Here is a 42,295-nt window from a genome sequence, read left to right on the forward strand (position 1 = left end):
GAGCGGATCGACGTGCGCGGTACGCAACCCGCTCTGCGGAACGCGACCACCCTCCCCGGCCGACCGCGGCCGATCGACGACGCAGGAGGAGAGAGGCTCTTGAGCACCGCGCAACCGGCGATCCGCGTGTGAGCGGATCGTCGTGCGCGGTACGCGACCCGCTCTGCGGAACGCGACCACCCTCCTCGGCCGACCGCGGCCGATCGACGACGCAGGAGGAGAGTTGCTCTTGAGCACCGCGCAACCGGCGATCCGCGTGGGAGCGGATCGTCGTGCGCGGTACGCGACCCGCTCTTCCCATCGCGACCACCCTCCCCGGCCGACCGCGGCCGATCGACGACGCAGGAGGAGATCGGCTATGAGTGCAGCCGCAGCGCCGTCCAGAGCTCGGTGCGGGCGGAGACGTCGTCGAGGTCGAGGCCGAGGGCGCGCTCGACGGCGGTGATGCGGTTGCGGAGGGTGTGACGGTGCACGCCGAGGTCGCGGGCGGCGGTCTCCCAGGCGCCGTTGCGGCGGAGCCAGACGCGGGCGCTCTCGAGCAGCACGGCTCCCTCCGGGGTCAGCAGCGGTGCGAGCATCCGGCGGGCGAGCGGTGCGGCTCCGGCGGCGGCGAGGAGCCCGATCATCCCCTCGGCGGCGACGTCCTCGAAGCGGACCACCGTCCCGTCTCCCGTCCGCTCGGCGGCGCGCCGCGCCTCCTCGAGGCCCCGGTCCAGGTCCGACCAGCCGATCGGGGCGGAGGCGCCGGCGCTCGCGCCGTGCCGCTCCAGCACGGCGGTCAGCGGCTCGAGTCCGTCGGCGGCGGCCACGGCGACGAGCGAGCCGTCCCTCTCGGCGAAGAACAGGCGCGCGCCGTCCTCCTCCGCCACGACCTCCAGCTCGTCGAGGAGCGAGTCGCCGTGCACGGGCGCGCTCAGCACGACCACCCGCACGGGCTCGGCGGGCAGCGGGCTCCCCAGGCGCCGTGCGGTGCTCTCGGCGACGTCGAAGGCTCCCGCGGCCAGCAGCTCGAGCAGTCCGGAGCGCAGCTGCCGGCGGGAGGAGTCCAGCGCGCGCCGCTGCTCCAGCGCGATGCTCGCCAGGGCTATGACGCTCGCGACGAGGTCGCTGCCCGCCGGGTCCAGGGGCGTGCCGGTGCCCACGGCGAGCACCCCGCGCAGGTGGTCGCGGCGCCCGATCGTCTGCAGCGTCACTCCGCCGCCGTCGTCGAGTCGGAGTCCCGCTCGGCTGCCGCGGGTCAGGGCGTGCCTCGCGGCCGCGGCGACCGCCTCCTCCGCCGGCACGTCGAGCCGGGTGGGCAGGTGCACCCTCTGCCCGGCGGCGTCGTAGAGGGCGACCCAGCAGTCCAGCTGCCGCTCCAGCTCGGTGAGGATCGCCGCGAGCCCGTCCGGCCGCAGCGCCGCGCGGGCGACCCGCCGCTGCGCCTCGAGCGACCACTCCAGCCGCTCGCGCTGCTCCCGCGAGATCACGTCGGCGACGAAGCGGATGATCCCCATGAACGGAGTCAGGTCCGCCACCTCCAGCAGCGGCAGGCTCTGGCGCTCGCACGCCGTGACGAGAGCGGCGGGCACCTCGTCGTGCACGATGCGGGTGGCGAAGCCGAGCGCGCGGATGCCGCGGCCGCGCAGCCGGGCGACGTACTCCTCCGAGAACTCGGCGCTGTCGTGCCCGGTGAAGTGGACGCCGTCGGTCAGCAGCAGCTGGCCCGACTCGAGCCAGGGCGTCGGATCGACGAGGTCCGAGGAGTGCGCCCACACCAGAGGGGCATCGAGGTCGGCCTCGTCGTGGACGCCGGCGAGCACGCGGAGGCGGAAGGCCGGTTCGGCCAGAAGATCGCGGACGGTCGCGGGCATGCGCGGCTCCCTTCGACGTTCCGTCCATCGTAGGGTCCGCGGATCGACGGATCCGCACGCCCGCTCTCGAGGCGCGCGCGGCACGATGGAGACCATGACGTCCTCGACCGCCCCCACCGTCCGCGACAACGCCTCGGTCACCGCCGCCGACCGGTCCCGCGTGTTCCACTCCTGGTCGGCGCAGGGCGCGCTGAACCCGCTGCCGATCGCAGGCGGTCTCGGCGCCGAGGTCTGGGACGTCGACGGCACCCGCTACCTCGACTTCTCGAGCCAGCTCGTGAACGTCACCATCGGCTACCAGCACCCGAAGGTCGTCGCCGCCATCCAGGAGCAGGCGGGCGTCCTCACCACCGTCGGCCCGGCCTACGCGAACGAGACCCGCGCCGAGGCGGCCCGCCTGATCACCGAGCGGGCGCCCGAGGGCATGGAGAAGGTCTTCTTCACCAACGGCGGTGCGGACGCGAACGAGAACGCGATCCGCATGGCGCGGCTGTTCACCGGCCGCGACAAGGTCGTCTCGCTGTACCGCTCGTACCACGGCAACACGGGAGCGGCGATCGTCTCGACCGGCGACTGGCGCCGCATCCCGAACGAGTACTCCCGCGGGCACGTGCACGCCTTCGGGCCCTACCTGTACCGCAGCGAGTTCTGGGCCGAGAGCCTCGAGCAGGAGTGCGAGCGCGCCCTCCACCACCTCGAGCGCGTCGTGCAGGCGGAGGGGCCGGAGTCGATCGCCGCGTTCCTCCTCGAGACCATCCCCGGCACCGCCGGCGTGCTCACCCCGCCGCCCGGCTACCTCGCGGGTGTGCGCGAGATCGCCGACCGGTACGGCATCCAGCTGATCCTCGACGAGGTCATGGCGGGCTTCGGGCGCACGGGGGAGTGGTTCGCCTTCGACGCCTTCGACGTGCGCCCCGATCTGATCACCTTCGCGAAGGGCGTCAACTCCGGCTACGTCCCGATCGGCGGCGTCGTCATCTCGGATCCGATCGCCCACCACTTCGACGAGCGCGTCTTCCCCGGCGGTCTCACCTACTCGGGCCACCCGCTCGCCGCGGCCAGCGTCGTCGCGACGCTCGAGGCGATGGAGGAGGAGGGGATCGTCGACAACGCGCGCACCATCGGCTCGGAGCACCTGGCCCCCGGCCTGGCGGCGCTCGAGGCGAAGCACGACCTGATCGGCGAGGTCCGGGGCTCCGGAGTGTTCTGGGCCCTGGAGCTGGTCACCGACCGGGCCGCGCGCACCCCGCTGCCGGCGGCCTCCGTCGCCCGCCTCAAGACCGACCTGCTGTCTCACGGTCTCCTGCCCTTCACCGCCGACAACCGGATCCACGTGGTCCCGCCGGCCGTCATCACCCCCGCCGAGGTCGCCCGCGGCCTCGGCATCCTCGACGACGCCCTCACCGCCTTCAGCGGCTGACCGCACTCCGTTCCGCAGGCGGCGGCGTCCTCGCGAGGCGTATCCGGGGATCCGCGTTCCAGCGGATCCGCGTCGCCGTGCGCGACCCGCTCCTCGGGACCCGGCCGCGCGCTCGAGCCGACTGCGGGACGCCGCGCGGGGAGCGGCGTCCTCGCGAGGCGTATCCGGGGATCCGCGTTCCAGCGGATCCCCGTCGCCGTGCGCATCCCGCTCCTCGAGACCCGGCCCCGCGCTCGAGCCGACTGCGGGACGCCGCGCGGGGAGCGGCGTCCTTGCGAGGCGTATCCGGGGATCCGCGTTCCAGCGGATCCGCGTCGCCGTGCGCATCCCGCTCCTCGGGACCCGGCCCCGCGCTCGAGCCGACTGCGGGACGCCGCGCGGGGAGCGGCGTCCTAACCAGCGGCGTCCTCGCGAGGCGTATCCGGGGATCCGCGTTCCAGCGGATCCGCGTCGCCGTGCGCGTCCCGCTCCTCGGGACCCGGCAGCGCGCTGGAGCCGACTGCGGGACGCCGCGCGGGGAGCGGCGTTCTCGCGAGGCGTATCCGGGGATCCGCGTTCCAGCGGATCCGCGTCGCCGTGCGCGACCCGCTCCTCGGGACCCGGCCCCGCGCTGGAGCCGACTGCGGGACGCCGCGCGGGGAGCGGCGTCCTAACCAGTACTGTGCAAGGCGAACGCCGTCACGAACCCGAGCACCGCGTACAGCCCGGTGAGCACGTCGTCGCGGTCGAACGCCTCGGGGATCATCGTGTTCGAGATCATGGCGAGGATCGCGCCGGCGGCGACGGTCGTCACGAAGGCCACGACCGCGCCCGGTGCGGTGGCGAAGACCAGGAAGCCGACCAGCGCCGCGGCGGCCGAGATCGCGGCGATCCCGCCCCAGACGGTGAAGACGTAGCGGGCGGAGCGGCCGTCGGCCTTCATGCCGACCGTCGAGGACAGGCCCTCGGGGAGGTTCGAGATCGCGACCGCGGCGACGATGGGCACGCTGATCGCCGCTCCCGCTCCGCCCTGGGCGACCGAGAGGCCGAGCACGATCGATTCGGGGACCCCGTCGATCAGGGCGCCGGCCGCGATGGCCGCGCCTCCTCCTCCGCCCGACCCCTTCGCGCTCTTGCGGTTCCCCGCGCCGGCGCGGGTGAGCAGCGCGTCCGCGCCGACGAAGACGACGGCTCCCGCGAGCGTGCCGAGGATCGTCGGGAGCAGTCCTCCGTCGTCCGCCGCCTCCTGCACGAGCTCGTAGGCGAGCGCCGAGATCAGCACCCCTGCTCCGAACGCGGAGATCGCGGCGGTGAGCTTCGGGGGCACGCGCACGAACCAGGCGAGCGCGGCGCCGATCAGGAGGGTGGCGCCGCCGATCGCGCCGCTGGCGAGGGCGAGGGTCCAGGGAGGCACGGCTCCACCCTGGCACCGGCGGCGTCCCGTCGCGGCGGGCTTGACGGCGGCGCTCCGGCGGCGCTCGACCCGCCTCCGCCCGCCCCGACAGCTGTCGTGCAGGCGTCGGGCCGCGATGCCCGGCCGATCCTCGGCGATGGAGGGCCGCTCAGGCCGGGCGTCCCCGTAAACTGCCGGAATGGCGGAGTTCAGCGCGAGTGTTTTCCAGAACGAGTTCCTCTCGGACGGCGCCACCGACGTGCACGCCATCGTCACGGTGACCGCGTCCGGCACGGGGGTCGCCGGGTCCGACGGGGCCGCGGCCGAGATCATCATCGTGGACTGCTCCGGATCGATGACCGGCGAGAACATGACGGCCGCGAAGCGCGCCGCCGCCGTGGCCGTCGACCAGATCCTGGACGGCACCTTCTTCGCCGTCGTGGCCGGGTCCGAGCGCGCCGACCGCGCCTTCCCGTACCCCAACGCCACCGTCTCGATGGTGCGGATGGAGCCGGGGGCGCGAGCCGCGGCGAAGGAGGCGATCGGCTACCTCCAGGCCGACGGCGGCACCGCGATGGGCACCTGGCTGACCCTCGCCCGCCAGCTGTTCGCGACCGTGCCGGAGGCGACGCAGAGGCACGCGATCCTCCTCACCGACGGCAAGAACGAGCACGAGTCGCGGATGCAGCTGGACGCGGCGATCCGCGCGGCGTCGGGCGACTTCCAGTGCGACGTGCGCGGCGTCGGCTCCCGCTGGATCGTCGAGGAGGCGCGCACCATCGCGAGCGCCCTGCTGGGCACCGTGGGCCTGATCGCGAACCCGGCCGACATGGCGGCCGACTTCGAGTCGCTGATGCGGGCGTCGATGGGCCGGGGAGTCGCCAACGGCGAGCTCCGCGTCTGGACTCCGCAGGGCGCGCAGCTGCTCTTCGTCCGCCAGGTCGCTCCGAACCTCGAGGACCTCAGCTCCCGGCGGAACGCCGTGAACCCGCTCACCGGCGCCTACCCGACCGGCGCCTGGGGCGACGAGTCGCGGGAGTACCACGTGGCGGTCCGGGTCGCGTCGAAGCCGGTCGGCTCGGAGCAGCTCGCCGCGCGGGTGCAGCTCAGCGTGCGCGACGAGGTGGTCGCCTCCGCCCTGGTGAAGGCGCGCTGGACGGACGACTCCGCCCTGACCGCCCGCATCGACCCCGCCGTCGCCCACTACACCGGCCAGACCGAGCTCGCCTCGGCGATCCAGGACGGGCTCGCAGCCAAGGCGCGGGGCGACGAGGCGACCGCCACGGTCAAGCTCGGGCGGGCGGTGCAGCTCGCCTCCGTCACCGGGAACGACGAGGCGACCGCGAAGCTGCGGAAGGTCGTCGAGATCGACAACCCGAACGAGGGCACCGTGCGGCTCAAGCGGGGCGTGGACCGCCTCGACGAGATGGCGCTGGACACCGCGTCGACCAAGACCACGCGGGTGCGCAAGTGAGCTTCCGCTGCCCCGAGGGGCACACCTCGCAGTCCGGCGACTACTGCGACGTCTGCGGGGCGCCCATCGGTGCCGCTGCGGCCCCGTCGCCCGCTCCCGCCGCGCCGACCACCGCGATCCCGACCGGACCCTCGGTCTGCCCGCACTGCTCGTTCCCGAACGAGCCCGGCGCCCTGTTCTGCGAGAACTGCGGCTACGACTTCACGACCGGCTCCCTCCCCGAGGCCGATCCGTTCACCTCCTCCGGCGCCGTCCGCGCTCCGGGCGAGGTCGGCGGCTCCGCGACGCCGTCGGGGGACCCGGCCCAGCACCTGGGCGAGGCGCCCGCGCCGCAGGCCGATCCCGCGGCTCCGACCGAGCTGGTCCCGGAGCAGGAGGCCGGCTTCGACACCCCCGTCGCGACCGCGCCGCCCGCCGCTCCGCCGACCGAGGTGATCCCGGAGGCCCCTGCACCCGAGGCCGCAGCCCCCGACCCGGCACCCGGGGCCTCAGCGTCGGAGGAGGAGGCTGCGTCCGCGCCGGCCACCGGCTCCGCCCGCCCCGCCGCCGCCTCCGCGGACCCGGACCGCCCGTGGATCGCCGAGCTCTGGGTCGACCCGGAGTGGTACGCCGAGCAGCGCGCCGACGACCCCATGCCCTCGCCCGGCCCGCCCGCGACCGTCGTCCTCCGCGAGCGCACCCTGCTCGTCGGCCGCCCGTCCGTCTCCCGCGGCATCTCGCCGCAGGTGGACTGCGGCTCCGACTCCGGTGTCTCGCGGCGCCACTGCCAGCTGAGCACCGACGGCTACCGCTGGTGGGTCGAGGATCTGCAGTCGGCGAACGGCACGTACCTCGCCCCGGCCGGGGCGCCGCTCCCGCAGTCGCCGATCGCCGCCGGGCAGCGCCGCGAGGTCGAGGAGGGCGACCGGATCTACGTGGGCGCCTGGACGCGGATCGTGCTCCGTCCCGCGTTCCCGGGCGAGGCCTAGGGACCCGCGTCCGAACGGTCAGCGACCGACGAGCGCTCCGAGCATCCACGACAGTGCCGCGATCGCGCCGACGCCGACCACGCTCGAGCCGATGATCACGGAGCGCCGGATCCGTGCCGCGCGCGAGTCCGAGGCGGTCGGCGCGCCCGAAGCCGAGCCCGTCGTCATCCCGCCGCGGAGCCGGTGCGCGACGTCGTCGGCGGTCGGCCGCTTCTCCGGGTCCCGCTGCGTCATCGAGGTCAGCAGCGCCCGCCACTCCGCCGGCAGGGTGTCGGGCACGGAGGGGCTGCGGTGGAGGCGGGCGATCGCCGCCTCGAGGACGGTGCCCGAGTACTCCCGATGACCGGTGATCGCCTCGAGGAGGACCAGGCCGAGGGAGAAGACGTCGCTCGCTCCGCTGATCGGCTCGCCCGCGACCTGCTCCGGGCTGACGAAGCTCGCGGTGCCGATCACGACGCCGTCGCTGGTCAGGCGGGAGCCGTCCATGAAGTGGGCCACGCCGAAGTCGGTGAGCTTGGCGGTGCGGGCGTAGCCGCTGGAGGCGATCTCGCTGACCAGGATGTTCGCAGGCTTCACGTCACGGTGCACGACGCCGCGCTCGTGCAGGTAGGCCAGGGCCTCGGCGAGCTGCGTGCCGATCGCCGCGACCTCCGCCGCCGGGAGGGGGCCGGACTCGAGCCGCGCCTCCATCGTGGGGTCGGCGACGAGCTCCATCACGACGTAGCGGCGGACCTCGCCGCCGAAGTTGTGCAGCCCCGCGTCGAAGAGGTTGACGATGCCCGGGTGGGCGAAGGAGCTCAGCATCCGCACCTCGCGCTCCTGGCGGGCCACGTCCTCGGGGTTCGAGGCCTCCGCGCGGAACACCTTCACGGCGACCTCGCGCTGCACGGTCTCGTCGCGGGCCCGGTAGACCGAGCCCATCCCGCCGGAGCCGATGCGCTCGATCAGGTAGTAGCGGCCGGCCACCTTCTGCTGGGCGGCGTTCGCGGCGACGGTACTCATGGCGATCCCGCCTTCCGCTCGAACGGTGCGCTCCGGAGCGCACGAGGTGGGCGCCTGCGACGACGGTACCGCGGGGCGGCGCCGGCCGGGTCGGCGGAACGGGGGGATTGACACTCCCGGCCCCGGACGGGGGGACGAATGGCCGCTCAGCGCACCGATCCGCACCCCCCCCCCGCCGCGGGGTCAGCGGAGGCCGCTGCGCGCGAAGCCCTGCACGAAGTAGCGCTGGAACACCAGGAACAGCACCACCATCGGCACGACGTTCACCAGGGCGAACGCCATGGTCGCTCCGTAGTCGCTGCCGAACTGCCCCTGGAGGAAGAGCAGCCCGATCGGGAGCGTGAAGAGCGCGTTCTCCTTCAGGGCGATGAGCGGCCAGGCGAAGTCGTTCCAGGAGCCGAGCAGCGACATGAAGAAGAGCACGGCGATGAGCGGCTTCGAGAGGGGGAGGACGATGGCCGTGAACACGCGGAAGTGCCCGGCGCCGTCGATCCGGGCCGCCTCGATCAGGTCCCGCGGGATCGCGAGGATGAACTGCCGCGCCAGGAACAGCCCGAACGCCGATGCCGCCGTCGGCAGGATCACCGCCCAGTAGCTCCCGTAGAGGCCGAGGTCGGTGACGAGCCGGAACAGCGCCACCATGATCACCTGCACGGGCAGGGTGAGCGTCGACAGAGCCAGGAGGAAGAGCACGCCGGATCCGCGGAACCGCAGCTGCGCGAAGGCGTAGCCGCCGAGCAGGTTGATCGTCACGGTGATCAAAGCGGTGACCAGGCTGATCGCGAGGGAGTTGCCGAACCAGGTCGCCACGGGGAACGACGAGAACACGCGCTCGAAGTTCACCAGCGTCAGCTCGCGCGGCCAGAGGCGGAGGGTGCCGCCGAGCAGCTCGGACCGCGAGGAGAACGCGACGACGACCATCCAGTACAGCGGGAAGACGATGACCACCGAGACGGCGAGGGCGAGGGCGAGGCGGAGCAGGCGCGAGGTGCGCGAGGTGCGGATCATTCGACGAGGTCCCTCGAGCGGTTGGTGCGCCACTGCACGGCGGTGAAGATCATGGTCAGGATCAGCAGCACGATGCCGATGGCTGCGGCGTAGCCCTGGTCGCGGGTGACGAACCCGGTGTCGTAGGCGTAGGTCACGAGCACCGAGGTCGCGTTCTGCGGTCCGCCGCCGGTGAGCACGAAGACGATGTCGAACACCTGGAACGAGTAGATGACGTTGAGGATGAGCAAGAAGAACGACGACGGGCCGACCAGCGGCAGCGTCACGTGGCGGAACTGCTGCCACGCGTTCGCTCCGTCGAGCCGGGCCGCCTCGTAGAGCGCCGGGTTCACCCCCTGCAGCCCCGCCAGGTAGATGAGCATGTTGAAGCCGGTGCGCCACCACAGGGTGACGAGCACCACGGAGGCGAAGGCGGCCGCTCCGCCGGACTGCCAGGCGATGCGGGGGAGGCCGATCGTCTGGAGCATGCCGTCGAGCACGCCGCTGTTCTCGTCGAAGATCAGCACGCCCATCAGCGCCGTCGCCACGCCGGAGACCGCCATCGGCAGGATGAGGATGCTGCGGAACACCGGACGCGCGGGCAGCACCGAGTTCATCAGCACCGCCGCGCCGAGGCCCAGCGCCATCGAGAGCGGGGTCACGATCAGGGTGAACAGCGCCGTGTTCAGCGTCGAGCGCCAGAAGAGGCCGTCGCCGAGCAGCCGCGCGTAGTTGTCGAGCCCGACGAAGACGCCGTCGCCGAAGCCGTTCGTGCGCTGGAAGCCGATCAGGAACGCGCCGCCCAGGGGGACGAACACGAACAGGCCGAGCATCAGCAGGTTCGGCGCGAGGAACGCGTAGGCGGCCGCCGTCTCGCGGGCGGGGGCGCGGGAGGTGCGCCGGGGGCGGGCGGTCACCGCCTCCGGCGCGAGGACCGACCGGCTCACTGCGTCGCGGCCGCGATGCCGGAGGTGAGGTCGGCGATGGTGTCCTCGGTGCTGCGCCCGCCGACGAAGGCCTGCTCCAGCTGCTCCTTGAGCACCGTGATGATCGCGGCCATGTCGGGCGAGGCGACCTGCGCCGAGTCGGACGCCTGGACGGTGCCCGCCTGGCCGAGGAACACCTCGGCGAGCTCGGGGCGTACGGCGAACTCGATGCCCGACTCCGTGAGGTCGCGACGGGTGGGGAGGAGGGAGGCGCCGGCGCAGAAGTCGCGCATCGCCTCCTCCTCCGTCACGAACGCGAGGAAGGAGGCGGCCAGCTCCGGGTTCTTCGCGGCCTTGGTCGCGACGAGGGCGTTGCCGCCGAAGTCGCCGCCTCCGCGCACGTTGCGCGGGGAGTAGGTGGCGCCCCACTCGAAGTCGAGGGTGGAGTCGGCGTCGGGGATGAGGAACGCGCCGGCGAAGGTCATCGCGGTGGTCTGCGAGTACCAGAGGTCGCTGGCGTAGGTGGTCGCCTGCACGGAGCTGCTCGGCGGCACGAGGCCGTCGGTGAAGAAGCTGCGGCTGAAGTCGATCGCGGCGCGGCCGGCGGCGGAGTCGATCGCGGGCCCGGACAGGTCCTCGGTGAGGAAGCGGCCGTCGGCCTGGAAGAGCAGGCTCAGCCAGCGGGTGACGCCGTTGCCCTGCCAGTTGTAGGCGAAGGGGTAGCGCTCGGCGGGGAGCGAGGCGCGCAGCTTCCGCCCGACCTCGGTGAACTCCTCCCAGGTCCACGCCTCCTCGGGCGAGGAGGGGAAGGAGGTGACGCCCGCGTCGGCCAGCACCTGCGTGTTGTAGAGGATCAGCGAGGTGTCGGTGTGGTGGGGGACGCCGAAGGGGCTCCCGCCGCTCTGCACCGCGGCCCAGGCCGGATCGGTGAACCGCTCGGCGACGTCGGAGTCGAGGAAGCCCGACAGGTCCAGGAGCTGGTCGCGGCCGGCGTAGCTGCCGAACGTGTAGTACGGGACCCGGAAGACGTCCGGCGGGTTCCCCGCCTGCAGCTGCGCGTCGATGTTGGTGAACATCTGCTCGTACGGGACCGCGTTGAGGGTCACGGTGGCGCCGGCGTTCGCCGACTGGAACGCGTCGATCGCGCGCTGGAAGCCGGCCAGCTCGGCGTCGGTGCCCCAGGTGGTGAAGGTGAGGGTGTCGCTGCCGGCGCTCGCCGCGGGGCCCGCGGGGGCGAAGCCGCAGCCGGAGAGGACCGGGACGGAGGCGGCGACGCCGAGGGCTCCGAGGAAGCGGCGGCGGTCGAGGACCGCGCGTCCGAGCTGCGAGAGGTCGAGAGCCCCCGAGGGGAGCCCCTTGCTGGTCAGGCCCATGACGGCCTCCTTCCGGGGGCCAGCGGCAGGCTCCCGGGGGCAGGCTATTCCGGCAGGGCCGCGGGAATCGCGGCTGGACGGATCGGCCGATCCATGAGAGGAGCGGCCGATCCGCGCGGCGGGCGTTCAGCCGCGGCGGCCGAGCATCCCCTCGAACGAGCCGTCGAGCGCCCACGGGTCGGGCGTGGAGCCCGAGCGGGAGGAGCGGGCGGCTTGATCGGCCAGCTCGCGTCCGGCGCGCTCGATGCGCGAGGGCAGCGCCCGTCCGTCCTCGGTCGCGCCGCCCCAGTCGTCCGTCGCCGCGAACACGGTGGTCGCGAGGGGCGCCGCGTGCAGGTAGGTGAAGAGCGGGCGCATCGCGTAGTCGACGGCCAGGGAGTGGCGGGGGGACCCGCCCGTGGCCGCCAGCAGCACGGGCAGGCCGCGCAGCGCCTCCGTGTCGAGCACGTCGACGAACGACTTGAAGAGCCCGCTGTAGCTGGTGGTGAAGATCGGCGTCACGGCGATCAGGCCGTCGGCGCCGGCGACCGCGTCGAGCGCGGTCTGCAGAGCGGGGCTCGCGAAGCCGGTGAGGAGGTTGTTCGTGACGTCGTGCGCGAGGTCGCGCAGCTCCACGACGCTCCGCTCGACGGCGAAGCCCTGCTCGGCGAGGGAGGACTCGGCGGCGTCGGCCAGGCGGTCGGCGAGCAGCCGGGTCGAGGACGGCTGGCGGAGGCCGGCCGAGAGGACGGTGATCCTGCGGGTGTCCATGGAGAGCTCCTGACTAGACGGTGACGGGCTCGGCCGCGGGCTGCGCGTCGCGCGCGGCCACGAGGGAGGCGTGGGTGGGGGCGTCGGGCACGTGCGAGGGGCGGCCCTCGGCGAAGCCCGCGCGGAGGGCGGGGAGGATCTCGCCGAGCATGTCCATCTGCTCCAGGACGGTCTTCAGCGGGAGTCCCGCGTGGTCCATCAGGAAGAGCTGGCGCTGGTAGTCGCCGACGTACTCGCGGAAGCCGAGAGTGCGGTCGATGATCTGCTGCGGGGAGCCGACGGTGAGCGGGGTCTGCTCCGTGAAGTCCTCGAGCGAGGGGCCGTGGCCGTAGACGGGGGCGTTGTCGAAGTAGGGGCGGAACTGCGAGACCGCGTCCTGCGAGTTCTTCGCCAGGAAGATCTGCCCGCCGAGGCCGACGATCGCCTGGTCGGCGGTCCCGTGGCCGTAGTGCTCGAAGCGCTGGCGGTAGAGCTGCACCATCTTCTGGGTGTGCGAGGCGGGCCAGAAGATGTGGTTCGCGAAGAAGCCGTCGCCGTAGTAGGCGGCCTGCTCGGCGATCTGCGGGGAGCGGATCGATCCGTGCCACACGAACGGCGCGACGCCGTCGAGGGGGCGCGGGGTCGACTGGAAGCCCTGGAGGGGCGTGCGGAACTGGCCCTCCCAGTCGACGAAGTCCTCGGTCCACAGGCGGTGCAGCAGGTCGTAGTTCTCGATCGTCAGCTCGATGCCGCGGCGGATGTCCTTGCCGAACCACGGGTAGACGGGGCCGGTGTTGCCGCGGCCGAGCATCAGGTCGACGCGGCCGCCGGCGAGGTGCTGGAGCATCGCGTAGTCCTCGGCGAGCTTCACGGGGTCGTTCGTGGTGATGAGGGCCATCGCGGTGGAGAGCGTGATCCTCTCGGTCTTCGCCGCGAGGTAGCCGAGCGTGGTGGTGGGGGAGGAGGACCAGAACGGCGGGTTGTGGTGCTCGCCCAGGGCGAAGACGTCGAGGCCGATCTCCTCCGCCTTCAGCGCGATCGCGAGGGTCGCCTGGATCTTCTCGGACTCGGACGGGGTCCGTCCGGTCGTGGGGTCGGTCGTGATGTCGCTGACCGTGAAGATGCCGAACTGCATCAGGCGCTCCTTCTGTCCTCCGGCCCGGTGGGGCCTGGTCCATGCGTTTGCATGTACATCCTCATTCAACCACGTGCGGCCGGATCTATTCCCGTGGATCCCCGGGCCTCCGCCGGGCTGTCGGAGGACCGGCGCCGGTGCCGTGCCCGGACGTCGCCGACCCGCCCCGCTCGCCCCGCGGCCGCCCGAAACATCCCCGCAATACGCCCCGCACTAGAGTCGTGCCATGGGTGACCTCTTCGACGGATACGGGTCCCAGAAGGTCGAGCGGCCCGACACGGGCGCCACCCCCTGGGACGAGATGTTCGCCGACGTGGCGTCGACCGGAGGCCCCGACGGGGTCCGCGGCGCCTATCGCGACATCTACTCCTCGCTCGCGCGGATGACCCAGGAGGAGCTGCGCGGCCGCACCGACGCGCTCGCCTCCTCCTACCTCGCGCAGGGCGTCACCTTCGACTTCGCGGGGGAGGAGCGGCCGTTCCCGCTCGACGCCGTCCCCCGGGTGATCGAGCGCGCCGAGTGGAACGAGGTGCAGACCGGCATCAAGCAGCGGGTCCGTGCTCTCGAGGCGTTCCTCGCCGACGTCTACGGCCCGCAGAACGCCGTGGCCGACGGCGTCATCCCCGCCGGGCTCATCTCGAGCTCCAGCCACTTCCACCGGCAGGCCGCGGGCATCGTCCCCGCGAACGGCGTGCGGATCCAGGTGTCCGGGATCGACCTGATCCGCGACGAGAAGGGCGGCTGGCGGGTCCTCGAGGACAACGTCCGCGTGCCCTCCGGCGTCTCCTACGTCATCTCGAACCGCCGGGTGATGGCGCAGACGCTGCCCGAGCTGTTCGTCTCGATGCGGGTGCGCCCGGTCGGCGACTACCCGAACAAGCTGCTGCAGGCACTGCGCGCCTCCGCCCCCGACGGCGTCGACGACCCGACCGTGGTCGTGCTCACCCCGGGCGTCTACAACTCCGCCTACTTCGAGCACACCCTCCTCGCCCGCCTCATGGGCGTCGAGCTGGTCGAGGGCCGCGACCTGTTCTGCACGGGCGGCAAGGTGTTCATGCGCACCACCTCCGGCCCGACCCGGGTCGACGTGATCTACCGCCGCGTGGACGACGAGTTCCTCGATCCGCTGCAGTTCCGCGCCGACTCGATGCTCGGCTCACCCGGGCTGATGCTCGCGGCCCGGCTCGGGAACGTCACGATCGCCAACGCGGTCGGCAACGGCGTCGCCGACGACAAGCTCGTCTACACGTACCTGCCCGACCTCATCCGCTACTACCTCTCGGAGGAGCCGGTGATCAAGAACGTCGACACGTGGCGCCTGGAGGATCCGGGAGCGCTCGAGGAGGTGCTCGACCGCCTCGACGAGCTCGTCGTGAAGCCGGTCGACGGCTCCGGCGGCAAGGGCCTGGTCGTCGGGCCGGCCGCCTCGGCGAAGGAGCTCGCGGAGCTGCGCTCCCGCCTCCAGGCCGACCCGCGCGGCTGGATCGCGCAGCCGGTCGTGCAGCTCTCCACCATCCCCACTCTCGTCGACGACGGGATGCGCCCCCGGCACGCCGACCTGCGGCCCTTCGCCGTGAACGACGGCACCGACGTCTGGGTGCTGCCCGGCGGCCTGACCCGCGTCGCCCTCCCGGAGGGGCAGCTCGTCGTCAACTCGTCGCAGGGCGGCGGATCGAAGGACACCTGGGTGGTCGGCCTCGAGGAGGCGCGCAGCGCCGAGCCCGAGGCGCGCGACATCCAGGCGCTCGTCGCCGAGCAGGCCGCTGTCACCAGCTCCATCCCGATCGTCTACCCGCTCAACCACACGCCCGACCACTCGCCGCAGGACGCGCCGAACACCGACCAGGACCAGCAGCAGCAGCAGCAGACGCTCGCGGCGGGGGAGGACGACTGATGCTCTCCCGGATCGCCGAGTCGCTGTTCTGGATCGGCCGCTACATCGAGCGGTCCGACGGCACCGCCCGCATCCTCGACGTCCACCTCCAGCTCCTGCTCGAGGACCCGTGGATCGACGAGGACACGGCCTGCCGCTCGCTCCTGTCGGTGATGGGCTCGACCCCGCCGGACGACATGCGCGAGATCACCCGCGCCGACGTGCTGGCGATCCTCGCGATCGACCGCACGAACCCCGCCTCGATCGCCTACTCGCTCGGCGCGGCCCGCGAGAACGCCCGCCGGGCGCGCGAGATCGTCTCGACCGAGCTCTGGGAGTGCCTCAACACCACGCGCACCCGGATGCCGCGCCGCGTCTCGGGCGAGCGGGTGTCGGAGTTCTTCAGCTGGGTGAGGGAGCGCTCCGCCCTCGCCGTCGGCATCATCGAGTCGGCGACCTCGCGCGACGAGGCCTGGCAGTTCTTCACCCTCGGCCGCTCGATCGAGCGCGCCGACATGACCGCCCGCCTGCTCGCCACCCGCTCGCTGACCGAGGCGAGCGGCCCCTCCTGGACCACGATCCTCCGCTCCTGCGGCGCCTACGAGGCGTACCTGCGCACCTACCGGGGCGTGCCGAGCGCGCGGAACGCCGCCGAGTTCCTCCTCCTGGACCGGCTGTTCCCGCGCTCGATCCTCTTCTCGGTCTCGCGGGCGGAGGCGTGCATGCGCGACATCGAGCCGCGCACCGGCCGCATCGGCCACTCCGGCGACGCGCAGCGCGTCCTCGGGCGGATCCGCAGCGAGCTGGAGTTCCGGCCGATCACCGACATCCTCGAGGACCTGCCGCGGCACATGGACAGCGTGCAGGAGGCGACCTCGGCCGCATCCGAGGCGATCCGCCAGCGGTACTTCCCCACCAACGTCATGCCGAGCTGGATCGGGGAGGCGCTGTGAGCAGGCTGCGCATCAGGCACACCACGGGCTTCACCTACGCGGGGGACGTGGTCGCGTCCTACAACGAGGCGCGGATGCTCCCCGCCTCCTCGGACGGGCAGCTGGTGCTGTTCTCGAACCTCGACATCCGGCCGGTGACCTCGGTGCACGCCTACACCGACTACTGGGGCACCCGCGTCTCGTCGTTCGACGTGCTCGACGCCCACCGCGAGCTCTCGCTGACGGCGACCTCGCTCGTCGAGATCCGGCCGAAGCAGCACCCCGACCACCCGACCGGGTGGGATCAGCTGTCCGAGCAGGTCGAGACGCGCACCGAGTACGTGGAGCAGTCGAAGCAGACCCACCGCACCGCGCCGCCGGAGGACCTCTCGGCGATGGCGCGCTCGCTCGCGGACGAGGCGGCCGGGCCGTGCGAGGCCGCGCTCACGATAGCCGAGACGATCGGCCGGGCGATGACCTACCGGCAGGGCGTCACCGGCGTGCACTCCACCGCGACGGAGTCGTGGACCGCGCGCGAGGGCGTCTGCCAGGACATCACGCACATCGTCCTCGGGGCGCTGCGCTCGGTGGGCATCCCGGCGCGCTACGTCTCGGGCTACCTGCACCCCAAGCCGCACGCGGAGATCGGCGAGACCGTGGTGGGGGAGTCGCACGCCTGGGTCGAGTGGTTCTGCGGAGGAGCGTGGCGCGGCTACGACCCGACGAACCTGATCGACATCGGCGACCGCCACGTCATCGTCGGCCGGGGGCGCGACTACAACGACATCGCGCCGTTGCGCGGGGTGTTCGCCGGGCCCCGCTCGTCGAAGCTCTTCGTCCGCGTCGAGATCACCCGCGAGGCCTGAGGGCGGGTGGCCGACGCGCCCGGCGTCGGGGAGGATCCGTCGAGCGGGCGGTCCGCGGATCCGCCCCGGCGCGCGGACCGGCTGACGGAGCCTAGGCGCGGGGGCGCAGCAGGGGGACACCGCCGGTGGCGGGCAGGGCCTCCGGCTCGGGGGCCGCGAGCCGGGCGGCGTGGCGCAGGCGGAGGTGGAAGGCGAGTCCGATGGCGGCCGCCGCGATCCCGGAGGCGGCGCCGACCAGCATCGCCTGGCGCGGACCGTAGGCGTTCGCGACCCAGCCGATCAGCGGCGCGCCGATCGGAGTGCCGCCGACGAAGATCGCCATGTACAGCGCCATGACCCGGCCCCGCATCTGGGGGGCGGTCGAGAGCTGCACGTAGCCGTTGGCCGAGGTCATCAGCGTCTGCGCCGCGATGCCGACGAAGGGGAGCAGGATCGCGAACGCCCAGACCGTCGGCATGACGCCGGCCAGCGCGAGCGCGACGCCGAACGCCGCGGAGGCGCCGACGATGAGCCGGAGCCTCGGGCGGTCGCGGCGAGCCGAGAGGAGCGCTCCCAGCACCGAGCCGACGGCGATGGCGGAGGAGAGCAGGCCGAACTCGCTCGCCCCCATGTCGAACTCGACGGTCGCCATCGTCGAGGCGAAGATCGGGAAGTTCAGGCCGAAGGTGCCGATCAGGGACACGATCGCGAGCACCACGAGGATGTCCGGCCGCTTCGACACGTAGCGGAACCCCTCCAGCAGCGCACCCGGGCCGCGCGTGGCGCGCGGGGCGCTGCGGAGCTGGTCGCGGTGGAGTGCGCGCAGCGAGAGCAGGACGGCGAGGAAGCTCGCGGCGTTGAGGAGGAAGACCCAGCCGGAGCCGACCGCGGCGATGAGCACGCCCGCGAGGGCCGGTCCGATCATCCGCGCCGAATTGAAGGAGGCCGAGTTCAGCGAGACGGCGTTGGTGAGGTCGCGCTCCTCGACCAGCGCCGACACGAACGTCTGGCGCACGGGCGCGTCGATCGCCGCGGCGAAGCCGAGCAGCAGGGCGAAGAGGTAGACCATCCAGAGCTGGACGACCCCGGTCACGACGATGAGTCCCAGGCCGAGCCCGAGTGCGCCCATCGCGCCCTGGGTGGCCATCAGGAGCTTCCGCCGGTCGAAGCGGTCGGCGATGAAGCCGGAGAAGGGGACCATCACGAGCTGCGGTCCGAACTGCAGCGCCATGGTCACGCCGAGCGCCGTCGCGTCGTGGTCGGTCAGGTCGTTGATCACGATCCAGTCCTGGGCCGTGCGCTGCATCCAGGTGCCGACGTTCGAGACCATCGCGCCCGCGAACCAGATGCGGTAGTTCGGCACGGCGAGGGAGCGGAACATCGCGCTCATCGGTCGGCCACCGCGCGCAGGACCGCCGCCGCGTCGTGGAGCAGGCGCAGGTCCTCGGGAGGGAGCTCCTCGAGGCGCGCCACGAGCCAGGCGTCGCGGCTGCGGCGCACGTCGAGCACCAGTGCGGTGCCGGCCGGGGTGGGGCGGATGCGGGTGACGCGGCCGTCGGCGGGGTCGGCCAGGCGCTCCGCGAGTCCTTCGTCGACCAGGCAGCCGACCGTGCGGGTCATCGAGGGCGGGCGGACCCGCTCCGCCTCGGCCAGCTCGCCGAGGGTCTTGGCGCCCTCGCGGTGCAGGAGTGCGAGCACGCTGAACTGCGGATCGCTGAGCTCGTGCTGGGCCTTCTCCTGCCGGAGCCGCCGTCCGAGCCGGCCGACCGCTGCCCGCACCTCGCCCGCGAGGGAGGTCAGCGGGAGATCGGTCTGCAGGGTCTCGGTCGATGGCACATAGTTAGCCTAACAAAAGAACTGCCGCTCAGGCGGAGGTCCGCGCGGTCCGCACCGCTCCGATGCTCGCGGCGACCACGAGCGCGATCCCGACGGCCTCGACGGCGCTGAGGCGCTGACCGAGCACGAGGAAGCCCGAGAGCGCGGCCGCCCCGGGGGAGAGCGACATCAGGATCGAGAAGGTGGAGGAGCGCAGGCGCCGCAGCGCCAGCAGCTCCAGCGCGTAGGGCACCGCGGAGGAGAGCACCGCCACGGCGAGCCCGAGGAGCAGCACCGGCGGCACCACCAGGGCGGGCCCGGCGGAGGCGAGGCCGAACGGCAGCGACACGATCGCGCCGGCCGCCAGCGCCAGCGCGAGCCCGTCGATCCCCTGGAACCGCCCGCCGGTGCGGCCGGCGAAGACGATGTACGCGGCCCAGAGCACTGCGGCCCCCAGCGCGAAGCCGACGCCGACCGGGTCCAGCGCCGAGAACCCGCCCTGCGACAGGGTCACCACCCCGGCCAGCGCGAGCACCGCCCAGACCAGGCTCAGCACGCTCCTCCCGGCGATCACCGAGAGCGTCAGCGGCCCGAGGACCTCGAGGGTGACGGCGGCGCCCTGCGGGATCCGGGCGATGGCCTCGTAGTAGCAGGCGTTCATCCCGCCGAGGGCGAGACCGTAGGCGGCGACAGTGGCCCAGTCGCTCCGGCTGTGGCCGCGCAGCCGCGGACGGCAGACCAGGAGCAGCACGACGGCCGAGAACACCAGCCGGAGCGTGACGGTGCCGATCGGCCCCGCGGCGGGGAAGAGCAGCACGGCGAAGGAGGCGCCCAGCTGCACGCTCGCGACCGACCCGAGCACCAGGCCGATCGAGCCCGCGCTCGCCGGGCGCCGCTCCGGAGCGGCCGCTGCGCTCAGCTGGAGCGCCGCTGCGTCTGGACGGGCGGGACGTTGTATCCGAGCAGGCCGACGCCGGTCGCGTCCCAGCGCAGCGTGGTCAGCGAGACGTTGTCGACCACCGGGAAGGTGTGCCGATAGGTCTCGGGGTTGATGCCGAGGTAGGCGCACAGCAGGAGGCGGATGAGCGTGCCGTGCGCGACGACGAGCACGCGGCCGTCGGGGTGCTCGCGGTGGATGCGGGCGAGGGAGGTGTTCGCGCGGGCGACGGCGTCGAGGCCGGACTCGCCGCCGGGCATCGGCTGGATGGCCGGCGCCGCGACCCACGCGTGGTACTCGTCCGGGAAGCGCTTCTCCATCTCGTCGGTGGTCAGCCCCTCGCCGCGGCCGAAGTCGACCTCGACCAGGGCCGGGTCGGGCTGCAGCTCGAGGTGGGCCGCCCGCGCGGCGGGCACGGCGGTGCGCACGGCCCGGACCAGGGTGGAGGAGTACACCGCCTCGAGGTCGGCGTCGACGGCCCAGGCGGCCAGAGTCGCCGCCTGGTCCTGGCCCCGGGGGGTCAGCGCGATGTCGGAGGAGCCCGCGAAGCGGTTCTCGGAGTGCCAGACAGTCTCTCCGTGCCGGGCGAGGATCAGGGTCGTCACCCCCTGAGCCTACCGACCGCGCGGGCCCGCGGGCCCCGCGCTCAGGCGGCGGGGACGCCGTAGTGCGCGTCGACCATCACCGGGAGGTGGTCCGAGACGCCCTGGGGCAGCGTGGAGACCCGCTCGATCCGCACGGAGTCGCTGATCGCGAAGTCGAAGTGGCCGCTGAAGTAGCGGTAGCGCGCGTAGGTGGGGGAGTCGCTCCGCGAGACCAGGTAGCCGTTCCGGGTCATCCGGCGGTCGAGTCCGCGGAAGAACCACGGGTAGTTGTAGTCGCCGACCATCAGGGAGGGGGTGTCCGGCGCGTACTCGCGCAGCCGGTTGAGCGCCTCGTCGATCTGCTTGCGGCGCAGGGCGTTGCCGGCCGAGAGCGGGGCGGCGTGGAAGGAGGAGACCGCGATCGATCCGCCGTCGCGGTCGTCGAGGCGGACGGCCAGCAGGCGCTCGTGAGCGGGGGACATCACCCGGTCGTGCATGGACTTGCTGAGCTCGAACGCGGCGCTGCCGGAGAGCTCGAAGCGGTCCTGCGAGTAGTAGACGGCAAGGCCCAGGCGGTTGCGGGCCGTGACGGACGCGAGCCGGAGCGAGCCCACCTCCTGCGGCAGCTTCGTGGTGTCGCACTCCTGCAGGCACAGGACGTCGATGTCGTGGCGGGCGGCGAGGGGGGCGATCTCGGCGTGCGCTCGGTGCTCCCGGAGGTTGTAGGAGATCACGCGGAGGGCGCGTTCGGTCGGCTGCATTTCGCCAGTGTAGGGCGCGCCGACCGAGCGCCGGCCGACCCTCCGGCGAACACGGAGGGACCTCCTCGGAACGCGGTCGGAACGTTCGCCGACCGGCCGGGGAGGTCCCTCGCGGAGCCGTGTCAGTGCTGCTCGGTGCCCGAGGCGTCGGTCTCGGCGTCGGTGCCGTGGACGCCGTCGGTGGGGCCCCAGTCGGGCAGCGGGGGGTTCTGCTCCTCGCCGTCGGCGCCGACGCCGTCGGCCAGGGGGGAGGCCGCGCCGCCGACCTCGTCGAGGCCCGCGGAGGTGCCGGTCTCGGTGGCGGGGTCGGGCGTGCGGGCGCCGTCGGTCGTGTCGGTGGGGGTGGGCTCGATGTCGTAGTCGGAGCTGCTCATGTCCCGACGCTACGACTCCGCCGCCCGCGGGGGCACCCCCTTGCGCTCCCGCGAACGACGGAGGCCCCCCGCACCGGGAAGGTGCGAGGGGCCTCCGAAGGGGAGTGCTCAGCGTCCGTAGGCGGAGGCGGCGGGGCAGTCGAACGGGTCGCCGCCGGCCGACAGGCCGACCTTGTTGAGGTAGCGGACGACGATCGCGTACGACTCCATCAGCGAGGTCTCGGTGTAGGGGATCTGGTGGGTGGTGCAGTACTCCTTGGCGATGACCTGCGCACGGCGCAGCGCCGGGCGGGGCATGTTCGGGAAGAGGTGGTGCTCCACCTGGTAGTTCAGTCCGCCCATGTAGAGGTCGGTGAACCAGGTGCTGCGGATGCTGCGCGAGGTGAGGACCTGGCGGCGGAGGAAGTCGACGCGCGCCTCCTTCGGCAGCAGCGGCATGCCCTTGTGGTTCGGCGCGAACGAGGCGCCCATGTAGAGGCCGAAGACGCCCAGCTGCACGCCGACGAAGGCGAACGCCATGCCGAGGGGGAGGGCCCAGAAGACGACGGCGAGGTAGAGGCCGACGCGGGTGACGAGCATGGTGATCTCGACCCAGCGCTTGTCGACCTTGCCCTTGCCGAACACGGTGCGGAAGCCGTGCAGGTGCAGGTTGAGGCCCTCGAGCAGCAGGAGCGGGAAGAACGCGTAGCCCTGGCGACGGGTGAGCCAGGCGTAGAGGCCGCGCGAGCGGGCCGCGTCCTCGGCGGTGAAGGAGACGACGTCGCGCTCGATGTCCGGGTCCTTGCCCAGCACGTTGGGGTTCGCGTGGTGGCGGCTGTGCTTGGTCATCCACCAGGAGTAGCTGATGCCGACGAAGAGGTTCGCGAGGGTGCGACCGGCGACGTCGTTGGCCTTGCCGGACTCGAACACCTGGCGGTGCGAGGCCTCGTGGGCGAGGAAGGCGAACTGCGTCAGCACGATGCCGAGGGCGGCGGCGAGCAGGAGCTGGAACCAGGAGTCGCCCAGCAGGACGAAGCCGGTGACGATGCCGCCGAGCGCGAGGACCAGCGCGCCGAACATCGTGTAGTAGAAGCCGGTGCGGCGGCGGAGGAGCCCCGCGTCGCGGACCGTGCTGAGGAGACCGGAGTACTCGGTCGTCGGGTTGACGCGGCCGTCGGCGCGCGGACGGGTGCGGACGACGCGGGGGGCGCCTCCGGTGACGGACGTGGTGGTGGGGGTGCTCATCGGCGCCTCGCTCTTCGTGGTGACCGTCGGCGTCGACGGTCTCTCGGTGAGCGATCCCGACGGGGGCGGTCCGCTCATGGTTCACCGCGTCGGTAGGGGCCGGACGCGGCATCAGGGCGACCGGGGTCAAGGGCAACCTGGTGTGAACACTACGGGGACGGCGGCGGCACCGCACCATGGCGATTGCCAGCCTTCGCTCCGCGCGTGTCGAGAAGGGGAGTGCGCCTCCGGCGGGACCGCCGGAGGCGCACGGGCTCAGGAGCCGATCGAGTCCTGCGGGCGGCCGGACTTGAGCGCGGCGAGGCGCGCCTCCACCTCGGTCATCTCGCCGAGGTCCTCGAGCGACTCGAACTGCGCGTCCAGGCTCGAGGAGGCGAGCTCCTCCGCGCCGCGGACGCGCGCCTCCTCGCGGCGGATCTTCTGCTCGAAGCGGCTCACCTCGCTCGTCGGGTCCATCAGGTCGATGCTCTTCACGGCGTCCTGGACCTGGCTCTGCGCCTCGACGGTCTTCGAGCGCGCGATCAGCTCGTCGCGCTTGCTCGAGAGCTGCTGCAGCTTCTCGCGCATCTGGTTCAGGCCCGTCTTGAGCTTGTCGACGACCTCGGTCTGCGAGGCGATGGTCGGCTCGGCGTCCTTCGCCTCCTTCTCGGACTGGATCTGGCGCTGCAGAGCGACCTTGGCCAGCGCGTCGAACTTGTCGGCGTCGCCGGCGCTCCCGCCGGTGCGCAGCTCGTCGGCCTTGCGGCTCGCGGCGAGGGCCTTGCCGCCCCACTCCTGGGCGTTCTGCACGTCCTCGCGGTAGTCGTCCTCGAGCAGGCGCAGGTTGCCGATCGTGGTGGCTATCGCCGCCTCGGCGTCGCGGATGCTGTCGGTGTAGTCGCGGACCATCTGGTCGAGCATCTTCTGCGGGTCCTCGGCCTGGTCGAGGAGCGCGTTGATGTTGGCCTTCGCGAGCTGCGCGATGCGGCCGAAGATCGACTGTCTCTGTGCCATGGGTGTCTCTCCTTGCGTCGTGGGTGGTGCCGGATGTCGGAGGTGGTGCCGGAGTCGTGGGGGAGGTGGTGGTCGTCGGTCGTGCGCGGATGCCCGGGGGCGCTCAGAAGCGCCCGCCGCCGCCGCGTCGTCCGCCTCCGCCGCTGCTGCGCCCGCCGCCGAAGCCGCCGCCGCCGGAGCGCCGGGACGAGCCGCCTCCGCCGAAGCCGCCGCTGAACCCGCCTCCGCCGAAGCCGCCCGAGCGGTAGCCGCTGCGGCGTCCGCCTCCCAGGAGCGACTCGACCAGGATCCCGCCGAGGAACGCGCCGGTCGTGTCGCCTCCGTAGGGGCTGCCGACGGCGTTCGGGGCGGAGTAGGAGCCGGCGTCGGCCCGCGCCCGCTCGAGCGCCTGCTGGGCGAGCTGCGAAGCGCGCTGGGCGGAGGCGAGAGCCTCGCGGGGGTCGATGGCGGCGATGCGCTCGGCGTACTCGGCCGAGCGGGCGGCCTCGGCGACGCGGGTGCGCGCCTCCGAGCCGACCGCGCCGCGGCGGGCCGCGATGAAGTCCTCGGCGGCCGAGACGCGGCTGCGGGCGGAGGTGAGCTCGGCGCCGAGGGCGGCCCGCTCGCGCTCGCGCTGGGCCTGCGCGTCGCGGAACCCGCCGACGGCGGCGTCGATCGTGGCGTCGGCGGCGGTGAGCGCCTCGAGCAGGGCGAGCGGGTCGTTCGGCCGCACGGAGGTGGCGCGCTCGACGTCGTCGAGGGCGGCCTCGGTCGAGGCGACCGCCGCGGCGACGTTCTGCGCCTGGGCGGCGGACTCCGCGTCCTGGGAGGCGGCGAGCGCTCGTCCCTGCGCCACGTCGGCGCGGATCTCGGCGATGCGGCCGGCGAGCGACGCCTCCGCCTTCTGCAGCTCGTCGCCGCGCGTCGCCACCGCGTCGACGAGCCCGGAGGCCTGCTCGGCGGCCTGCTGCCCGGCGCGCAGCAGCACGGCGGCGCGGCCGGAGTCGCCGGCCTGCAGCGCCTGCTGGGCGCCGGCGAGCTGGTCGCGGGTGAAGCGGAGGCGGTCCTCGGCCTGGTCGGCGTCGTCGCCCACGTCGTCGATCGCGGTCGGCGCGTAGCGGGAGGCGAGCTCGGCGAGGCGGGCGCGGGCCGAGGGGAGGCGGTCGCCGACCTCGGCGGCGCGAGCCGAGAGCGCGGCGGCGACCTGCGGCGCGTTCTTCTCGAGGTCGCGCAGCTCCTCGAACGCACTCGCGCGCTCGTCGAGCGTCTGCTCGGCGTCGGCGCAGAGCTGGAGGATGCGCTGGTAGCCGTCGCGGCGCTCCTGATCGGTCTCCGGCTCGGCGTCGTCGAGGCGCTGCTGCAGGGTGAAGGCCTCGCCGAGCAGGCGCTTCGCGGTGACGAGCGCCTCGCGGAACGCGCCGGTCGCGTCGGCGCCGAACTGGGCCTCGGCGAAGCCGACCTCCTGCTCGCTGGTGCGGACGGCGTCGTCGGCGTGGACGAGGGCCGACCCGGCACGGGTGGCGAGCTCGTCGATCGAGGCCTCCACCGCCTCCTGGGCGCGGCGCTTCTGCGCGCGGCGGACGAGCAGCAGCACCACGAGGCCGACCACGACGAGGGCCGCGAGCACGCCGAGCGCGACCAGCAGCCCCGAGCCGAGGGACTCGCCGGCGCTGGGCGCGTCGAGGCGCTGTCCGATCCCGTCGGCGGCGGCCACCGCGGCTCCGGCCCAGTCGCTGTCGGCGAGCCTCGGCTCGATGTCGTCGGACTGGAGCGAGGAGACCTGCGCGTCGTCGAGGGCGAAGCCCTGCGCGACCGACACCTGGTACTGGCGGGCGTCGACCGCGACGGCCAGGAGGACGTCGTCGGTGCCCAGTCCGTTGCGGGTCGCGGTCTCGTCCGCCCACGCGGCGCGGTCGGACGGATCCGTGAAGGAGTCGACGAAGGCGACGAACAGCTGCACGCGGTGCTGGTCGTAGAGGGCCCGCGAGGCCTGCTCGATCTCGGCGGTCTCTCCGGAGCTCAGCACCCCGACCGAGTCGAGGACGGTGGAGGAGGAGAAGGAGACGGGCGATTCGGCCGTCGCCGCGGTCGCGGGGACCAGCGCGAGGACCGCGGCGATCAGGAGGGCCGCGAGCGCCGGCAGCAGCCGGGAGCTCACGGGGTGGTGGGGTCTCGCCGGCATCGCGCACACTCCTTCGTCGTCGCCTCCCGAGTGTAGACAGCCCGGATGTCCGAGCAGGAGTCGGGAGGCGGCAGGCCGTCGACCGCGTGCCCGGGGCGCGGGGGATGGGAGAACGCCGGGAGGAGGAATGACCGTGCTCCGCTCGCGGTTGCCGACCGGAGTGCGCCGCAGGTGCACGTGCCTCCCCCCTCAGGGCAGCCCCTGAGACAGCTCCGTAGAAAGGCGATCCCGTGGATCCGTTCTCCCCCCTCACCGCCGGCGACCTCGACCTCCCCAACCGCATCGTCCTGGCACCGATGACGCGACTGCGCTCCGACGAGCAGGGCGTGCCCGGCGCGATCGTCGCCGAGTACTACGCCCAGCGCGCGAGCATGGGCCTGCTGATCAGCGAGGGCGTCTTCCCCAGCGCCGAGTCCAAGGGCTACGCCGGGCAGCCCGGCATCGAGACCGACGCGCAGGCCGCGGGCTGGCGCGCCGTCGCCGACGCCGTGCACGCCGCGGGCGGGCGCATCGTCATGCAGCTGATGAACGCGGGCCGCGTCTCGCACACCGAGATCACCGGCACCGACCGCATCGTCGCCCCGAGCGCCGTCGCCATCGACGGAGAGGTGCACACCCCCTCCGGCAAGAAGCCCTTCCCGGTGCCGCACGCGCTGACCACCGAGGAGCTGGCGACCGTCCGCGACGAGTTCGTCGCCGCCGCCCGCCGCGCGATCGACGCCGGCTTCGACGGAGTCGAGGTGCACGGCGCCAACGGCTACCTGCTGCACGAGTTCCTCTCGCCCGTCTCCAACGTGCGCACCGACCAGTACGGCGGGACCCCGGCCGAGCGCGCCGCGTTCCCGCTCGAGGTCACCCGCGCGATCGTCGACGAGGTCGGAGCGGGCCGCGTCGGCATCCGCCTCTCGCCGGCCCACAACATCCAGGACGTCGTCGAGACCGACGCCGACGACGTGCGTGCCACCTACGAGGCCGTCGTCGACGGGCTCGCCCCGCTCGGCCTGGCCTACCTCAGCGTCCTGCACGCCGAGCCCGCCGGCGAGCTGGTCCAGGACCTCCGCTCGCGCTTCGACGGCGTCTTCATCGCCAACAGCGGCTTCGGCTCGCCGACCAGCCGCGAGGAGGCGACCGAGCTGATCAGCGAGGGCCACGCCGACGCCGTGGCCGTCGGCCGCCCGGCGATCGCCAACCCCGACCTGGTCGAGCGCTGGCAGGGCGGGCACCCCGAGAACGAGGTCGTCCAGGAGACGGTCTACGGCGGAGGAGCCGAGGGCTACACCGACTACGAGCCCCTCTCGGCGTAGTCGCGACGCACGCTAAAGGCCCGCTCCCTCGAGGGGGAGCGGGCCTTCCGCGTACCGGGGGGATCAGCTCTCGCTGCCCCGGCTCTTCAGCTCGGACTCGATGCGGGCGTCCTGCTCGGGCGAGAGCTCGTGGTCCTCGTCCTCCGGGCCGGCCGTCTCGCCGACGCGGCCCTCGCCGAGGGCGTGGATCGAGGTGATCTCGTCCTCGAGCGCGGCGTCGCGGTCGTGCTCGCTCACGAGCCGGTCTCGATCTCCCCGGCGGAGACGGCCTCGGCGTACTTGCGGAGGTCCGGGCCGGGCTCGAAGTCGATGAAGCGGTCCTTGAGGCGCGCGTTCAGCTCCGCGAACACGTCCTCCCAGGGCTCGCCCTTCTTGCTCGTCGCGAGGTCGAGCACCGCCTCGCGGAGGACCCTGTCCGAGTCCTCGAGGATCTTGTCGCGGGCTTCGTCGTTCCAGCGGATGTCCTGTGCGTCCATGCTCCGACCGTAGGCGCGGGGCCGGGGCGCCCCAAGGACTTGCGGGCGGGGGGCGGGAGGCGTAGGAGCCCCGCCGCTCCGCGCTCAGGAGAGCGCCGGCAGCACCTCGCGCTCGAACAGCTCGATGCCGGACCGGTCGTAGGCGGCGTCCGGGAAGTAGAGGATGCCGTAGTCCATCCCGCGCGACTGCATGCCGGCGAGCCGGTCGACGATCTGCGAGGGAGTGCCGACCGCGAGCGCGTCGGGGCTGCGATACTCGGCGACGAAGGACGCCGCTCCCTCCGCGCCGAGGTACGGGACCACGCGCTCCTCGAGACGCTGCAGCGCCGCCTCGACCTCCGCCTCCGTCTCGCCGATCACGACGTTGTAGTTCGAGCTCCGGGTGATCGCCGAGAAGTCGGTGCCCAGGCGCTCGCAGTGCCCGCGGAGGACCGAGCTCTTGTGGTCGAACGCCTCCGGGGTCCCGGCGAAGTTCGTGTACTGCGCGTACTGGGCCGCGATCCGCAGCGTGACCTTCTCGCCGCCGCCGGCGACCCACAGCGGGATGCCGCCCTCCTGCAGGGGCAGCGGCCGGTTCTGCGCGCCGTCCACCTGGTAGTAGCGGCCGTCGAGGGTCGCGGACCCGGTCGTCCAGGCCTGCTGCAGGATCTGCACGCCCTCGTCGAGCCGGCCCAGCCGCTCGGCGATCGGCGGGAAGCCGTAGCCGTACGCGCGCCACTCGTGCTCGTACCAGCCGCCGCCGATGCCCATCTCGACCCGCCCGCCCGAGACGATGTCGACGGTCGTCGCGACCTTGGCGAGGTAGGCGGGGTTCCGGTAGCCCATGCAGGTGCACATCTGGCCCAGCCGCACGCGCGACGTGGTGGCGCCGAACGCGCTCATCAGCGACCACGCCTCGTGCGTCGCCTCCTCCGTCACCTGCGGGACGGTGTGGAAGTGGTCGTAGACCCAGATCGACTCCCAGGCGCCGTCGTCGGCGTGCCGGGCGAGGTCGCTCATGGTGCGCCACTGGTCGGCGGCCGGGACGCCGACGAGGTCGTGGCGCCAGCCCTGGGGGATGAAGAGTCCGAATCGCATGCCGCCGACCCTAGGGCGGCCCGCCCCCGAGGTCGAGGGGGTCGCGGTGCTCGCGTACGCTTCCGACCGATGCTGACCTTCACAGAGGATCTCGGACTCCCCGTCCTCGCGCTGATGATCCTCGCCGCCTTCGCGGCCGGCTGGATCGACGCGGTCGTGGGCGGCGGCGGACTCCTCCAGCTCCCCGCCCTGCTCCTCGTGCCGGGGATCTCGCCCGTGCAGGCGCTCGCCACGAACAAGCTGGCCTCGATCTTCGGCACGACCACCAGCGCGATCACCTACTACCGGCGCGCGAAGCCCGATCTGCGCACCGCACTGCCGATGGCGGCAGTCGCCCTCGCGGGCAGCTACGGAGGCGCGACGCTCGCCGGCCTCCTCCCGGCCGCGGTGTTCAAGCCGATCATCGTCGTCGCGCTGATCGTGGTCGCCGTCGTGACGATCGCCCGCCCGGCACTGGGCAGCGTCACGGTGCTCAAGCACGCGGGCCGGCGCCACCTCGTCACCGCGGCCGTGCTGGGACTCCTGATCGGCTTCTACGACGGCCTGATCGGACCGGGCACCGGCACCTTCCTGATCATCGCCCTGATCACCGCGCTGGGCTACGACTTCCTGCTCGCCAGCGCCAAGGCGAAGATCGTCAACGTCGCGACCAACCTCGGCGCCCTGCTCTACTTCGTGCCGGGCGGGCACGTGATCTGGCTGCTGGGCCTCCTGATGGGCGCCGCCAACGTGGCGGGCGCGTACCTCGGCTCGCGGATGGCCGTCGCTCGTGGCAGCCGCTTCATCCGGGTCGCGTTCCTCGTCGTGGTCGGCGCCCTCATCCTCAAGGTCGGCTCCGACGTCTGGACCGAGAACCTGGCGCCGCTGCTGCGCTAGCGCGGGCTGCGGGACCGAGCCGCGGAACGAGGACGGGACCCCCGCCGCAGCAAGGGGTCCCGTCCTCGTTCCGATCGCTCGGCGCTCCGCTCCGTCGACCTCAGCCGAAGGGGATCGAGCCGACCAGCACGCCGACGGCGAGCATGACCAGCGAGACGACGACCGCTCGCCACAGCACCTTGCGGTGGTGGTCGCCGAGGTTCACCGCGGCGAGGGAGACGAGCAGGAGGATCGCCGGGACCAGCGGGCTCTGGAGGTGCACCGGCTGCCCGGTGATGGAGGCGCGCGCCATCTCGACCGGCGAGATGCCGTAGTTCGCCGCGCTCTCGGAGAGCACGGGGAGGATGCCGTAGTAGAACGCGTCGTTCGACATGAAGAAGGTCATCGGGATGCTGAGCACGCCGGTGATCACGGCGAGGAACGGGCCGAGCGCCGGCGGGATCACCGCGACGACCCACTCCGCCATGGCGTCGACCATGCCGGTGCCGTTGAGGACGCCGATCAGCACGCCGGCCGCCAGCACCATCGACACGACGCCCACGATGCTCGGCGCGTGCTTGACGATCTCGGCCGCCTGGTCCTTCATCTTCGGGAAGTTGATCAGGAGGGCGACCGCGGAGCCGACCATGAACACGTAGGGCAGCGGCAGGATGTCGGCGACCAGCAGCGTCATCACCGCGAGGGTCAGGACCAGGTTCACCCAGATCAGCTTCGGGCGCAGCGTCTCGCGCTCGGGGTCGAGCATCGTGTCGGCCATCGCGGTGTCGGCGTCGTCGGCCTGCACGCGGGCGGCGACCGCCACCTGGGCTCCGCGCAGGGCCTGGGGACCGCGGAGGAAGGAGAAGCGCTCCCGGGCGACGGTGCGGATGCCCCCGGTCAGGGCCGCGAGGCCGCCGGTGCGGGCGCCGCCCGAGCGGGAGGAGGAGCCGCGGCCGGCGCCGACGAGCTCCTGCTCGAGCATCGGCTCGGCCAGCGCGAGCGAGCCGAGGCGGCGGCGCTCGCCGAGCCCGAGGAACCAGGCGAAGACGAGAGTGACGGCCAGGCCCACCGCGAGCGACGGGAGCATCGGCACGAAGATCTCGCTCGGCGAGACCTGGAGGGCCGCGGCGGCGCGCACCGTCGGTCCACCCCAGGGGACGATGTTGAGCGTGCCGTTGGCCAGGCCCGCGACGCAGGTCAGCACGACCGGGTTCATCCCCAGGCGCAGGTAGATCGGGAGCATCGCGGCGGTGGTGACGATGAAGGTGGTCGAGCCGTCGCCGTCGAGCGAGACCGCACCCGCGAGCAGCGCCGTGCCGAGCACGACCTTCGCCGGGTCGTCGCCGAGCGCGCGGACGATGAAGCGGATCAGCGGGTCGAAGAGCCCGACGTCGATCATGATCCCGAAGTACATGATCGCGAACATCAGCAGCGCGGCCGTGGGCGCGAGGCTGCCGATCGCCTCGAGGACCATGTCGCCGATGCCGAGGCCGGCGCCCGCGAAGAGGCCGAAGATCGTCGGCACGACGATCAGGGCGACCATCGGCGTCAGCCGCTTGGTCATGATCAGGGCCATGAAGGCCAGGATCATGGTGAAACCGAGTACTACCAACACAGCTGACTCCTTCGTCCAGTGCCTCCGCCCGCGCTCGGCGGGAGAGCCGGCCGGGAGATGGTGGAAACCCTAGGCAGCTCCGCGTCCGGCGCCGGGGTATCGCTCATTACGGCGACATCTGCGCATAGTGTGGCTTCTGCGCATTCTGCGCACGACGACGGCGAGGAGGCCCCGATGCGCTTCGCGACCCACGTCCTGGTTCTGCAGCTCGCCACGGTGTCGGCCGCCGTGCTGGTCTGCGCCGGGCTCGTCACCGCGCTCAGCGTCCAGCAGCTGCGCGGCGAGGCGGAGGGGACGGCGCTCGCCATCGCCCGCACCGTCGCCGAGGACCCCGATGTGCGCGACGCGGTCGCCGCGTCCTCCGCGGTGCCCGGCGCGCCCGCCGCCTCGGAGCTGCGCGGCGGACCGCTCGAGGACCTCGCCGCCGCCGTCGAGCAGCGCACCGGCGCGCTCTTCGTCGTGATCACCGACGATCAGGGCATCCGCCTCGCCCACCCCGACGAGGACCGCCTCGGCGAGCGGGTCTCGACCAGCCCCGACGAGGCGCTCGCCGGGCGCGAGAGCGTCTCGTGGGGCACCGGCACGCTCGGCGAGTCGGCACGGGCGAAGGTCCCGGTCTTCGCCGAGGGGGAGCAGCGGGTCGTCGGCGAGGTCAGCATCGGCTTCGCGCGCTCCAGCGTCTTCACCGACCTGCCGACCGCGCTGCTCGGCGTCCTCGCCGCGGCGCTCGCCGGGCTGGTGCTCGCCGCCGTCGCCTCCGTCTTCATCCGCCGCCGCCTGCTGCGCCTGACGCTCGGCCTCGCCCCGGAGGAGCTCACCTCGCTCGTGCAGGACCAGGCCGCCGTGCTCGACGGGGTCGACGAGGGCGTGCTCGCGCTCGACCGCGACGGGCGCGTCGGCGTCTGCAATGCGCGGGCCGCCGCGATCCTCGGCTCCGACGACCCGACCGGCCGGGCGCTGCACGGGCGGCCGCTCGCGGAGCTCGACCTGCCCGTTCCACTGGCCGACGCGATCGGCGCCGCGCTGGACTCCGTCGAACCGCCCCGCCCCGGAGGCGAGGAGGGCTTCGTCGTCCGTTCCCGCATCGTCTACGTCGACATCCGCCGGGTGACCCGCGGCGACCGCGACCTGGGCGTGGTGGTGGTGCTGCGCGACCGCACCGACCTCGCCGCGCTGAGCCGGCGCCTCGACGCGGTCGGCGCGATGACCAACGCGCTCCGGGTGCAGCGGCACGAGTTCGCCAACCGCCTGCACGTGGTCGCGGGCCTGCTGGATGCTGGGCGGACCGCGTCGGCGCGCGACTACCTCGACGAGGTGCTGACCCGCGGCCCGCTCAAGTACCCGGTGCAGCACGCCGACCGGCTGCAGGAGCCGTACCTCCAGGCGCTCGTCGGGGCGAAGGGGATCGAGGCGGCCGAACGCGGTGTGCTGCTGACGCTCGGCGAGGAGACGCTGGTGCGCGGCACCGTCGTCGAGCCGGAGGACGTCGCCACGGTGGTCGGGAACCTGGTCGACAACGCGGTGCGCGCGGCGGTCGAGGGGCGGCGCGACGTGCGCTTCGTCGAGGTCGAGCTGCTCGACGACGGCGACGCGCTCTTCGTGACGGTCGCCGACTCCGGCGACGGAGTGCTCGATCCGGACTCGCTGTTCGACCGGGCCGGCGCGGGCGACCCCGTCGAGGACGACGGACGCGTGCACGGTCGGGGCTTCGGCCTGCCGCTGTGCCGTGAGGTGGCCGCCCGGCGCGGCGGCGAGGTCTGGCTGGCGGACGCCGGCGGAGCGGAGTCGGGGGCCGTGCTGTGCGCGCGCCTCCCCGGAGCGGTGCTGCCGCCGGAGCAGGACGGGGACGGGTCATGAGCGCGGACACGGCGCGGGAGCGCACGGTGCTGGTGGTGGACGACGACTTCCGGGTCGCGCAGCTGCACGCGGACCTGGTCGAGGCGCGGCAGGGGCTGACGGCCCTTCCTCCGGTGCACACGGCGCGCGCGGCGCGGGCGGCCGTCGCCGAGCACGCGCCCGATCTGCTGCTGCTCGACGTGCACCTGCCGGATCAGAGCGGGATCGCGCTGCTCCGCGAGCTCGACACCGACGCGTTCGTCGTGAGCGCCGCCTCCGACGGGGCGACGGTGCGGCGCGCCCTGCACGCGGGAGCGCTCGGGTACCTCATCAAGCCGTTCGAGGCGCGCCTGCTCGGCGAGCGCCTCGACGCGTACGTGCGGTTCCGGAACGTGCTGCGGGAGGACCGCGCGGCCGATCAGGAGGCGGTGGAGCGGGCGCTGCGCATCCTGCACTCGGGCGACGCGACCGCCGCGCAGCCCTCGCGCTCGGCGACCGAGCAGCTCGTCCTGGCGCGCCTGGCCGAGTCGGGCGCCGAGCTGTCGGCCCTCGAGGTGGCCGAGCGCGCCGGCATCTCGCGCGCCACCGCCCAGCGCTACCTCTCGGGCCTCGCGGGCCGCGGCCTCGTCGAGATGACCCTCAGCTACGGCACCACCGGCCGCCCGGAGCACCGCTACCGCGCCCGCTGACCCTCCGCGAGCGGAGTCCGCGCTCGAGCCGGCGGGACGTTCTCGGCGGTCGGGACCCGCTCTCAGGGGACCTGAGCGCCTAGGGGAGCTGACTGCGGAGCACCGGCGTGCGGTGCTCGGTCGAGCCGAACGGGGGATCCGCGTGTCAGCGGATCCTCCTAGGCGGTCGGGACCCGCTCTCGGGAACCCGACCGCCCGTGGGAGCCGACTGCGGTGCGCCGCCCTGCGGCGCACGAGACGGCCCGTCGAACGAGCGATCCGCGTGTCAGCGGATCGTTCTAGGCGGTCGGGACCCGCTCTCGGGAAACCGACCGCCTAGGGGAGCCGACTGCGGTGCGCCGCCTCGCGGCGCACGAGACGACTCAGTGCGTCGCGTCGACGTCCGCGCCCGCGGCCTCGGCCACGCGGCGGCGCTCGGCGGCCTCGGCGGCCATGCGGCGGCCCTTGGGGCTGACGAGGGAGGCGATCACCGTGATCACGAGGACGCCGATGATGACCGAGAGCGACAGTCCGGTGCCGATCTCGAAGACCTCCACGTGCTCGCCGTTGTTGATGAACGGCAGGTTGTTCTCGTGGAGCGCGTGCAGGATCAGCTTCACGCCGATGAAGGCGAGGATCGCGGCGAGGCCGATGCTGAGGTAGACGAGGCGGTCGAGCAGGCCGTCGATGAGGAAGTACAGCTGGCGCAGGCCCAGCAGCGAGAACGCGGTCGCCGTGAAGACGAGGTACACGTCGCTGGTGAGGCCGAAGATCGCCGGCACGCTGTCGAGGGCGAACAGGATGTCCGTTCCGCCGATCGCCGCCATGACGAGGATCATCGGCGTGAGGACCTTCTTGCCGTCGATGTGCGTGTAGAACTTGTCGCCGTCGTACTGGTCGCTCGTCTTGAAGATCCGCTTGGCCAGGCGCACCATCACGTTGTCGCTGGAGTGGTCGTCGCCCGGCTTGACCAGGTTGAACGCGGTCAGCAGCAGGATCAGGCCGAAGATGTAGAAGACCCAGGCGAACGAGTTGATCAGTGCGGCGCCGAGGAAGATGAAGCCGGTGCGGGCGATCAGCGCGAAGACGATGCCGAAGAGGAGCACCTTCTGCTGGTCGGCGCGGGGCACCTTGAAGCTCGCCATGATGATGAGGAAGACGAACAGGTTGTCGACCGAGAGGGCCTTCTCGGTGATGTACCCCGCGAAGTACTCCGATCCGGGCGTCGCTCCGCCGAAGACGAGGACGCCGAGCCCGAAGAGCACGGCGATGCCGACGTAGAGCGCCGACCAGATCGACGACTCCTTCAGCGTGGGCTCGTGGGCCTTCCGGACGTGGAAGAAGAAGTCGAAGAGCAGGAGCAGGACGATGAAGGCGATCGTCAGGGTCCAGATCAGGGGCGATACGGTCATGAAGGGGCTGGCCTCGCTCGTGAAGGGGGGTCGGGGGACGGTCGCGGGGGTCGCTCGTCAAGGGAAAAGGTAGCGAGGCACCGTGGCGAGCAGGGCGCCCGCCGATGGATCGTGAGTATCTTCTCAGTTCTCAGCGCGTCCCTCGCGCCCAGCGGCCGGAGCGCCACACTGGTCACCATGACCGGCGCCGCTGTCGACAGGACCTTCCAGGACGCCTCCGGCGTCGTCATCCACTACCGCTGGTGGCCGCACCCCTCGCCCCGCGCGATCGTGCAGCTGGCCCACGGGGTCGGCGAGCACTCGGGGCGCTACGTCGAGCTGGCGGAGGCGCTGGTCGCCGCCGGGTACGCGGTCGCGGCGGACGACCACCGCGGGCACGGCCGGACCGGCCTCGAGCAGCACGGCGGCGACTCCTCCCGGCTCGGACTGCTGGGGCCGGGCGGCCTGCGCGCGACCGAGGCGGCGATCCTCCGGCTGACGGAGCTGCTCGCGGAGGAGAGCCCGGGAGTGCCGATCGTGCTGCTCGGCCACTCCTGGGGGTCGCTCATGGCGCAGCGGATCGTCGACCACCACTCCGGCGCCTATGCCGCGCTCGTGCTGAGCGGCACGGCCTACCGCCTCCCGGGGCACATGAACGCGGGCGACCTGGCGAAGCGGCACCGCGTCGCCGGCGGCCTCGGCCTCGAGTGGCTCTCCCGCGACCCGGAGGTCTGGCAGCGGTTCCACGACGACCCCCTCACCTTCACCACGCCGCTCGCGAAGCGGATCGGGCTGGTCGAGACCCTGCGGCTGGTCGGCCGCCCGAAGCGCGGGCCCGAGCATCCACTGCCCCTGCTGCTGGTCGTGGGCGCCGACGACACCCTCGGCGGCGAGCGGTCGGTGCGCGCGCTCGCCCAGGCCTACCGGCGGCGGGCCGGGTACACGGACGTCTCGGTGCGGGTGTACCCGGAGGCGCGGCACGAGCTGTTCCAGGAGCTCAACCGGGCCGAGGTCACGGCCGATCTCGTGGAGTGGCTGGGCGAGCGCTTCCCCACCCCGGCTCGCGCCTAGGCTGGCGTCATGCATGGCGAGTACAAGGTCCCCGGCGGAAAGCTCGTGGTCGTCGACCTCGACGTGGTCGACGGGAGGTTCGCCGGGTTCCGCCTGGCGGGCGACTTCTTCCTCGAGCCCGACACGGCCCTCGACGACATCGACCGCGCGGTCGTGGGCCTCCCGGCCGAGACGGACGCGAAGTCCATCGCCGCCGCCATCCGGCAGGCGCTCCCGGCCGACGCGGTCCTGCTCGGCTTCACGCCCGAGGCCGTCGCGGTCGCCATCCGCCGCTCGCTGCAGAAGGCGACCAGCTGGCGCGACTACGACTGGCGCATCGTGCACGACCGGGCCGTCCCTCCCGCGACCCACCTGGCGCTCGACGAGGTGCTGACCGCCGCGGTCGGCGAGGGCCGCCGGGAGCCGACGCTGCGGATCTGGGAGTGGGACCAGCCCGCCGTCGTCATCGGCAGCTTCCAGTCGCTCCGCAACGAGGTCGACCTCGACAACGCGGCGAAGTACGGCGTCGACGTGGTCCGCCGCATCTCGGGCGGCGGCGCGATGTTCATGGAGGCGGGCAGCGTCGTCACGTACTCGCTCTACGTCCCCGGCGACCTCGTCCAGGGGCTGACCTTCGCCGACTCCTACGCCTTCCTCGACGAGTGGGCCGTCAGCGCGCTGCAGTCGCTCGGGATCGACGCGGTCTACCAGCCGCTCAACGACATCACCTCGCCCTCGGGCAAGATCGGCGGCGCCGCGCAGAAGCGCCTGGGCTCCGGCGCCGTCCTCCACCACGTGACCATGAGCTACGACATCGACGCCGAGAAGATGGTGCAGGTGCTGCGGATCGGCCGCGAGAAGCTCTCGGACAAGGGCATCGCCTCCGCCGTGAAGCGCGTCGACCCGCTGCGCAGCCAGACCGGGCTCAGCCGAGCCGAGATCATCGAGCGGATGAAGGCGACCTTCGTGCAGCTGCACGGCGGCGAGGCGGGGACGCTGACCGAGGAGGAGTACGCGGCGGCGGAGGAGCTGGTGCGGACGAAGTACTCGACTCCGGAGTGGCTGCGGCGCGTCCCCTGACCGGCGGGTCCGGGGCGGCGGTCGCCGGCGCGTGGACCCGGAGCGGAACGCGGCGGACCGGTCCGGCGGGCGCCCCTCAGCTCGCGAGGAGCTCCTGGTAGTCCGGGTGCTCGGCGATGAACTCGGCGACGAACGGGCAGGCCGGGACGATGCGCCCGCCGAAGCGCTCGTGCGCGTCGTCGAGGGCCGCCTCGACGAGGGTCTCGCCGAGGCCATCGTGGCGGTGCTCGGGCGCGATCTCGGTGTGGAGGAAGACCACGTCGCGGCCGCGGACGGCGTAGTCCGCGACTCCGACGGTCTCGCCGTCGAGCCAGAGCGTGTAGCGGGACGAGTCCTCGTCGTGGCGCACCTCGGAGATCATCGCGCCACTCTACGCCGGAGCCTCCCCGGCACCCGTCGAGCCCGGGCGCGAGGCGCGGAGCGTGTCGCCGGGCTCGCGCGCACTGGCACAATTGCCGGGTGCCCAGGACGATCCAGATCGCTGACGGCGTCCCGGAGTCGCGGAGCGCGGTGTTCCACGCCGACAACCTCGAGGTCCTGCCGCAGCTGGCCGACGGGGCCTTCACCGTCGTCTACCTCGACCCGCCGTTCAACACGGGCCGGGCGCAGGTGCGCACCTCGACCACCTCGGTGCGCTCCACCACCGGCACGATCGCCGGCTTCAAGGGGCGCAGCTACGAGCGGATCCGCGGCGACCTGCTCCGCTACGACGACCGCTTCGACGACTACTGGTCGTTCCTCGAGCCGCGTCTGGCCGAGGCGTGGCGGCTCCTCGCCGACGACGGCACCCTCTACCTCCACCTCGACTACCGCGAGGCGCACTACGCGAAGGTGCTGCTCGACGCGCTCTTCGGCCGCGAGTGCTTCCTCAACGAGATCATCTGGGCCTACGACTACGGAGCGAAGGCCACGCGCCGCTGGCCGACCAAGCACGACACGATCCTCGTCTACGTGAAGGACCCGCGCGGCTACCATTTCGACTCCGCCGCTGTGGACCGCGAGCCGTACATGGCCCCGGGCCTGGTGACCCCCGAGAAGGCCGAGCGCGGCAAGCGGCCGACCGACGTGTGGTGGCACACGATCGTCTCGCCGACAGGCCGCGAGAAGACCGGGTACCCGACGCAGAAGCCGGAGGGGATCCTCCGCCGCATCGTGCAGGCGTCCAGCCGCGAGGGCGACGCCGTCCTCGACTTCTTCGCCGGTTCCGGCACGACCGGCGCCGTCGCGCACGCTCTCGGCCGCCGCTTCGTCCTCGTCGACGAGCACGCCGACGCGGTCGCCGTCATGCGCCGCCGCTTCGCCGCCCTCGACCCGGCGCCGCTCTTCCTCTGACGCGGGCCCTCTCGACTCCTCAGACGTCGCCGTCCTCGCTCGCCACCCCCGCGACTCCTGCGCACCGGCCGGCTCCCACTGTCCAGAAGGTGTCGCACTCGACATCGATCGCTCCGACTGTCCAGGAGTTGTCGCACTCGACGCCGACTGCGACAACTCCTGGACAGTCGTGGTGGGAGGCGCGCCTCCCCAGGTGCGGGATCAGGGGTTCGTCCACAGAATGCGGATCGCGGGAGTCGGACGAGGATCACGGACCGCCAGAATCGCGGCATGTCCAGCACCGACCTCGGAGCCTTCACCCGGCGAGCGGCACTCCGCGCCGGGATGACGGACGCCCGGCTGCGCACTCCCGCCCTGGCCAGCCCCTTCCACGGAGTGCGCACCCGGGTGGCGCCCGTCACGCACCTGGAACGAGCCGCCGCCTATCTGCCGCGGCTGCGGCCCTGGCAGCTCTTCTCCCACCTGACCGCGGCCGAAGCCTGGGGAGTGCCGCTCCCGGCGCGACCCGGCGAGGACGATCCGATCCACGTGGCGGCGACGACGCCGCACCGGCCCCCCAGGACCCGGGGTGTGATCGGCCACACCCTCACGGAGACGGACAGGGTCGAGCGGCACGGCCTGCCGGTGACAGGAGCGGTGTCGACGTGGATCGCGCTCGCGCCACTGCTGTCCGCCCGCGATCTCCTCGCGGCGACGGACCACCTCCTGTTCGAGCCGCGCTACCCGCGCCGGGACGATCCGCGTCCCCATGTCCGGCTTCACGAGCTGCAGGACCGCCTGGCCTCCCATCGGGGCCGGGGCCGACGCGGCCTGGCTGAGGCTCTGCGGCTGGCATCGACCGGAGCCGCCTCGCGGAGGGAGACCTGGCTCCGCGCTCTCGTCGAGGAGGCGGGACTGCCCGCGCCCGACGTGAACGCCGAGATCAGGATCGGCGGCCGACTGCTCGCGGTCGGCGATCTGGTCTTCGAACGGTGGAAGGTGGTGGCGGAGTACGACGGCGGCCAGCACCGGACGGACGACGCGCAGTTCTCACGCGATCGTGAACGGCTCCTGGCCCTGCACCTCGCGGGCTGGATCGTCGTGGTCGTCCGCGCGGAGGGTCTGACCCGGGGCAGGGCGCGCACGATCGCCGAGCTCCGTGCCGCTCTCGTGGCCCACGGCTGGCGACCGTGATGCACCCCGTCGACGGATCGACCCGCTCGTCCATCCCCGCCCCGCCGCCCGCGTCCGCCTCACCGTCCGGATCCCTTCGCCCGTCCGCATCCGATCGAGCACGTGGAGTTCTCCGACTGTCCAGGAGTCGTCACACTCGGCGTCGACTGCGACGACTCCTGGACAGTCGCGGGCCGGGGTCAGCTGCTGGCGCGGATGACCAGCGACGTCGGCATCAGCGTGCGGTGCTCCACGGGGAGCCCCTCGATGCGGGCGGTCAGCAGCTCCACCATGCGGGCGCCGAGCTCGTCGGGGAGCTGGCGCACCGTGGTCAGCGCGGGGACGGCGTTCCGCGCGAAGAGATCGTCGTCGAAGCCCACGACGGACACGTCCTCGGGGATCCGGCGGCCGGCCTCGCGGAGGGCGGCGTAGGCGCCGACCGCCATCTGGTCGTTCGCGGCGAAGACGCCGTCCAGGTCGGGGTCGCGGGCGAGGAGGCGGCGCATCGCCTCGGTCCCGCTGGCCGGCGAGAAGTCTCCCCACTCGACGAGGTCGTCGGCGAGGCCGGCGTCGGTGAGTGCGCCGCGCCAGCCGATCAGGCGGTCGACGCCCGGCGGCATGTCGGCGGGGCCCGCGATGGTGGCGATCCGGCGCCGGCCGCGCTCGATCAGGTGCGCGGTGGCGACGGCCGCCCCTTCCGTGTTGTCCACGTCGACGAAGTAGGAGCCGCGCTCGTCCGGCGAGAGCGGCCGGCCGCCGAAGACGATCGGCAGCGTGCCCGAGAGCGCCGCGTAGGAGTGGTCGCCCGAGTGGTGCGAGACCACGAGCGCACCGTCGACGTTGCCGCCGAGCAGGTACCGCCGCGTCTTCTCGCCGTCCGTCTCGGACGCGATCAGCATCGAGAGCGTGTAGTCCGTGTCGGCCAGGCGCATCGCGGCGCCCTGCACGATCGAGGCGAAGAACGGGTCCGCGAAGACGCGCGCGGTCGACTCCGGCACGATCAGCGCGATCGACTGCGTGCGCCGCGAGGCGAGCATCCGCGCCGCGTGATTGGGCACGTAGTCGAGCTCGCCGATCGCCTTCTCGACGGCGGCCACGATCTCGGCCGCCACCTGCGGGGCGCCGTTGACCACCCGCGAGACCGTCGCGCGCGAGACTCCGGCCCGCGCCGCGACCATCTCGAGGGTGGGGGAGCGGCCCCCGCCGCGGACGCCCGTCGGCTCGCTCACGGGTCAGTCCAGGATCGCCGCGGCGCTGCCGCCGAGCAGTCGGGAGTAGACCAGGCCCGAGTCCTTCACGATCCGCTCCTGCGTGTCGTAGTCGACGCGCACGATGCCGAAGCGCTTCTCGTAGCCCCAGGCCCACTCGTAGTTGTCGAGGAGGGACCAGACGAAGTAGCCGCGGACGTCGGCGCCCTGGTCGATCGCGTCGGCGACCTTCTCGACGTGGTCGAGCACGTACTGCGTGCGGTCCGCGTCGTGCACGCGGCCGTCCTCGACGACGTCGTCGTAGGCGGCGCCGTTCTCGGTCACGTAGAGCGGAGGGAGGTTCTCGTACTCCAGGCCCAGGCGGGTCAGCAGGTAGCGCAGCCCGTCGGGGTTCACCTCCCAGTCCATCGCGGTGCGCGGCAGCCCTCGCGACGGGAAGGTGATGAACTCGGAGCCGACCCAGGGGGAGCCGACCTCGCGGTCGGTCGCCTGGGCGAAGTCGTCGGCTCCGGCCGGCAGCGGATGCGCCGAGACGTTGTCGTCGTGGTAGTGGTTCACGCCGAGGAAGTCGAGCGGGAGCGAGATGAGATCGAGGTCGCCGTCGACGATCAGCTCGTCGAGCCCGAGCCCTTCGACGTCCTCGAGCAGGTCCTCGGGGTACTCGCCGCGCAGCAGCGGGTCGAGGAAGATCCGGTTCTGGAGCGCGTCGAAGCGGCGTGCGGCGTCGAGGTCGGCCTCGTCCTCGGGGTCGTCGGGGACGGCGTTCGAGAGGTTGAGCGTGATGCCCAGGTTCTGCGCTCCGAGCTGCCGGAGCGTCGAGACGGCCAGCCCGTGGGCGAGGTGCGTGTGGTGCACGGCGGCGAGGGCCTTCTGCTGCGAGATCACGCCGGGGGCGTGCACGCCCGCCCCGTAGGAGAGCAGGGTCGAGCAGAACGGCTCGTTGAACGTCGTCCAGTGCTGCACCCGGTCGCCGAGGCTCTCGTAGACGGCCTCGGCGTAGTCCCGGAATCGCTCGGCGGTGTCGCGGTTCGCCCAGCCGCCGGTCTCCTCGACGGCCTGCGGGAGGTCCCAGTGGTAGAGGGTGAGCCACGGCAGCACGCCGGCGCCGAGCAGCTCGTCGACCAGGCGGGAGTAGAAGTCGAGGCCCTCGGGGTTCACGGCGCGGTCGCCCGGCTTCACGCGCGCCCAGCTGACCGAGAAGCGGTAGGAGCCGAGCCCCAGCTCCTTCATCAGCCGCACGTCCGCGGGCATCCGGTGGTAGTGGTCCACCGCGACCTCGGGGGTGTCGCCCTTCGCGACCGCTCCGGGGACGCGGGAGAAGGCGTCCCAGATGCTGTCCTCCTTGCCGCCCTCGTGGCCGGCGCCCTCGATCTGGGCGGCGGCGGTCGCGGATCCCCAGAGGAAGCCGGCGGGCCAGTCGCGGACGGCGAGCCGGTCGGCGCGGGCGACCTGCTCCGAGAGGCTCGGGGTCGCGGTGGACCACTACCACCGGATGCCCGCGGACGTGCGGCTG

Annotated in this window: 39 protein-coding genes and 1 pseudogene; 15 read left to right on the forward strand and 25 right to left on the reverse strand. The window is 72.9% G+C overall.

Annotated features, from left to right (window positions below; genetic code table 11):
• Nucleotides 1-356: 356 nt before the first annotated feature.
• On the reverse strand, nt 357-1,853 hold the full coding sequence (locus tag C5C99_RS13760; protein WP_181074619.1) for a PucR family transcriptional regulator: 1,497 nt from the start codon (nt 1,851-1,853) through the stop codon (nt 357-359).
• Between the two features lie 94 nt (nt 1,854-1,947).
• Between C5C99_RS13760 and C5C99_RS13765 the strand changes: the two genes are divergently transcribed.
• The gene (locus C5C99_RS13765; protein ID WP_104319147.1) at nt 1,948-3,273 is read left to right on the forward strand and encodes an aspartate aminotransferase family protein; all 1,326 of its coding nucleotides are present in this window, start codon (nt 1,948-1,950) and stop codon (nt 3,271-3,273) included.
• Nucleotides 3,274-3,922: 649 nt separating this feature from the next.
• Here the strand turns inward: C5C99_RS13765 and C5C99_RS13770 are convergent.
• Nucleotides 3,923-4,666, reverse strand: coding sequence for a ZIP family metal transporter (locus C5C99_RS13770; protein ID WP_104340241.1), 744 nt, complete (start codon nt 4,664-4,666; stop codon nt 3,923-3,925).
• A gap of 178 nt (nt 4,667-4,844) precedes the next feature.
• On the opposite strand from C5C99_RS13770, the gene C5C99_RS13775 reads away from it, so the two are divergent.
• Together C5C99_RS13775 and C5C99_RS13780 are read left to right on the forward strand one after the other, a co-directional pair.
• Nucleotides 4,845-6,119, forward strand: a complete 1,275-nt coding sequence (locus C5C99_RS13775; protein ID WP_104238603.1) for a VWA domain-containing protein — start codon at nt 4,845-4,847, stop codon at nt 6,117-6,119.
• On the forward strand, nt 6,116-7,087 hold the full coding sequence (locus tag C5C99_RS13780; RefSeq protein ID WP_104258100.1) for an FHA domain-containing protein: 972 nt from the start codon (nt 6,116-6,118) through the stop codon (nt 7,085-7,087). Before C5C99_RS13775 ends, C5C99_RS13780 begins: the two co-directional genes overlap by 4 nt.
• Nucleotides 7,088-7,105: 18 nt before the next feature.
• Here the strand turns inward: C5C99_RS13780 and C5C99_RS13785 are convergent, their stop codons facing one another.
• The 6 genes from C5C99_RS13785 to C5C99_RS13810 all read right to left on the reverse strand — a co-directional run bounded on the left by C5C99_RS13785 (nt 7,106) and on the right by C5C99_RS13810 (nt 13,239).
• Nucleotides 7,106-8,089 (reverse strand): serine/threonine-protein kinase, encoded by a 984-nt coding sequence (locus C5C99_RS13785; RefSeq protein ID WP_104340242.1) that lies wholly within the window; start codon nt 8,087-8,089, stop codon nt 7,106-7,108.
• A 183-nt stretch (nt 8,090-8,272) separates the two neighbouring features.
• Nucleotides 8,273-9,097, reverse strand: coding sequence for a carbohydrate ABC transporter permease (locus C5C99_RS13790; RefSeq protein WP_104233145.1), 825 nt, complete (start codon nt 9,095-9,097; stop codon nt 8,273-8,275).
• Nucleotides 9,094-9,993 (reverse strand): carbohydrate ABC transporter permease, encoded by a 900-nt coding sequence (locus C5C99_RS13795; RefSeq protein ID WP_244229482.1) that lies wholly within the window; start codon nt 9,991-9,993, stop codon nt 9,094-9,096. Before C5C99_RS13795 ends, C5C99_RS13790 begins: the two co-directional genes overlap by 4 nt.
• A gap of 26 nt (nt 9,994-10,019) precedes the next feature.
• Nucleotides 10,020-11,375 (reverse strand): sugar ABC transporter substrate-binding protein, encoded by a 1,356-nt coding sequence (locus C5C99_RS13800; RefSeq protein WP_104340243.1) that lies wholly within the window; start codon nt 11,373-11,375, stop codon nt 10,020-10,022.
• Between the two features lie 126 nt (nt 11,376-11,501).
• Nucleotides 11,502-12,125: an FMN reductase gene (locus tag C5C99_RS13805; RefSeq protein WP_104223848.1), complete on the reverse strand. Its 624-nt coding sequence runs from the start codon at nt 12,123-12,125 to the stop codon at nt 11,502-11,504.
• A 13-nt stretch (nt 12,126-12,138) separates the two neighbouring features.
• A complete protein-coding gene (locus C5C99_RS13810) occupies nt 12,139-13,239 on the reverse strand; it encodes an LLM class flavin-dependent oxidoreductase (protein WP_104223849.1) in 1,101 nt (366 codons plus the stop codon).
• 226 nt (nt 13,240-13,465) lie between these two features.
• On the opposite strand from C5C99_RS13810, the gene C5C99_RS13815 reads away from it, so the two are divergent.
• From C5C99_RS13815 to C5C99_RS13825, 3 genes are read left to right on the forward strand one after another with little or no spacing between them, the layout of a single operon-like run.
• Entirely contained in the window at nt 13,466-15,133 is a 1,668-nt protein-coding gene (locus C5C99_RS13815) for a circularly permuted type 2 ATP-grasp protein (RefSeq protein WP_104340244.1), read from the forward strand.
• Nucleotides 15,133-16,065: an alpha-E domain-containing protein gene (locus C5C99_RS13820; RefSeq protein WP_104223851.1), complete on the forward strand. Its 933-nt coding sequence runs from the start codon at nt 15,133-15,135 to the stop codon at nt 16,063-16,065. The genes C5C99_RS13815 and C5C99_RS13820 overlap by 1 nt, the downstream gene beginning before the upstream one ends.
• Nucleotides 16,062-16,910, forward strand: a complete 849-nt coding sequence (locus C5C99_RS13825; RefSeq protein ID WP_104256498.1) for a transglutaminase family protein — start codon at nt 16,062-16,064, stop codon at nt 16,908-16,910. The genes C5C99_RS13820 and C5C99_RS13825 overlap by 4 nt, the downstream gene beginning before the upstream one ends.
• Nucleotides 16,911-17,001: 91 nt before the next feature.
• Here the strand turns inward: C5C99_RS13825 and C5C99_RS13830 are convergent, their stop codons facing one another.
• The 9 genes from C5C99_RS13830 to C5C99_RS13870 all read right to left on the reverse strand — a co-directional run bounded on the left by C5C99_RS13830 (nt 17,002) and on the right by C5C99_RS13870 (nt 25,738).
• Nucleotides 17,002-18,279: an MFS transporter gene (locus C5C99_RS13830; RefSeq protein WP_104340245.1), complete on the reverse strand. Its 1,278-nt coding sequence runs from the start codon at nt 18,277-18,279 to the stop codon at nt 17,002-17,004.
• The gene (locus C5C99_RS13835; protein WP_258063705.1) at nt 18,276-18,725 is read right to left on the reverse strand and encodes a MarR family winged helix-turn-helix transcriptional regulator; all 450 of its coding nucleotides are present in this window, start codon (nt 18,723-18,725) and stop codon (nt 18,276-18,278) included. The genes C5C99_RS13830 and C5C99_RS13835 overlap by 4 nt, the downstream gene beginning before the upstream one ends.
• A gap of 28 nt (nt 18,726-18,753) precedes the next feature.
• Nucleotides 18,754-19,566 (reverse strand): DMT family transporter, encoded by an 813-nt coding sequence (locus C5C99_RS13840; protein ID WP_244229480.1) that lies wholly within the window; start codon nt 19,564-19,566, stop codon nt 18,754-18,756.
• A gap of 53 nt (nt 19,567-19,619) precedes the next feature.
• Nucleotides 19,620-20,246 carry a histidine phosphatase family protein gene (locus C5C99_RS13845; protein WP_104223854.1) on the reverse strand — a complete coding sequence of 209 codons (627 nt, stop codon included), beginning with the start codon at nt 20,244-20,246 and terminating at the stop codon, nt 19,620-19,622.
• A 41-nt stretch (nt 20,247-20,287) separates the two neighbouring features.
• Nucleotides 20,288-20,986: an endonuclease/exonuclease/phosphatase family protein gene (locus C5C99_RS13850; protein ID WP_104223855.1), complete on the reverse strand. Its 699-nt coding sequence runs from the start codon at nt 20,984-20,986 to the stop codon at nt 20,288-20,290.
• A gap of 122 nt (nt 20,987-21,108) precedes the next feature.
• Nucleotides 21,109-21,360, reverse strand: a complete 252-nt coding sequence (locus C5C99_RS13855; protein WP_104246865.1) for a hypothetical protein — start codon at nt 21,358-21,360, stop codon at nt 21,109-21,111.
• Nucleotides 21,361-21,468: 108 nt separating this feature from the next.
• Nucleotides 21,469-22,584, reverse strand: a complete 1,116-nt coding sequence (locus C5C99_RS13860) for an acyl-CoA desaturase (RefSeq protein WP_104226226.1) — start codon at nt 22,582-22,584, stop codon at nt 21,469-21,471.
• 255 nt (nt 22,585-22,839) lie between these two features.
• On the reverse strand, nt 22,840-23,577 hold the full coding sequence (locus tag C5C99_RS13865; RefSeq protein WP_104273526.1) for a PspA/IM30 family protein: 738 nt from the start codon (nt 23,575-23,577) through the stop codon (nt 22,840-22,842).
• A gap of 103 nt (nt 23,578-23,680) precedes the next feature.
• On the reverse strand, nt 23,681-25,738 hold the full coding sequence (locus C5C99_RS13870) for a TPM domain-containing protein (RefSeq protein WP_104340246.1): 2,058 nt from the start codon (nt 25,736-25,738) through the stop codon (nt 23,681-23,683).
• 230 nt (nt 25,739-25,968) lie between these two features.
• Between C5C99_RS13870 and C5C99_RS13875 the strand changes: the two genes are divergently transcribed.
• Nucleotides 25,969-27,042, forward strand: a complete 1,074-nt coding sequence (locus C5C99_RS13875) for an alkene reductase (protein WP_104238614.1) — start codon at nt 25,969-25,971, stop codon at nt 27,040-27,042.
• 63 nt (nt 27,043-27,105) lie between these two features.
• Here the strand turns inward: C5C99_RS13875 and C5C99_RS17215 are convergent, their stop codons facing one another.
• The 3 genes from C5C99_RS17215 to C5C99_RS13885 form a co-directional block, all read right to left on the reverse strand.
• A complete protein-coding gene (locus C5C99_RS17215) occupies nt 27,106-27,279 on the reverse strand; it encodes a hypothetical protein (RefSeq protein ID WP_160035225.1) in 174 nt (57 codons plus the stop codon).
• Nucleotides 27,276-27,518 (reverse strand): hypothetical protein, encoded by a 243-nt coding sequence (locus C5C99_RS13880; RefSeq protein ID WP_068251275.1) that lies wholly within the window; start codon nt 27,516-27,518, stop codon nt 27,276-27,278. Before C5C99_RS13880 ends, C5C99_RS17215 begins: the two co-directional genes overlap by 4 nt.
• Before the next feature lie 84 nt (nt 27,519-27,602).
• On the reverse strand, nt 27,603-28,595 hold the full coding sequence (locus tag C5C99_RS13885; RefSeq protein ID WP_104223861.1) for an LLM class F420-dependent oxidoreductase: 993 nt from the start codon (nt 28,593-28,595) through the stop codon (nt 27,603-27,605).
• A gap of 69 nt (nt 28,596-28,664) precedes the next feature.
• On the opposite strand from C5C99_RS13885, the gene C5C99_RS13890 reads away from it, so the two are divergent.
• Nucleotides 28,665-29,471: a TSUP family transporter gene (locus C5C99_RS13890; protein ID WP_104223862.1), complete on the forward strand. Its 807-nt coding sequence runs from the start codon at nt 28,665-28,667 to the stop codon at nt 29,469-29,471.
• Between the two features lie 100 nt (nt 29,472-29,571).
• Here the strand turns inward: C5C99_RS13890 and C5C99_RS13895 are convergent, their stop codons facing one another.
• Nucleotides 29,572-31,041 carry a CitMHS family transporter gene (locus tag C5C99_RS13895; RefSeq protein WP_104233156.1) on the reverse strand — a complete coding sequence of 490 codons (1,470 nt, stop codon included), beginning with the start codon at nt 31,039-31,041 and terminating at the stop codon, nt 29,572-29,574.
• A gap of 198 nt (nt 31,042-31,239) precedes the next feature.
• Here C5C99_RS13895 and C5C99_RS13900 point away from each other — a divergent pair, with 198 nt between their 5' ends.
• Nucleotides 31,240-32,922, forward strand: a complete 1,683-nt coding sequence (locus C5C99_RS13900) for a sensor histidine kinase (protein ID WP_104340247.1) — start codon at nt 31,240-31,242, stop codon at nt 32,920-32,922.
• Nucleotides 32,919-33,590: a response regulator gene (locus C5C99_RS13905; protein ID WP_104223865.1), complete on the forward strand. Its 672-nt coding sequence runs from the start codon at nt 32,919-32,921 to the stop codon at nt 33,588-33,590. Before C5C99_RS13900 ends, C5C99_RS13905 begins: the two co-directional genes overlap by 4 nt.
• 362 nt (nt 33,591-33,952) lie before the next feature.
• Here the strand turns inward: C5C99_RS13905 and C5C99_RS13910 are convergent, their stop codons facing one another.
• Nucleotides 33,953-34,981 carry a TerC family protein gene (locus C5C99_RS13910; RefSeq protein ID WP_104340248.1) on the reverse strand — a complete coding sequence of 343 codons (1,029 nt, stop codon included), beginning with the start codon at nt 34,979-34,981 and terminating at the stop codon, nt 33,953-33,955.
• A gap of 177 nt (nt 34,982-35,158) precedes the next feature.
• Here C5C99_RS13910 and C5C99_RS13915 point away from each other — a divergent pair, with 177 nt between their 5' ends.
• Together C5C99_RS13915 and C5C99_RS13920 are read left to right on the forward strand one after the other, a co-directional pair.
• On the forward strand, nt 35,159-36,031 hold the full coding sequence (locus tag C5C99_RS13915; RefSeq protein ID WP_104309857.1) for an alpha/beta fold hydrolase: 873 nt from the start codon (nt 35,159-35,161) through the stop codon (nt 36,029-36,031).
• Between the two features lie 9 nt (nt 36,032-36,040).
• Nucleotides 36,041-37,090 carry a biotin/lipoate A/B protein ligase family protein gene (locus C5C99_RS13920; RefSeq protein WP_104225162.1) on the forward strand — a complete coding sequence of 350 codons (1,050 nt, stop codon included), beginning with the start codon at nt 36,041-36,043 and terminating at the stop codon, nt 37,088-37,090.
• A 76-nt stretch (nt 37,091-37,166) separates the two neighbouring features.
• Here C5C99_RS13920 and C5C99_RS13925 read toward each other — a convergent pair whose 3' ends face one another.
• A complete protein-coding gene (locus C5C99_RS13925) occupies nt 37,167-37,451 on the reverse strand; it encodes a GNAT family N-acetyltransferase (protein ID WP_104309856.1) in 285 nt (94 codons plus the stop codon).
• Nucleotides 37,452-37,549: 98 nt separating this feature from the next.
• Between C5C99_RS13925 and C5C99_RS13930 the strand changes: the two genes are divergently transcribed.
• A complete protein-coding gene (locus C5C99_RS13930) occupies nt 37,550-38,422 on the forward strand; it encodes a site-specific DNA-methyltransferase (RefSeq protein WP_104225160.1) in 873 nt (290 codons plus the stop codon).
• Between the two features lie 270 nt (nt 38,423-38,692).
• On the forward strand, nt 38,693-39,595 hold the full coding sequence (locus tag C5C99_RS13935; protein ID WP_104261775.1) for a hypothetical protein: 903 nt from the start codon (nt 38,693-38,695) through the stop codon (nt 39,593-39,595).
• A 179-nt stretch (nt 39,596-39,774) separates the two neighbouring features.
• Here the strand turns inward: C5C99_RS13935 and C5C99_RS13940 are convergent, their stop codons facing one another.
• Both C5C99_RS13940 and C5C99_RS13945 read right to left on the reverse strand, forming a co-directional pair.
• Complete coding sequence (locus C5C99_RS13940) at nt 39,775-40,752, reverse strand: LacI family DNA-binding transcriptional regulator (protein WP_104233173.1); 978 nt, start codon at nt 40,750-40,752, stop codon at nt 39,775-39,777.
• Between the two features lie 54 nt (nt 40,753-40,806).
• On the reverse strand, nt 40,807-42,153 hold the full coding sequence (locus tag C5C99_RS13945; RefSeq protein WP_104340249.1) for a GH1 family beta-glucosidase: 1,347 nt from the start codon (nt 42,151-42,153) through the stop codon (nt 40,807-40,809).
• Here C5C99_RS13945 and C5C99_RS17360 point away from each other — a divergent pair.
• Nucleotides 42,113-42,295, forward strand: a pseudogene (locus C5C99_RS17360) (hypothetical protein); the annotation flags it as partial. The gene C5C99_RS13945 and the pseudogene C5C99_RS17360 sit on opposite strands and share 41 nt — an antisense overlap.

The organism is Rathayibacter sp. AY1C4 (assembly GCF_002932195.1).
Lineage (GTDB): Bacteria > Actinomycetota > Actinomycetes > Actinomycetales > Microbacteriaceae > Rathayibacter.

Bases quoted from the DNA above. Each gene is read 5' to 3' on its own strand.
- C5C99_RS13760 (WP_181074619.1), bottom strand. From the start codon at position 1,853: ATGCCCGCGACCGTCCGCGATCTTCTGGCCGAACCGGCCTTCCGCCTC.
- C5C99_RS13765 (WP_104319147.1), top strand. From the start codon at position 1,948: ATGACGTCCTCGACCGCCCCCACCGTCCGCGACAACGCCTCGGTCACC.
- C5C99_RS13775 (WP_104238603.1), top strand. From the start codon at position 4,845: ATGGCGGAGTTCAGCGCGAGTGTTTTCCAGAACGAGTTCCTCTCGGAC.
- C5C99_RS13785 (WP_104340242.1), bottom strand. From the start codon at position 8,089: ATGAGTACCGTCGCCGCGAACGCCGCCCAGCAGAAGGTGGCCGGCCGC.
- C5C99_RS13790 (WP_104233145.1), bottom strand. From the start codon at position 9,097: ATGATCCGCACCTCGCGCACCTCGCGCCTGCTCCGCCTCGCCCTCGCC.
- C5C99_RS13800 (WP_104340243.1), bottom strand. From the start codon at position 11,375: ATGGGCCTGACCAGCAAGGGGCTCCCCTCGGGGGCTCTCGACCTCTCG.
- C5C99_RS13805 (WP_104223848.1), bottom strand. From the start codon at position 12,125: ATGGACACCCGCAGGATCACCGTCCTCTCGGCCGGCCTCCGCCAGCCG.
- C5C99_RS13810 (WP_104223849.1), bottom strand. From the start codon at position 13,239: ATGCAGTTCGGCATCTTCACGGTCAGCGACATCACGACCGACCCCACG.
- C5C99_RS13815 (WP_104340244.1), top strand. From the start codon at position 13,466: ATGGGTGACCTCTTCGACGGATACGGGTCCCAGAAGGTCGAGCGGCCC.
- C5C99_RS13820 (WP_104223851.1), top strand. From the start codon at position 15,133: ATGCTCTCCCGGATCGCCGAGTCGCTGTTCTGGATCGGCCGCTACATC.
- C5C99_RS13830 (WP_104340245.1), bottom strand. From the start codon at position 18,279: ATGAGCGCGATGTTCCGCTCCCTCGCCGTGCCGAACTACCGCATCTGG.
- C5C99_RS13850 (WP_104223855.1), bottom strand. From the start codon at position 20,986: ATGCAGCCGACCGAACGCGCCCTCCGCGTGATCTCCTACAACCTCCGG.
- C5C99_RS13855 (WP_104246865.1), bottom strand. From the start codon at position 21,360: ATGAGCAGCTCCGACTACGACATCGAGCCCACCCCCACCGACACGACC.
- C5C99_RS13860 (WP_104226226.1), bottom strand. From the start codon at position 22,584: ATGAGCACCCCCACCACCACGTCCGTCACCGGAGGCGCCCCCCGCGTC.
- C5C99_RS13865 (WP_104273526.1), bottom strand. From the start codon at position 23,577: ATGGCACAGAGACAGTCGATCTTCGGCCGCATCGCGCAGCTCGCGAAG.
- C5C99_RS13870 (WP_104340246.1), bottom strand. From the start codon at position 25,738: ATGCCGGCGAGACCCCACCACCCCGTGAGCTCCCGGCTGCTGCCGGCG.
- C5C99_RS13880 (WP_068251275.1), bottom strand. From the start codon at position 27,518: ATGGACGCACAGGACATCCGCTGGAACGACGAAGCCCGCGACAAGATC.
- C5C99_RS13885 (WP_104223861.1), bottom strand. From the start codon at position 28,595: ATGCGATTCGGACTCTTCATCCCCCAGGGCTGGCGCCACGACCTCGTC.
- C5C99_RS13890 (WP_104223862.1), top strand. From the start codon at position 28,665: ATGCTGACCTTCACAGAGGATCTCGGACTCCCCGTCCTCGCGCTGATG.
- C5C99_RS13895 (WP_104233156.1), bottom strand. From the start codon at position 31,041: ATGATCCTGGCCTTCATGGCCCTGATCATGACCAAGCGGCTGACGCCG.
- C5C99_RS13900 (WP_104340247.1), top strand. From the start codon at position 31,240: ATGCGCTTCGCGACCCACGTCCTGGTTCTGCAGCTCGCCACGGTGTCG.
- C5C99_RS13905 (WP_104223865.1), top strand. From the start codon at position 32,919: ATGAGCGCGGACACGGCGCGGGAGCGCACGGTGCTGGTGGTGGACGAC.
- C5C99_RS13910 (WP_104340248.1), bottom strand. From the start codon at position 34,981: ATGACCGTATCGCCCCTGATCTGGACCCTGACGATCGCCTTCATCGTC.
- C5C99_RS13915 (WP_104309857.1), top strand. From the start codon at position 35,159: ATGACCGGCGCCGCTGTCGACAGGACCTTCCAGGACGCCTCCGGCGTC.
- C5C99_RS13920 (WP_104225162.1), top strand. From the start codon at position 36,041: ATGCATGGCGAGTACAAGGTCCCCGGCGGAAAGCTCGTGGTCGTCGAC.
- C5C99_RS13925 (WP_104309856.1), bottom strand. From the start codon at position 37,451: ATGATCTCCGAGGTGCGCCACGACGAGGACTCGTCCCGCTACACGCTC.
- C5C99_RS13935 (WP_104261775.1), top strand. From the start codon at position 38,693: ATGTCCAGCACCGACCTCGGAGCCTTCACCCGGCGAGCGGCACTCCGC.
- C5C99_RS13940 (WP_104233173.1), bottom strand. From the start codon at position 40,752: ATGGTCGCGGCGCGGGCCGGAGTCTCGCGCGCGACGGTCTCGCGGGTG.